Annotated in this window: 50 protein-coding genes and 1 pseudogene; 14 read left to right on the top strand and 37 right to left on the bottom strand. The window is 71.9% G+C overall.

Annotated elements, in window-relative coordinates; translation table 11 throughout:
* Positions 1-708, top strand: a pseudogene (locus VJ976_RS11930) (UDP-N-acetylglucosamine 1-carboxyvinyltransferase); the annotation flags it as partial.
* 9 nt (positions 709-717) lie between these two features.
* On the opposite strand, the gene VJ976_RS11925 reads toward VJ976_RS11930, so the two are convergent.
* Positions 718-1,725, bottom strand: a complete 1,008-nt coding sequence (locus VJ976_RS11925) for a zinc-dependent alcohol dehydrogenase family protein (RefSeq protein ID WP_324100447.1) — start codon at positions 1,723-1,725, stop codon at positions 718-720.
* A 146-nt stretch (positions 1,726-1,871) separates the two neighbouring features.
* Between VJ976_RS11925 and VJ976_RS11920 the strand changes: the two genes are divergently transcribed.
* Together VJ976_RS11920 and VJ976_RS11915 are read left to right on the top strand one after the other, a co-directional pair.
* Positions 1,872-3,326 (top strand): DUF2252 domain-containing protein, encoded by a 1,455-nt coding sequence (locus VJ976_RS11920; RefSeq protein WP_324100446.1) that lies wholly within the window; start codon positions 1,872-1,874, stop codon positions 3,324-3,326.
* Between the two features lie 50 nt (positions 3,327-3,376).
* Positions 3,377-4,114 (top strand): glycerophosphodiester phosphodiesterase family protein, encoded by a 738-nt coding sequence (locus VJ976_RS11915; RefSeq protein WP_324100445.1) that lies wholly within the window; start codon positions 3,377-3,379, stop codon positions 4,112-4,114.
* Here the strand turns inward: VJ976_RS11915 and VJ976_RS11910 are convergent.
* From VJ976_RS11910 to VJ976_RS11885, 6 genes are all read right to left on the bottom strand, one after another.
* Complete coding sequence (locus VJ976_RS11910) at positions 4,111-6,075, bottom strand: DUF6541 family protein (RefSeq protein ID WP_324100444.1); 1,965 nt, start codon at positions 6,073-6,075, stop codon at positions 4,111-4,113. The two genes, VJ976_RS11915 and VJ976_RS11910, sit on opposite strands and share 4 nt — an antisense overlap.
* Positions 6,076-6,085: 10 nt before the next feature.
* Positions 6,086-7,402, bottom strand: coding sequence for a nucleotide sugar dehydrogenase (locus VJ976_RS11905; RefSeq protein ID WP_324100443.1), 1,317 nt, complete (start codon positions 7,400-7,402; stop codon positions 6,086-6,088).
* A gap of 102 nt (positions 7,403-7,504) precedes the next feature.
* On the bottom strand, positions 7,505-8,314 hold the full coding sequence (locus tag VJ976_RS11900; protein WP_324100442.1) for an ABC transporter permease subunit: 810 nt from the start codon (positions 8,312-8,314) through the stop codon (positions 7,505-7,507).
* Positions 8,311-9,210 (bottom strand): ABC transporter ATP-binding protein, encoded by a 900-nt coding sequence (locus VJ976_RS11895; RefSeq protein ID WP_324100441.1) that lies wholly within the window; start codon positions 9,208-9,210, stop codon positions 8,311-8,313. The genes VJ976_RS11900 and VJ976_RS11895 overlap by 4 nt, the downstream gene beginning before the upstream one ends.
* 97 nt (positions 9,211-9,307) lie before the next feature.
* The gene (locus VJ976_RS11890) at positions 9,308-10,384 is read right to left on the bottom strand and encodes a glycosyltransferase family A protein (protein ID WP_324100440.1); all 1,077 of its coding nucleotides are present in this window, start codon (positions 10,382-10,384) and stop codon (positions 9,308-9,310) included.
* On the bottom strand, positions 10,381-11,562 hold the full coding sequence (locus VJ976_RS11885) for a glycosyltransferase family 4 protein (RefSeq protein ID WP_324100439.1): 1,182 nt from the start codon (positions 11,560-11,562) through the stop codon (positions 10,381-10,383). Before VJ976_RS11885 ends, VJ976_RS11890 begins: the two co-directional genes overlap by 4 nt.
* A gap of 86 nt (positions 11,563-11,648) precedes the next feature.
* Between VJ976_RS11885 and wecB the strand changes: the two genes are divergently transcribed.
* Together wecB and VJ976_RS11875 are read left to right on the top strand one after the other, a co-directional pair.
* Entirely contained in the window at positions 11,649-12,704 is a 1,056-nt protein-coding gene (wecB, locus tag VJ976_RS11880; RefSeq protein WP_324100438.1) for a non-hydrolyzing UDP-N-acetylglucosamine 2-epimerase, read from the top strand.
* An 87-nt stretch (positions 12,705-12,791) separates the two neighbouring features.
* Positions 12,792-13,352 carry a sugar O-acetyltransferase gene (locus VJ976_RS11875; protein WP_324100437.1) on the top strand — a complete coding sequence of 187 codons (561 nt, stop codon included), beginning with the start codon at positions 12,792-12,794 and terminating at the stop codon, positions 13,350-13,352.
* Here the strand turns inward: VJ976_RS11875 and VJ976_RS11870 are convergent.
* The 6 genes from VJ976_RS11870 to VJ976_RS11845 all read right to left on the bottom strand — a co-directional run bounded on the left by VJ976_RS11870 (position 13,323) and on the right by VJ976_RS11845 (position 19,781).
* Complete coding sequence (locus tag VJ976_RS11870; protein WP_324100436.1) at positions 13,323-14,516, bottom strand: glycosyltransferase; 1,194 nt, start codon at positions 14,514-14,516, stop codon at positions 13,323-13,325. The genes VJ976_RS11875 and VJ976_RS11870 overlap by 30 nt on opposite strands.
* Positions 14,513-15,913: a glycosyltransferase gene (locus tag VJ976_RS11865; RefSeq protein WP_324100435.1), complete on the bottom strand. Its 1,401-nt coding sequence runs from the start codon at positions 15,911-15,913 to the stop codon at positions 14,513-14,515. The genes VJ976_RS11870 and VJ976_RS11865 overlap by 4 nt, the downstream gene beginning before the upstream one ends.
* Positions 15,903-17,714 carry an ABC transporter ATP-binding protein gene (locus VJ976_RS11860; protein WP_324100434.1) on the bottom strand — a complete coding sequence of 604 codons (1,812 nt, stop codon included), beginning with the start codon at positions 17,712-17,714 and terminating at the stop codon, positions 15,903-15,905. Before VJ976_RS11860 ends, VJ976_RS11865 begins: the two co-directional genes overlap by 11 nt.
* 39 nt (positions 17,715-17,753) lie before the next feature.
* Complete coding sequence (locus VJ976_RS11855) at positions 17,754-18,335, bottom strand: DUF1992 domain-containing protein (protein ID WP_324100433.1); 582 nt, start codon at positions 18,333-18,335, stop codon at positions 17,754-17,756.
* Positions 18,336-18,414: 79 nt separating this feature from the next.
* Positions 18,415-19,443 carry a hypothetical protein gene (locus VJ976_RS11850; RefSeq protein WP_324100432.1) on the bottom strand — a complete coding sequence of 343 codons (1,029 nt, stop codon included), beginning with the start codon at positions 19,441-19,443 and terminating at the stop codon, positions 18,415-18,417.
* Entirely contained in the window at positions 19,440-19,781 is a 342-nt protein-coding gene (locus tag VJ976_RS11845; protein ID WP_324100431.1) for a DUF2834 domain-containing protein, read from the bottom strand. The genes VJ976_RS11850 and VJ976_RS11845 overlap by 4 nt, the downstream gene beginning before the upstream one ends.
* A gap of 67 nt (positions 19,782-19,848) precedes the next feature.
* On the opposite strand from VJ976_RS11845, the gene VJ976_RS11840 reads away from it, so the two are divergent.
* A complete protein-coding gene (locus VJ976_RS11840; RefSeq protein WP_324100430.1) occupies positions 19,849-20,535 on the top strand; it encodes a TetR/AcrR family transcriptional regulator in 687 nt (228 codons plus the stop codon).
* Here VJ976_RS11840 and VJ976_RS11835 read toward each other — a convergent pair.
* The 4 genes from VJ976_RS11835 to VJ976_RS11820 are packed head-to-tail and all read right to left on the bottom strand — an operon-like array spanning position 20,519 to position 24,486.
* Complete coding sequence (locus tag VJ976_RS11835; protein WP_324100429.1) at positions 20,519-21,742, bottom strand: glycosyltransferase; 1,224 nt, start codon at positions 21,740-21,742, stop codon at positions 20,519-20,521. The two genes, VJ976_RS11840 and VJ976_RS11835, sit on opposite strands and share 17 nt — an antisense overlap.
* Positions 21,739-22,770, bottom strand: coding sequence for a Gfo/Idh/MocA family oxidoreductase (locus VJ976_RS11830; protein WP_324100428.1), 1,032 nt, complete (start codon positions 22,768-22,770; stop codon positions 21,739-21,741). Before VJ976_RS11830 ends, VJ976_RS11835 begins: the two co-directional genes overlap by 4 nt.
* Positions 22,767-23,882, bottom strand: a complete 1,116-nt coding sequence (locus VJ976_RS11825) for a DegT/DnrJ/EryC1/StrS family aminotransferase (RefSeq protein ID WP_324100427.1) — start codon at positions 23,880-23,882, stop codon at positions 22,767-22,769. The genes VJ976_RS11830 and VJ976_RS11825 overlap by 4 nt, the downstream gene beginning before the upstream one ends.
* A complete protein-coding gene (locus tag VJ976_RS11820) occupies positions 23,875-24,486 on the bottom strand; it encodes an acyltransferase (protein WP_324100426.1) in 612 nt (203 codons plus the stop codon). The genes VJ976_RS11825 and VJ976_RS11820 overlap by 8 nt, the downstream gene beginning before the upstream one ends.
* Positions 24,487-24,538: 52 nt before the next feature.
* On the opposite strand from VJ976_RS11820, the gene VJ976_RS11815 reads away from it, so the two are divergent.
* Both VJ976_RS11815 and VJ976_RS11810 read left to right on the top strand, forming a co-directional pair.
* Positions 24,539-25,222, top strand: a complete 684-nt coding sequence (locus VJ976_RS11815) for a glycosyltransferase family 2 protein (protein ID WP_324100425.1) — start codon at positions 24,539-24,541, stop codon at positions 25,220-25,222.
* A gap of 55 nt (positions 25,223-25,277) precedes the next feature.
* The gene (locus VJ976_RS11810; RefSeq protein WP_324100424.1) at positions 25,278-25,640 is read left to right on the top strand and encodes a DUF2304 domain-containing protein; all 363 of its coding nucleotides are present in this window, start codon (positions 25,278-25,280) and stop codon (positions 25,638-25,640) included.
* 25 nt (positions 25,641-25,665) lie between these two features.
* On the opposite strand, the gene VJ976_RS11805 is transcribed toward VJ976_RS11810, so the two are convergent.
* The 7 genes from VJ976_RS11805 to VJ976_RS11775 all read right to left on the bottom strand — a co-directional run bounded on the left by VJ976_RS11805 (position 25,666) and on the right by VJ976_RS11775 (position 35,650).
* A complete protein-coding gene (locus VJ976_RS11805; protein ID WP_324100423.1) occupies positions 25,666-26,454 on the bottom strand; it encodes an inositol monophosphatase in 789 nt (262 codons plus the stop codon).
* Positions 26,455-26,570: 116 nt separating this feature from the next.
* Positions 26,571-27,032 (bottom strand): hypothetical protein, encoded by a 462-nt coding sequence (locus VJ976_RS11800; protein WP_324100422.1) that lies wholly within the window; start codon positions 27,030-27,032, stop codon positions 26,571-26,573.
* Positions 27,020-28,939, bottom strand: a complete 1,920-nt coding sequence (dxs, locus tag VJ976_RS11795; protein ID WP_324100421.1) for a 1-deoxy-D-xylulose-5-phosphate synthase — start codon at positions 28,937-28,939, stop codon at positions 27,020-27,022. Before dxs ends, VJ976_RS11800 begins: the two co-directional genes overlap by 13 nt.
* A gap of 75 nt (positions 28,940-29,014) precedes the next feature.
* Positions 29,015-29,380 (bottom strand): hypothetical protein, encoded by a 366-nt coding sequence (locus tag VJ976_RS11790; protein ID WP_324100420.1) that lies wholly within the window; start codon positions 29,378-29,380, stop codon positions 29,015-29,017.
* A gap of 30 nt (positions 29,381-29,410) precedes the next feature.
* Complete coding sequence (locus VJ976_RS11785) at positions 29,411-32,290, bottom strand: aconitate hydratase (protein ID WP_324100419.1); 2,880 nt, start codon at positions 32,288-32,290, stop codon at positions 29,411-29,413.
* Positions 32,291-32,339: 49 nt separating this feature from the next.
* On the bottom strand, positions 32,340-33,635 hold the full coding sequence (locus VJ976_RS11780) for a class I SAM-dependent RNA methyltransferase (RefSeq protein WP_324100418.1): 1,296 nt from the start codon (positions 33,633-33,635) through the stop codon (positions 32,340-32,342).
* A complete protein-coding gene (locus VJ976_RS11775; protein ID WP_324100417.1) occupies positions 33,632-35,650 on the bottom strand; it encodes an APC family permease in 2,019 nt (672 codons plus the stop codon). Before VJ976_RS11775 ends, VJ976_RS11780 begins: the two co-directional genes overlap by 4 nt.
* A 58-nt stretch (positions 35,651-35,708) precedes the next feature.
* Between VJ976_RS11775 and VJ976_RS11770 the strand changes: the two genes are divergently transcribed.
* Positions 35,709-36,371, top strand: coding sequence for a TrkA family potassium uptake protein (locus VJ976_RS11770; protein WP_324100416.1), 663 nt, complete (start codon positions 35,709-35,711; stop codon positions 36,369-36,371).
* 12 nt (positions 36,372-36,383) lie between these two features.
* Positions 36,384-37,085: a TrkA family potassium uptake protein gene (locus VJ976_RS11765; protein ID WP_324100415.1), complete on the top strand. Its 702-nt coding sequence runs from the start codon at positions 36,384-36,386 to the stop codon at positions 37,083-37,085.
* Positions 37,086-37,100: 15 nt separating this feature from the next.
* Here the strand turns inward: VJ976_RS11765 and VJ976_RS11760 are convergent, their stop codons facing one another.
* The 8 genes from VJ976_RS11760 to VJ976_RS11725 form a co-directional block, all read right to left on the bottom strand.
* On the bottom strand, positions 37,101-37,784 hold the full coding sequence (locus tag VJ976_RS11760) for a DUF3159 domain-containing protein (protein WP_324100414.1): 684 nt from the start codon (positions 37,782-37,784) through the stop codon (positions 37,101-37,103).
* Positions 37,777-38,148: an OB-fold nucleic acid binding domain-containing protein gene (locus VJ976_RS11755; protein WP_324100413.1), complete on the bottom strand. Its 372-nt coding sequence runs from the start codon at positions 38,146-38,148 to the stop codon at positions 37,777-37,779. Before VJ976_RS11755 ends, VJ976_RS11760 begins: the two co-directional genes overlap by 8 nt.
* On the bottom strand, positions 38,145-38,858 hold the full coding sequence (locus tag VJ976_RS11750; protein ID WP_324100412.1) for a DUF3710 domain-containing protein: 714 nt from the start codon (positions 38,856-38,858) through the stop codon (positions 38,145-38,147). The genes VJ976_RS11755 and VJ976_RS11750 overlap by 4 nt, the downstream gene beginning before the upstream one ends.
* Before the next feature lie 10 nt (positions 38,859-38,868).
* Complete coding sequence (gene dut, locus VJ976_RS11745) at positions 38,869-39,342, bottom strand: dUTP diphosphatase (RefSeq protein ID WP_324100448.1); 474 nt, start codon at positions 39,340-39,342, stop codon at positions 38,869-38,871.
* Positions 39,343-39,385: 43 nt separating this feature from the next.
* Entirely contained in the window at positions 39,386-39,685 is a 300-nt protein-coding gene (locus tag VJ976_RS11740; protein ID WP_324100411.1) for a DUF4193 domain-containing protein, read from the bottom strand.
* 139 nt (positions 39,686-39,824) lie between these two features.
* Positions 39,825-40,766, bottom strand: a complete 942-nt coding sequence (locus VJ976_RS11735) for an inositol monophosphatase family protein (protein WP_324100410.1) — start codon at positions 40,764-40,766, stop codon at positions 39,825-39,827.
* 4 nt (positions 40,767-40,770) lie between these two features.
* A complete protein-coding gene (locus tag VJ976_RS11730; RefSeq protein ID WP_324100409.1) occupies positions 40,771-41,931 on the bottom strand; it encodes a ferrochelatase in 1,161 nt (386 codons plus the stop codon).
* A complete protein-coding gene (locus tag VJ976_RS11725; RefSeq protein WP_324100408.1) occupies positions 41,928-42,605 on the bottom strand; it encodes a trimeric intracellular cation channel family protein in 678 nt (225 codons plus the stop codon). The genes VJ976_RS11730 and VJ976_RS11725 overlap by 4 nt, the downstream gene beginning before the upstream one ends.
* Before the next feature lie 144 nt (positions 42,606-42,749).
* Here VJ976_RS11725 and sepH point away from each other — a divergent pair, with 144 nt between their 5' ends.
* The gene (gene sepH, locus VJ976_RS11720; RefSeq protein WP_324100407.1) at positions 42,750-44,123 is read left to right on the top strand and encodes a septation protein SepH; all 1,374 of its coding nucleotides are present in this window, start codon (positions 42,750-42,752) and stop codon (positions 44,121-44,123) included.
* Positions 44,124-44,170: 47 nt separating this feature from the next.
* Here sepH and VJ976_RS11715 read toward each other — a convergent pair whose 3' ends face one another.
* Genes VJ976_RS11715 through VJ976_RS11700 form a run of 4 tightly spaced genes read right to left on the bottom strand, consistent with a single transcriptional unit; the run spans position 44,171 to position 49,185 of the window.
* Entirely contained in the window at positions 44,171-44,659 is a 489-nt protein-coding gene (locus VJ976_RS11715) for an MFS transporter (RefSeq protein WP_324100406.1), read from the bottom strand.
* Between the two features lie 56 nt (positions 44,660-44,715).
* Positions 44,716-45,867 carry a nucleotide pyrophosphatase/phosphodiesterase family protein gene (locus tag VJ976_RS11710; RefSeq protein ID WP_324100405.1) on the bottom strand — a complete coding sequence of 384 codons (1,152 nt, stop codon included), beginning with the start codon at positions 45,865-45,867 and terminating at the stop codon, positions 44,716-44,718.
* A complete protein-coding gene (locus VJ976_RS11705; RefSeq protein WP_324100404.1) occupies positions 45,864-46,451 on the bottom strand; it encodes a DUF5998 family protein in 588 nt (195 codons plus the stop codon). Before VJ976_RS11705 ends, VJ976_RS11710 begins: the two co-directional genes overlap by 4 nt.
* A gap of 16 nt (positions 46,452-46,467) precedes the next feature.
* Positions 46,468-49,185 (bottom strand): GNAT family N-acetyltransferase, encoded by a 2,718-nt coding sequence (locus tag VJ976_RS11700; RefSeq protein WP_324100403.1) that lies wholly within the window; start codon positions 49,183-49,185, stop codon positions 46,468-46,470.
* A gap of 54 nt (positions 49,186-49,239) precedes the next feature.
* Between VJ976_RS11700 and VJ976_RS11695 the strand changes: the two genes are divergently transcribed.
* Complete coding sequence (locus tag VJ976_RS11695; RefSeq protein ID WP_324100402.1) at positions 49,240-49,875, top strand: nitroreductase family protein; 636 nt, start codon at positions 49,240-49,242, stop codon at positions 49,873-49,875.
* 81 nt (positions 49,876-49,956) lie between these two features.
* Complete coding sequence (locus VJ976_RS11690) at positions 49,957-52,449, top strand: DNA topoisomerase IV subunit A (protein ID WP_324100401.1); 2,493 nt, start codon at positions 49,957-49,959, stop codon at positions 52,447-52,449.
* 3 nt (positions 52,450-52,452) lie between these two features.
* Here VJ976_RS11690 and VJ976_RS11685 read toward each other — a convergent pair whose 3' ends face one another.
* Positions 52,453-53,298 carry a UbiA family prenyltransferase gene (locus tag VJ976_RS11685; RefSeq protein ID WP_324100400.1) on the bottom strand — a complete coding sequence of 282 codons (846 nt, stop codon included), beginning with the start codon at positions 53,296-53,298 and terminating at the stop codon, positions 52,453-52,455.
* Between the two features lie 78 nt (positions 53,299-53,376).
* Here VJ976_RS11685 and VJ976_RS11680 point away from each other — a divergent pair, with 78 nt between their 5' ends.
* The gene (locus tag VJ976_RS11680) at positions 53,377-54,483 is read left to right on the top strand and encodes a type III polyketide synthase (protein WP_324100399.1); all 1,107 of its coding nucleotides are present in this window, start codon (positions 53,377-53,379) and stop codon (positions 54,481-54,483) included.
* Positions 54,484-54,527 lie beyond the last annotated feature (44 nt).

Here is a 54,527-nt window from a genome sequence, read left to right as displayed (position 1 = left end):
ATGGCCCTGGGAGTGCAGATCGAGGGGCTCGGCACCACGACGCTGACCGTGCGGGGCGTCGAGGAGATCGACATGGACATCGAGTACTCCCCCTCGGAGGACCCGATCGAGGCGATGAGCCTGCTCGCGGCCGGCGTGGTCACCGGCAGCGAGATCACCATCCGCCGCGTGCCGATCGAGTTCATCGAGATCGAGCTCGCCGTCCTGGACACCATGGGCCTGCGCTACGAGCTCACGCCCGAGTACAAGTCCGCGAACGGCGTGACGCGCCTGGTGGACCTGACCACCGTGCCAGGCCCGCTGCACGCGCCGCTGGACAAGATCCACCCGTTGCCGTTCCCTGGCCTGAACATCGACAACCTGCCCTTCTTCGCCATCATCGGAGCGTGCGCGACAGGCTCGACGATGATCCACGACTGGGTCTACGAGAACAGGGCGATCTACCTCACCGAGCTCACGACCCTCGGCGCCAAGGTCCACCTGATGGACCCCCACCGAGTGATGATCGAGGGGCCCACCAAGTGGCGGGCCGGAGAGATCATGTGCCCGCCGGCCTTGCGCCCCGGGGTGGTCATCCTGCTGGCGATGCTCGCTGCGCCCGGAGTCTCGGTGCTGCGCAACGTGTACGTCATCAACCGCGGGTACGAGGACTTGGCCGCGCGTCTCAACGCACTCGGTGCGGGGATCCAGACGTTCCGCGACATCTGAGCGCGGCGGCTATCCGCCGCTGACCGAGGGGAGGACGACCGTCTTGATCCCGGTCCCGAGGCGGACCGCCTCGAGCGCGCGGGGATAGTCCTCGAGCGCAAAGCGCGAGGTGACCAGGAGGGCGGCGTCGAGCAGGCCGGTGGCGAGCAGCTGTGCCGCTGCGTCCATGCTGTGCTGCAACGACATGGTCCCGGTGATGGTGATCTCGTGCCGGTAGACCCGGTGCGCGTCGTAGTCGATGCGTGTGCCCTCCGGCGGGACGCCCAGGTGCAGGAAGGTCCCTCCGGGGGCGACGCGCGGAAGCCCGTCCGCGATGGCCGCCACCACTCCCGTGCAGTCGATGACGACGTCGTAGCCGTGAGCCTCAGCGTGGATCGCCTCGTCACCCGGTGCCGACACGTCCAGCTGCATCGACCGGGCCACCCCGCGCCGCTCGGCCTTCGGCTCGACGATGCGCACGGTGCTCGCGCCGCTGCGCTGCGCCAGCCGGCCCATGACCAGACCCATGGTGCCCGCCCCGTAGAGCAGGTAGCGCTCGGCACGACGACGGGGCAGGGAGTCGAAGGCGTGGACGGCGCACGCCACCGGCTCGGTCAGCGATGCCAGCACCGGATCGGTGTCGGGCGGCAGCGCCACGCAGTTCTGCGCCGGCGCGAGGACGTACTCGGCGGCCCCTCCGGCCTGGGTCACTCCGATGGCGGCGAACCTCTCACACAGGTTGACCCGGCCACGGCGGCACGCTGAGCAGGCGTGGCACGGCAGCGAGGGGTCGACGACGACCAGGTCTCCGACCGACACGAGCCCGACGTCCTCCCCGATGGCCACGACCGTCCCGCTGATCTCGTGGCCGGGGACAAGGGGCAGCCGGGGCGCGAAATCGCCGCCCAGAATGTGCAGGTCGGTGCCGCACACCCCCTCGGCTGCGACCTGCAGCACCACCTCGCCCGGTCCGGGAGCGGGGTCGGGCACGTCCTGCACGTCCACCACCCCCGGCGCGCTGATCACGGCGGCTCGCATCGCGATGACCCCTTTCCTGGCGGTGGACGCAGATCGATCCTGCCACGCTCGCGCGCGGTTCTGGCAGGATCGCCTCAGGAGGAGGCGCACTGCCGCGCCCCCGGGTTCAGGAGACGTGACATGAGCATCATGACGGGCACCGTGATATGACCGGTAGCAACGGGCACCAGGTGCTCGCTGAGACCGACGGCAACTCTTTCGCCTCGCTGCGCCAGCGCCCGACCTCGCGAGCGGAGCGCACAGCCATGGGCAAGGCGCTGCGCAAGAAGGTGCCCCGGCGCTCGCTGGCGATCTGGGACCCACCGGAGGACCGCCCCGACCCCATCACCCTGCTGAACCGATCGCACCAGGGCCGGGTCGACGAGCTGGTCCCGATCCGCGTCGGCCGGATGATCGCCTCGCCGTACGGCTTCCTGCGCGGCACCGCGGTGGTCATGGCGGACGACGTCTCCCGCATGGCGGCGACCGGGATCCAGCCGGTCATCTGCGGTGATGCGCACCTGGGCAACTTCGGCCTGTACGGCTCACCCGAGGGTGAGCTGGTGCTGGACCTGAACGACTTCGACGAGGCACACCCCGGGGGCTGGGAGTGGGACGTGCGCCGCCTGAGCGCCAGCATCTGGGTCGCCGGGCGGGAGAACGGCCTCGGCGAGAACCAGTGCCGCGACGCGGTGGAGTCGTGCGTCGCGGCCTACCGCGGGGAGGTGCGGTTCCTGGCCGACCGACCGCTGCTGAAGCGCTCCTACAACCGGCTCGACGTGGACCGGCTGCAGGAGAGCGCGACCGAGAAGGAGCTGCGCAAGGCGATCAAGAAGTCGGTCAAGAAGGCCAAGAAGCGCACCAGCGACCGCGCGGTGCCCAAGTTCACCTACCAGGAGGAACAGGGCAAGCGCATCATCGCCGAGAACCCGCCGCTCATCCAGCGCGTGACCGACACCAAGGCCGAGCTCATCGGGGCCGCGCTCGACCGCTACCTGGGGACCATCGAAGCGCACTGGGCGCGGGTGCTCGGCGGCTACACGATCCAGGACATCGCACACAAGGTGGTCGGCGTCGGCAGCATCGGGCTGCGCGCCTACGTGGTGCTGCTCGAGGGCTCCAACGACGACGACCTGGTGTTCCTGCAGATGAAGCAGGCACGGCGGTCGGTGCTGGCCAAGTACGTCCACGGCGACTCCGCCTGGCACGCCCACCAGGGCCAGCGGGTGGTGGAGTACCAACAGGCCCTGCAGACCGTCAGTGACCCGCTACTGGGCTGGACCACCGTGGACAACCGGCAGTACTACGTGCGCCAGTTCCGCAACATGAAGGGCACCGTGCCACTGGACGCTCTGGACGGTAAGGCCCTGTCCGACTACGCCAGCATCGTCGGGCAGCTGCTGGCCAAGGGACACGCCCGCACCAGCGGTGCGTCCATGATCGCCGGCTACCTCGGCAAGGGCCGGAACGTGGATCGCGCGATGGGGGACTTCGCCCGGGCCTACGCCGACCAGACCGAGAGCGACCACGCCCGCCTGGTGCACGCGGTCAAGTCCGGCCGGGTTCCGGTCACCGAGGGCGCGCTGGAGAAGATGGGGTCGGCGTTCCGCCCCGGCTCGTGAGGCGAAGCGGGGCGCGGCGCGCGTACCTCGAGCACAGTGGGCCCCTCGCCATGGCTCACCGAGGCTTCTCCCGGGAGGGCCTGGAGAACTCGATGACCGCCTTCGGGTCCGCAGTGGACCTGGGCTACCGCTACCTGGAGACCGACACCCACGCCACCAGCGACGGGGTGGCGGTGGCTCTGCACGACGCCACGCTGGACCGGGTGACCGACGCCACCGGCGCCATCGCCGACCTGCCGTGGCGTGCGGTGTCCCGCGCGCGCATCCACGGACGCGAGCCGGTGCCACGCCTGGAGGAGCTCCTCGGTGCTTGGCCCGAGGTGCGGCTGAACATCGACGCCAAGAGTGACCAGGCCGTGGTCCCCCTGGTGGCGGCGATCGAGCGGGCCGGTGCCCACGACCGGGTCTGCATCGGGTCGTTCTCCGACCGGCGACGGCGCGAGGTGCTGCGACGGCTCTCGCGCCCGGTGGCCACGTCGGCCGGGACGCGAGCCGGGGCCGCATTCCGCCTGGGCAGCACGGTCCCCGGCGCCGGCGGACGCCGTCTCGCCGCGGCCGCGCTGCGGAACATCGATGCCCTCCAGATGCCGCTGACCCACCGGGGGGTGCCCGTGGTGACGGCCACGACGCTGGCCACGGCGCACGCCAGCGGGGTGCCGGTCCACGTGTGGACGATCAACGACCGGACACAGATGGAGCGCCTGCTCGACCTGGGGGTGGACGGGCTGATCAGCGACCGCGCCGACGTGCTCAAGGACGTGCTGGTGGCCCGAGGGCAGTGGGTCTAGCCGCAGCCGGTGAACCGCCACAGAGACGCGTGGCCGCCGGTGTCGACGAGCTCGAACCCGGGGCGGTCGGTGGTGATCTGGCGCAGACCGGGCGTCTCCTCCTCCCACTTGGCCCCTTCGGAGAAGGTGAGGGTGTCGGCGTACACGTGGGTGACACCGAGAGCACGGACGGCCTCGCAGACCGCCGGGTTGGTGGGCCATCGGTCGAACTCCCGCGCCAGCAGCAGGCGCTCGGGCGAGCCGGCGATCGGGGTCAGCTGCGGGTAGACCACCTCAACGTCGCTGCGCGCGAGCAGGAACGGCAGGCCGGCCGTGGGTTCGCCCAGCACCACCGCGTCCTCGGGCAGCGTGGTGGCCGCCCGGTCCACCATCGCGATCTCCTCGGGCTCCAGCATGGTCCCCCACGCGATCGGCCAGGACGAGTAGGTGGAGGCCATGACCTGGGTGTGCATGGGCCAGCGGAACCCCGACGACGCGGTCCCGAGCGCGACCACCAGGGCCAGCGCGGCCGCGGTCACGGGCACGCGTGGGCCGACGGCGATCCGCCGCACGAGCCAGGCACCGCCCCCGGCGGCCAGCATGATGGCCGGGACCAGCATCACCTGGTTGATCCGTGAGGCCTGCGTGTACCAGAAGCCGGCGAGGACGCGCGCCGGGTTGTCCGGTGGCCCCGCGGCCAGGAGCGTCAGCCCGGCGGCGACCGCGAGCGCGACGATGAGCCACCGCGCGTGACGGTGCGCCAGGCTCACTGCCACCCCCACGAACACCAGCACGGTGGCGGCGACGTTGACCGCAGTGACGTCGTAGACGTAGATCAGCGGATGGTCCAGCAGCAGGGCACGGATCCCCGGCCAGTAGCTGTCCTGTCCGCCGCGCTGGTACGCCACCGTCGCGGCCACCCGGGGGGAGGCGAGCACCAGCGTCGTGGCGACGGCGGCGCCGCCGACCACCGCAGCGGCGACGAGCGACACCGAGACCCGGTGGCCGCCCCGCCAGAGCCGACGGGCCTGCCCTGCGGCGAGCACCACGGTCACCGGCACGGCCAGCAGCGCCAGGGAGAACAGGCCCGAGGGATGGGAGAGCACCACCCCGCCGAGGCAGGCCAGCACGCCCAGCCCGTATGCGGTGTGCAGCCGCATCCCCAGGCTGCCGCGTAGCGCCGAGATGAGCAGGGCCACGGTGCCCGGCAGGCACGCCACCGACAGCGCGAACGGCCAGACCCCCAGCATCGACAGGGCGACGTCGGGGAACGCGACGTAGGTGGCGGCCAGCACCGGGGTGAGCAGCACCGGCAGAGCGTGAGCCGGCCACACCACCCGGGCCAGCGACACCAGCCCCAGCACCCAGACCACGCTGCCCAGCACCACCGAGGAGGAGTTCGCGGCCTCGGTGACCCCGTCGAACCCGGGGGCCACCGCGACGACCGAGTGCCACACGGTCGGGTAGTACGGCGCGATGGTGTCGGCGTACAGCGGAGCCAGACCCCCTAGGCTCGAGGCGTTTCCGGTCTCACGGATGAACCACATCGCGTTGAGGTGGAAGATGGGGTCCCACGCTTGCGGCGGCTGGTCGGCGTGCCGCATCCCGGTCATCATGCCCGCGGCGAGCACCCCCACCCCCAGCGTCGCCGAGGCGCCCAACCAGGCTTTCTCGGCGCCCCGCAGCGCCCGCTCCCCCGCCACGCGGACCGGCGGGTGGCGCAGGGTGCCCAGCGCGACGCCGACGAGGCCGGCGACCAGCCAGGTGAGTGCGGTGGACACCAGGAGCGTCCACAGCGTCCACGGCGCCCCCACGAGATCGGCCGCCACCGCACTGACGCCGACCAGGGCCGACGTCACCGCCACCGCGGCCCCCCATGCACCCAGGCCGCGTACCCCGAGTAGGCGCAGCACCCCCCAGCCGGGCACGAGGAACAGGGCCAACAGCCCGGCCAGGCCAGGCGCCACGAGGGCCCAGCTCATCCGGCGGCTCTCATCGGCCGGGGACGCCGGGCGTCTGGTCACCTCCGCCGATGGTGACCCTCGGAACGCCGCGGAAGGCCGCGGGGTCGGTCACGCCACGCCCGTCCAGGAGCAGCCGCAGCCCGGGCAGGTCGGCGGCGCGGAGACGGGCGTACTCGGCGTGGTCGGCCTGGACGACGGCCACGTCCACCTCCTCCCCCAGCCGGTAGGGCCGCCAGCCCAGCTCGGCCAGCTCTTCCGGTGCGTACAGCGGGTCGTGCACGCCGACCCGCGCTCCCCGGCGGTCCAGCGCAGCTACGGTGTCGAAGACGCCGGAGAATGCGGTCTCCTTCACTCCGCCGCGGTAGGCCGCGCCCAGCACGGCCACCCGCATCCCGTCCAGGGAACCGAGCAGCTGCGCCGCGCGTGCCACGGCGTACTCCGGCATGGCGGCGTTCTGCTCGCGCGCTGCACGGACGAGCGCAGCGTCCGGGTCGCCGGCCAGATAGAGCTGGGGGTAGACGGGGATGCAGTGGCCGCCGACCGCGATCCCCGGCCGGTGCAGGTGGCTGTAGGGCTGGGAGTTGCACGCCTCGATCACCCGGTCGACCTCGATGCCCGTGCGGTCGGCGAAGGTGGCGAACCGGTTGGCCAGCGCGATGTTCACGTCACGGTAGGTCGTCTCCGCCAGCTTGGCCAGCTCGGCCGCCTCCGCGCTGCCCATGTCCCACACTCCGTTGGGCCGGGGCAGGTCGTCGCGGGGATCGAAGCGGAGCGAGGAGCCGTAGAAGCGCCGGGCCACGTGAGCACCGGTCTCGCTCAGGCCGCCGACAAGCTTGGGGTAGCGCGCGAGGTCGGCGAACACCCGCCCGCTGAAGACCCGTTCGGGAGAGAACACCACGTGGACATCGGAGCCCTGGGTCAGCCCCGATTCGGCCTCGACCATGGGGGCGAAACGCCCGCGGGTCGTGCCTACCGGCACCGTCGTCTCGTAGGACACCAGGGCACCCGGGCGCAGATGCACGGCCAGGCTGCGGGTCGCCGCGTCCAGCGCGGTGAAGTCGGGGGCCGCGTCGGCGTCGACCACCAGAGGCACGACCACGACCACGACATCGGCGCCGGGGACCGCGCGGGCGTAGTCCGTGGTCGCGTGGAACCGGCCGTCGGCCCTGGCCTCGGCCAGACGTTCCGCCAGGTCGGCCTCCCCCGGGTAGGGACTGGCTCCCCCGTTCACCTGCTCTACCAGAGCCGCGTCGATGTCGACGCCGACCACGGTATGGCCGGCCGCAGCGAACTGCACGGCCAGCGGCAGCCCGACCTTGCCCAGCGCGACCACCGCGACCTTCATGTTGCTCCTTCGCCGGAATCGGGCCTCGTCGTGGGATGACGACGGGGACCGAGGATACGGGGCCTTCCTCGGTCCCCCTGGTCACAGGCCGCGGGTGAGGAACTACTTCACCTCGGATCGCAGGACGAACCGCAGCCCGATGGCCATCGGCACGAAGATCCAGATCAGCGACGTGACGCCCAGCTGGGCCCACATCTCGCCGGTCATCCCGTCCTCGTACAGGCGGGTCATCGCGAAGTTGACGTCCACCCACGGCTGCAGGTCGAGGAACCAGTCCTGGAAGGCCGCCAGGGTGCCGAAGACGCCGGGGAGCACCAGCGCGAACACGAAGTACCCCACGATGGCACCGGGTGAGCTGCGGATCACCACCCCGAGCATGAAGCCGATGGCCATCCCGAGGACGTTGGCCAGCAGGATGGTGGCGAACCGGGTCGCCGAGATGTCCCAGACCAGGTCGACGCCGGTGATCGCCGAGCCGACGACGTTGCCGAGGGCGCCCACCCCGAGAGCGACCAGCATCCCGGCCACCCCGACGATCAGCGCCGCGACGGCCTTGGCCCCGATGACACGGCCCCGCCGCGGGACGAGCGCGAAGGTGCTCAAGGCGGTGCGCTGGCTGTACTCGCCGGTCACCGACAGGATCGCGATGATCGGCAGGATGATCGACATGGGGATACCGACCGCCTGGGCGAACGCGTCGTAGGTGATGACCGGATCGGGCGCGAAGGCGATCACCGATGCGGTGGCGACGAGCGAGAGCAGGCCGACGGCGGCCATCAGCCAGAAGCCCGAGCGGGTGTCGAACATCTTCGTCAGCTCGACCCCGACCAGCCGCGTCAGCGGGATGGGCGCCCGGGGCCGGGTGGTCTCGCGGGTGGGCGGTGCGGTGGCGGTCTGCACGGTGGCGGTCATGCCGCTGCTCCTTCTCGGGCGGTCTCTGCGGTCAGGTCGAGGAACATCTCCTCCAGCCCCGCCCCGTCGGCGGTGCTCAGCTCGGTCAGTGCCACGCCGGCGCGCAGCGAGATCTGGCCCACGGTGGCGGGGTCGGCCTCGACCCGCAGCCCGTTCTCGCCCGACGGCGTCCACGCCACCCGGGCGTCGGCGAGGGCCGCGGCGAGATCGGGGCGCCGGGGCGTGCGCACGATCGTGCCGGCCCCGGCCAGGAGCTCGGCCTTGGTGCCCTGGGCCACGATCCGGCCTCGGCCGATCACCACCAGGTCGTCGGCGATGACCTCGATCTCGTGCAGCAGATGCGAGGAGAGCAGGACCGTGCCGCCCGCGTCGGCGAAGTCACGCAGCAGGTCGCGCATCCACCGGATACCGGCCGGGTCCAAGCCGTTGGCGGGCTCGTCCAGGATGAGGACCGACGGGTGGCCGAGCAGGGCGGCGGCGATCCCCAGCCGCTGGCGCATCCCGAGCGAGTAGTTGCGCACGCGACGCCCGGCCTCCTCATCGGTCAGGCTGACCCGCCGAAGCATCTGGTCCACGCTGTCGCGGGACAACCCCATGGTGCGCTGGACGATGGCGAGGATCTCCCGGCCGGAGCGTCCCGCGTGCTGCGCCGAGGCATCCAGGAGGACGCCCACCGCCCGCCCCGGATTCTCCATGTCCGTGAAGTGGCGACCGTTGATCCGCACGTCACCACCGGTGGGCTTGGTCAGCCCGACCATCATGCGCATCGCGGTGGACTTACCGGCGCCGTTGGGGCCGAGGAACCCGGTGACCCGTCCCGGAGCGGCGGTGAAGGACACGTCGTCGACAGCGGTGAAGCCGCCGTAGTTCTTGGTCAGGGACTCGATCTCGATCATGGTGTCCACTCTGGTGGGCCCGGCTCCGCCGCGATATCAGGGAGACCCCTGGCGCGAGCCCGATCCGACCCTGAGGCCACGATCGGGGTGCGGTCGCTCAGCGACTGGCCCACCACGACGCCGACATGAACCTCAAGGGCGCCTCCGGCTCCAGCATCGCCCCGAGACGCCCCGGCAGCAGAGTCTGCGGATGTCCGTGGCGACGTCGGGCACGGGCCCGCTCGAGAAGCGTGACCGCACTGACGTCGGAGGCGAGGATGGCGTCGATGAGTGCGTGGTCGGCGCGGGAGAGGGCGTCGCTCACCCCTGGCGCGGCGGCCAGCACATCGCGGCTCACCCGGGCCAGGGCCTCGCGCTGGGCGGCGCTCCACCAGGACGGGTCGGGGCGCCGCGAGACGGCGCCGAAGACATGGATCCGCAACAGCTTCGTCGCCACGGCGCGGCGCGTGCGCTGCGGGTAGGCAGCGAACCAGGCCTGGCCGAGCAGGTGGGTCACGAAACCGAGCTCCTCCTGGATCGGCCGGGCGGCGTAGGTGACGCGGTCAGCGGCGTCCTCCCCGATGACGTAGCCGGGCCCGCGCCCGTCCACGGCGACACGGCTCTCGCACCACAGACGGGTGACGTAGGCGACGTCCCCGCCGACGGGCATCCCCTCGGTCAGCGCGACGCCCAGCCGGGCCCGCGCCTGCGTCGAGACCAGACCCAGCGGCGCGCTGCGGTAGCTGAGGCGGTCGCGCACCGGGTCCACGAGCCGCGAGCGTCCCCGCGCGGGCCGGACGGGCGGGGTCGGCACACGACGCGCCGGTCGACCCAAGGCCAGGCGGGTCATCACGCAGTCCGCCCCGGACGCGCTGGCCAGCGCGAGCCATGAGTCGACCGCTCCGGCTTCCAGCCAGTCGTCCGAACCCAGCATCGACACGAAGTCACCCCGGGCGGCCGCGATCCCCGCGTTGAACGGCCCCGACGCGCTCGGCACCCCGTCGTGGTGCTCCAGCCAGGTGACCTGGCGTCGGTGCTCAGGCACAAGGCGGGCCGCGACCTCGTCGACCTCGATCCCGTGGCAGACGAGAGTCAGGCGGGTGCGCGCGGGGTTGCCCTGCACGACGCTGGCCACGGCTCGTGCCACCGGCCGGGATGCCGCGTGGACGGCAATCACCACGTCGACCGCGCTCATGCGCTCCCGGCCGCCCGCGTCGTCCTCGTCGTGGTCGTTGCGCTCTCCGTTCTCGCCGTTCTCGCTGCCAGGTCGTAGGCCTCGGCATACTGACCAGCCACGACACGAGGGGTGAACTGGTCACCGATGGTCGCGCTGACCTGCTCCGCGCTCATGCCCCGGCTGCGGGTGAGCACGTCGCCGACGGCGTCGGCGAAGGCTTCCGGATCCGCGGCGGACACACACCGGGCCACCCGGTCGTCCAGGTAGGCGACGTGCCCCCCGTTCGCCCCCACGACGACGGGGCGCCCGGCCAGCACGGCCTCGGCGCAGGCGACGAAGAAGTTCTCCCCGCGGGTCGGGCCGATGAAGACGTCCGCGTCACCGAGCTCGGACGCGACTGCGCGGGCGTCGGCGACGCCGACCAGGTCCACGAGGTCCGTGACGTCGCGCTCGGCGGCGCGCTGACGGATCTGCTGGGCCAGCGGCCCCTCCCCCACGAAGCGCAGCCTCGCGGGGGTCCCCCGGCGCACCAGCTCGCCCAGGGTGTCCACCGCGAGCAGGGGGTTCTTGCGCTCGATCAGGCCGCCGACGCTCACCAGGCGCAGCGGCTCACCTGGCTGGTCGCCGCGCCGCGACACCAGGGGGACGGGCCTCTCGGCGATACACGGCACGACCCTGGTGGGCCGGTCCCCCCGGATCCGGCGCACGGGCTCAACCAGGGACCCGGTCACGGCGGTGACCACGTCAGGACGACGCAACAAGGGCCGCAGCCCTGGCAGCGCGGCCCGCTGGGCCAGGGGGGCCAGCTGCGGCGAGCTGATCCCGGACCAGTGCTCGGTGTGCACCCAGGGCGAGCGCGGCCGCCACCAGGACAAGGCGAGCAACGTCGAGAAGGCCATCGTGTGGACCACGTCCGCACCGCGGCTCCACTGCGACAGCCGGTGCCCCGCGGCAGCGATCTGACGCGGGCTGGTGGTGCTCATGACCAGGCGCGTCACCGGGATCCCGTGTGGAGTGTCGTCTTCGCCCGACAGTCCATCTCGACCCCGAGGGCGCAGCTGGCCGGGTGGCACGAGGTGCACCACCGCCACCTCGTGCCCGGCGTCCGCCAGAGCCCGCGCATCGCGCAGCACGAAGGAACCGAGATGCGGGCGAGCTCGTGTCGGCAGCCACGTCGTCACGGCGAGCACGCGCATACCTCGTACGCTACTGGCATGGCAGCGTCGTGCGGGGGGAGCGCGACCGCCTCGGCGCGGGTGAACACGCTGCGGCATCCACGGTGGTGAGGCTCCTCAGCGTCGTCGGGGCCCGACCACAGTTCGTCAAGCTGGCGCCAGTGGCAGCGGAGTGTGCGCGGCGGAAGATCGACCACGTGATCGTGCACACCGGACAGCACTACGAGACGGCGCTGTCGGAGGTGTTCTTCACCGACCTCGGCATCGAGGACGCGCACGTCCACCTGTCGGTGGGCAGTGGCACCCACGGCGCACAGACCGCTGCCATCCTGGAACGACTCGAGCCGGTGCTGACCCAGCGCAGACCGGACTGGGTGATGGTGTACGGCGATACCAACTCCACCCTGGCCGGGGCCCTGACGGCGGTGAAGCTGCGGCTGCCGGTCGCCCACCTCGAGGCGGGGCTGCGCTCGTTCAACCGCGCGATGCCCGAAGAGCCCAACCGCGTGCTGACCGACCATGCGGCCGACCTGTTGCTGGCCCCGACCACCACGGCGATGCAACATCTCGCCGCCGAGGGACTCGGTTCGCGGTCGCGGCTCGTGGGTGACGTCATGGTCGACGTCCTGCACCGCCAGCGCGCCAGCCTGGGCCACGCGGACGCGGTGCTCGCACGGCTGCACGTGGTCGGGGGTACCTACTCGGTGGCGACCATCCACCGGGCCGAGAACACGGACGACCCCGTGCGACTGGAGGCGATCGTCGCGACCCTGGCCCGCCTCGGTCACCGTGTGGTGCTGCTGGTGCACCCACGGCTGCGTGACCGGGCCGCCGAGCACGGCGTCCGACTGGACCGTGGCGCTCTGCGCAGTCACGACCCCCTCGCCTACGCCGAGCTCGTGGCCCTGGTGGACCGCGCGCGTGGCGTCATCACCGACTCGGGGGGCCTGCAGAAGGAGGCTTTCGTGCTCGGCGTACCCTGCACGACGGTGCGGCGTGAGACCGAGTGGGTCGAGACCCTGGAGAACGGCTGGAACGTCCTGGTCGAGCCGGGGGCAGAGCTCGTCTCCGCGGCGTCCCGCCCGCGCCCCGAGCCCACCAGCGCCGCGCCCTACGGCACCGGCCGCGCCGCCGCGGCCGCCCTGGACGCCCTCGGCTGCTGACCGCGAGGGGCGGGTGGCTCGGTCTCGTGGAGCTGCTCGGCCCGGGTCCGGTCTCGAGGTGCTCGCGCACGGCCCTACTGTGGCGTTGTGGAAGCGCAGAGCATGTGGGAGCGGATGTTGGCCGGCGAGCCCTATGTCGCCGACGACCCGGACCTGGCGCGGGCGTCCGCGCGGGCGCATCGCCTGACGCACCGGCTCAACACGATGGACCCGACGCAGCACGAGGCAGTCCGGGCCGTTCTCGTCGAGCTGCTGGGGGCGTTCGGGGACGGCAGCGAGATCCGTCCGCCCCTGCACTGCGACTACGGGTTCCGGACGACGATCGGGGCACGCACGTTCGTGAACTGGGGCTTCGTCCTGGTGGACGTCGCGCGGGTGAGGATCGGGGACGACGTCCAGATCGGCCCCGGTGTGCAGATCCTGACCGCGACCCATCCGCTGGAGCCAGAGCCTCGCCGCCAGAAGTGGGAGGCATCACAGCCGGTCACCATCGGCGACAACGTGTGGCTCGGGGGCGGCGTCATCGTCAATCCCGGGGTCGGCATCGGTGCCGACACGGTGGTCGGGGCGGGCTCGGTCGTGACCCGCGACCTGCCCTCGGGCGTCGTGGCCGTGGGATCACCGGCGCGGGTGATCCGCGAGCTGTGAGGCGCCGTCGAGCGCCCCGCGGCGCCGCGTCCGCGCCCGGGGGCGGCCCTTGACGATCGCCTCGAGGTCATCGCGCCAGCCCGTGATCTGCTGCTCTGCACTGAGCGGCTCCGCCGCTGCATGGCTGGCTTGCTTGTAGCGCAAGACCTGCTCGTCGCTCAGCCCTTCGAGGGTGGCCGCCAAAGAGGCGGCCTCGAAGTCCGGCAGCACCACACCACACCCGTGTCGGTGCACGAGTCGGGCCATCTCCGGGCTCGGCCCCACCACCACCGCCAGCCTTGCCTGGACGAAGTCGAAGAGCTTGTTCGGAAGGGTATAGCGGTAGTTGAACGTCACCGGCGGCAGCACGAAGAGCCCGACGTCCGCCTGGGCCAACCGCGCGTTGAGCTGCGACGGCGCCACCGGGTCGCGCCAGCGCACCTGCGGCAGGTCAGCGCTGGCCGTTCGCAGCTCGGCCAGGTAGGCGGGGTCGTTGGGCATGAGGTAGAGGTCGAGGGTGACCGGGCGACGCGTGAGCCGGACGGCGTCGAGCATGACCTCCAGCGACCTACTGCGGCGGGCGAGCCCGGAGTGGACCAGCCGCAGCGGGTTTGCGACCGGTTCTGGGGCACGGTCGGCGTAGGGCGCGGCATTGGGCACCACCCGGGGGTCGAGGCCGAACTCGTTGCGGTAGGCGAACGCCAGGGCCTCGCCCACCGCGCTCACCGAGGCGGCACGGGTCACCCAGGTGCGCAGGATCCAGGCGTGGAACGGAGCGACGAAGCGACGCCACCGCCAGGAGTCCTCGTTCTGCCGCGTCGCGTACTCGTGCAGGTCGACGTGTACGCCGCGGGCCCCGAGAGTCATGGCCAGCGGCACGGTCTGGACGTCGTTGGCGAGCACGGCGTCCCAGCGCCCCGGGGTGAGCAGCCGGCGCGCCGCCGCCACCACGGGCGCCCGGTCGTAGGCGGCTTGCCACCGTCGCGCGACGAGCAGCGCCCGGTTGGTCCGCCAGGCCACGATGTCGTCGGGCAGGCGCAGATGCTCGACCACCCCGGCCGGTCGTGGCCCGTAGCCCAGGGTGGTGACGTCGAAGTCCTGCGCGAGAAGACCGACCTGACGCAGCACGCGGGCGTCACTGGCCAGCGGACTGAACGCGAGGACGAGCAGGCGAGGGCGCCTCACGGCCCGAGCACCCGGCTGTAGAGGCCGAGCAGGCGACGCGCTTCGCCGGCCCAGCTGATCTCGTGCGAGGCCGAGGCGGCCGCCCGGCGGTAGGGCTCGGGGCGCTCCAGGACGGCAGCGATGACCTCGGCCAGACGCGAGGGGCTGGACACGTCGACGACCTCACCGACCCCGTACCGGCGCACCAGCGACGCAAGGTCCGGCAGGTCGGCAGCGACCACCGGGACCCCCGCGTGGATGGACTCGAACACCTTGTTGGGCAGGCTGAAGCGGTAGCTGAGACAGACCGGGCGCACGATGACCACGGAGACGTCGGCGGTGGACAGCACCGCGGGGACGTCCCCTGGCTGCACCGCCGCCACGACGTGGATCCGTCGCTGCAGCCCGAGCTCGGCAGCGTGGGCGTGCAGCGTCGCCAGGTAGTCGGGTTCCCCGTAGCCCAGCAGCACCAGATGCACGCGCGAGGGCAGCAGGGCCAGCGCAGCCAGCGTCTCCTCCAGCCCGCGGGCCGTTGTCATCCGTCCGGCGTAGGCCACCACCTGCGCGTCGGCACCCAGGCCGGCTCGGTCCCGCAGCGAGACCGGCGCCTCGGCCTCGCCCTCGTCCTCGACCCCGCCCCGATGCACCCTCGCGGCAGTGAGCGGCGCGTTGCGGACCAGGGCCGGCTCCACAGGCAGCCGGTAGCGCCGCCGGAGCCAGGTGGCGATGGACGGGCTGACGGTGATCACACCATCGGCCCACCGCACACCAGCCCACTCGATCGCGGCCTCGACCCACGGCGCGACAGGTCGGTCGGGTCGCACGTTGCGGCGCAGCCACAGCTCGTGGGAGTCGTAGACGACCTTCGCTCCCGTGACGGCGGACAGAGCCATGGCCGGGGCCAGCGTGTTGCCGTCGCAGGCGTGGACGACGTGCGGCCGGTACGAGGCGGCGGACCGGAAAGCGTGCCACCAGTAGAGCGCCAGGCTCAGGGTCCGGTACGCCCGGAGCCACAGGTCCTGCACGATCCCCGGGGCCGGCGGTGGGCCGGGGGCCGGGCCCGTCGACGGCACGGGCCACGGAGCCGGCGGTGTCGCTGACGGCGCGTCGGCGAGTTCGGGCTGCGCGCGCCGACCGGTGACCAGGCGGGCCAGGCGCAGCAGGGCGGGAGCGGAGCGGGCGAGCTCGAACTCCGGGGCCCGCCGCACGGGGACTCCGTCGCCGACGACGCCCGGCCCCGGCGGATAGCCGGCCCGAGACCGGGCGACCGCGAAGATGCTCACCTGCGCTCCGGCCGCCCGCAGGCTGACCGCGGTCTTGAGCACGCGAGAGTCGTGAGCGGCGTGGTTGTACACCAGCACCGCCACCCGGGGCTCCTGCCCGGCCACGCGCGGCAAGGCGACCGGTTCAGCGGTCACGACCACGGTCCCCGGAGGGCCCGAGCCCGGCCAGCGCGGCCTGCTCGGCGAAGTCCGGCTCCGCGGCCACGACCTCATCGAAGCTCCCCCGCGCCACCAGGCGCCCCCGGCGCATGAAGCACACGAGGTCGCTGTGGCGAATGGTCGCGAGGCGGTGCGCGACGACGACGACCGTGACCTCGCCGTGCAGCTCGCGGATGGCGGCCCCGACGGCGGCCTCGGTGCTGGTGTCCAGGGAGGACGTCGCCTCGTCCATGACGAGAACCCATGGATCGGCATAGAGCGCCCGGGCCACGCCGAGCCGCTGCCGTTGTCCCCCCGACAGGCGCAGGCCACGTTCGCCCACGGCTCCGTGGATGCCGCCCGGGCGAGCCTCGATGGTCTCGAGCAGCTGAGCACGCCGCAAGGCCTCCCGCACCCGGTCCTCGTCGATGTCGTCGTCGCGCCAGCTCAGGGCGACGTTGCGAGCGACCGAGGCGTCGAACAGCGAGACCTCCTGGGGCACGTACCCGACCTGCCGACGCCAGCCGTGGACACGGTCGGCCAGCGTCGTGGTGCCGACGAGCACCTGGCCGGAGTCGGGCTCCAGCAGCCCGAGCAGAACGTCGACGAGGGTGGACTTGCCCGCACCCGACGGGCCGACCAGCGCCACGGTCTGCCCGAACGGGAGCTCCATCGATACCTCGTCCACCGCTGGGCGGTCGGCCCCGGGGTAGGTGAAGCTCACCGCCTCCAAGCGCAGCGACGCGGCGTCGTCGGGCCAGCCGTGCTCGTCGCCGGCCTGCGAGGGCGCGGGGTAGCGCTGACCCCGCTGGATCTCGTCCAGCACCTGCTGCGCGAACGGCACGTTCGCGCCCGTGGTCGCCATGATGGTCTGGAAGCGGGTCAGCGAGGGAATGATCCGGAAACCCGCCACGGCGAAGAGCGCCAGTGCGGCCAGAGCACCGGCCAGGCCGTCCTGGAGGTAGCCGATGCCGGCCCCGATGCCCAGCCCGCCGATGAGCGCCGCCTCCAGGACATAGCGGGGGATGGCGCCGAGGAAGGACTGGTCGGCTCGTGCTCGAGAAGCCCGGGTCCGCACGCCGAGGACCACCTCGGCCACCTCGTCCGCCTTCTCCCGCAGCGTGATCTCTTTGAGCGAGTGCACCATCTCACTCACCAACCGCACGGACTGGGTGGAGTAGGCACGGTTGTCCCGGCCGGCCTGCACGGCCCGGCGCAGCACCCACCGGTAGAGCACCAGCCCCACCAGGCCGAAGTAGACCAGTCCCGCCAAGGCCAGCAGCGGCTGTGCGGCCACCAGCACGATCATGACGGCGGCGAAGGTGAAGACCTCACCCGAGAGCTGGGCAAACGGGATGAGCACCCCGCTCACCGTGGCCCCGACACCGACGTCGGTGGAGCGGACCAGGTCGGTGGAGTTGCGCTGCAGGCGCTCGGTCCACGGGGCCCGGAAGGTCGTCTGCAGCAGGTGCGCCCCCAGCGCCTGCTCGAACCGGGCGAAGCGGCGGGTTGCCCACCACTGCAGGGCGATGGCCAGCACGCTCTTGGCGATGATGAGCAGGCCGACGGCCAGCACGACCCCGCGGAAGTCGGCCGGTTCGCTCAGGGTGCCCAGGAGCGGGACATCCACCGGGGCTGCGGTCAGCATCGGGGTCGCCACCAGGGCCAACAGGCCCAGGGCCGCCACATCGAGGGCGGCCAGAGCGCTCTGCAACACCGCGAAGGTCAGGATGAAACGGCGCGCTCCGGTCGGCAGGACCGCGAGCAGGTCGCGGACCGTGCGCAGGAGCAGCAGCATGCTGCCGAGCCTAATCTCGCGCTGCTCCGGATGACGCCCCTACGAGCCGGGGAACCAGGCCCGACCGATCCGTCGTCGCCTGCGCCGCCGGCGGCCCGCGGAGGCCGGTGCGGCCGGCTCGACGGGCGGCTCCGCGTCGTCCGCCGGCAGGGTCGCCTCCCGTTCATCACGCAGGACGCGCCAGCGCTGCACCATCTCCTCCACGTCGACCCGTCCCGCGACCACCGGGGAGGCCTGCGTGGCCACGGGTCGGCGGCGGTCAGCCAGAACGCGTTCGTTGAAGTCCTCGAGCGCCGCTCGCACGGCATCCTCATCCGCGATGTCGGCCAGGGCCTCGGGGTAGGTGGCGCGCTCCCGCCGCAGGGCCATCGGGCCGGGGAGGGCGGCCGACAGGTCGACCTTCTCGCGCTGGAGCATCTGACGCACCCACCAGTCCGGGTCGTGCGGCCGGTCCAGCGAGGCGAGCGGCTCGCCCGCCCCCGGTAGAGCATCGAAGTCGCCGCGACGCTGCGCCTGGCGGATCGTGTGCTCGACCCACGTCTCGATCTGCTCGGCGGTGGCCGCCGGCTCGTCCTTCGAGCCCCGGCGGGTAGGCCCGCGCTCCTCGGACGTGCCTGCCATCGCTCCTCACCTCCTACCGCCACCTGCTGCCGGCCTCACCCCACCCTGGCATGCCGCGACGGACATCCAGCCCCCCTCTTCACGATCGCTGCTCGCGGCCGGCCGCGCCCGTAACGGTCGGGGTTGACGCGGACCCGTCCTCGATCCGAGGTTCTACTTCGGCTGCCACCGCGAGGGACCTCGTCGCTCGGTGACGTCGACCGTGTCGCAGCACGGCCCCTGCCGCGCTCGCCGGAAGCGCCACGGTCACAGCCAGCATCGCCATCGTCACCAGGTCGGGGGCGGTGACCGGCTGAGCCCGCAGCGCCTGCGTCAGCACCGTCAGGAAGAGCCCACCGTAGGCGGCAGCCGAGAGCCACACCACCCGCCGCTGTTCGCGGTCGCTCAGACCGACCAAGCCGCGACGGCCCAGCCACAGCACCAACAGCCCGACCGCAGGCAGGACCTGCAACGAGTGCAGGCCGACGAAGTGCGCTACCCGTAGGTCACCGAACTCGGTGGACCACCCCAGCAGGGGCAGCCCCACGCCACCGTCGGACCCTCCGACGGCGTGCGCTCCGAGCATGGTGCTGCCCGACTCGATCTGCTCGGGGCGGGGGCTGGTCATCGTGTAGGCGCTCACTGCGCCGATGAGCATCATCGGCACCGCGAGGGTGACCGCCAGCCCCACCGGGCCCTGCAGGCGGTGGCGGGCCAACATCACGCCGGCGACCAGCGCCACGACGCTGAAGATGCCGACGCCCGCGCCCATCAGGGTGAACATGAGCCCGTCGAAGGCCGTGGCGAAGTTGAAGTGCGAGGCCACTCCCCGCGAGGCCTGCAGGGTGATGATGACGATCTCGGCGATCATCGACCATCCCACGACCTCGAGACAGATGCGCAGCACGCGCCCTCGCGGCACGAGGTGGTAGATCCAGAGCAGGGCCGGTGCGAAGGCCAGGAAGGACAGGGCGAACTTGAGCGGCTTGTTCCACACGGGGGCGCCGGCGACGACCGTGCTGTCCACCGCCGACATGAACAGCGCGAGCACCACGACGCCGACGTTGAGGAAGAAGAGCAGTGTGACCGCGGGGCTGACCGCCCACCCGGCCCGCACCAGCGTCCTCACGACGACACCGACGTAGACGTGTGATGAGCGGCGGCGCGGTCCAGATGCCACTGCCGCCACGCGAGGAAGAGGGGGAAGGTGAACGCGATGGCCACCAGGAACGACAGGGCGACCAAGGCCCAGGCGCCCCACGGGCTCATCCGCTCACGGCGCGCCTCGACGACGATGAAGGCGCACGCAGCGATCGCCACCACGATCAGGTCCACGGCGGCCGAGGTCGAGGCTGCTGTGGCGAACCACCCGTCCAGATAGTCCTCACCTGCCCGAGCCGACGCGATGTTGAAGTACCAGGTGCCTCCCGCTCCGGCGAGGGCGAGGCCGAGATAGACGATCGCCATGGCGTCCTCCTGTAGTCGGCTGTGGTTAACACTGTTCACCCACGACTGTAGGTTAACATTGTTCACCATGCAAGAGTCGCGGCCACCCCTCACCACGGAGCGCATCGTCGCCGGATGCCGGACCCTCCTGGTCGAAGGAGGGGCGGAGGCCCTGGTGGTGCGGGAGGTCGCCCGGCGCCTGCAGGTCTCGGCCGCCGCGCTCTACAAGCACGCAGCGGGTCGCGACGACCTGCTCACCCTGCTCATCGCCCACTGTCAGGAGGAGGTGGCCGAGGTGTGCGCGGATGCCCGCGACGCCTGCCCGCCCGACGACGCACCGGCGCAGCTGCGCGCGGCGACCGTAGCGTTCCGGCGATGGGCCCTGGATCATCCGCAGGAGTTCCACCTGCTGTACGGCCGGCCGGTGGTGGGTTACGAAGCCCCCGCCGACGGCCCGACCACCCGCAGCGCCCGGCGGTTCGGCGACGTGTTCGCTGGCATCTACGCCCAGCTGCTCCGCGACGGGCGTCTGCGCCTGCCTGACACCGAGGAGCTCCCTCCTGGCTTCACCGGCGCGCCGGCCCACGATCCGGTCCCCCAGGATGCCGGGCTGCCACCGGCTGCGGTCTACCAGTTCGCCAAGGGGTTCCAGCGGATGCTGGGGCTGGTCAGCGTGGAAGTGTCCGGCCATCTGGCGTGGGCGATGACGGACTCCGAAGGCTTCGCCATCCATGAGCTGCGACAGCTCACCGACGAGCTCATCGTGCCGGTCTAGCCGCCTCGAGCACGACGCGCGCCGCATGCCGGGCGCTCGCGTCCAGCGAGCGACGAGCGGCCACCCACTCGACGCGCCGCTCCGCTGCCTCCGCGTCCGGAGCGGCCTCCAGCGTGGCCACCATCGCGTCGGCGACGGCGCCCACGTCGTACGGCACCACCGTGCCGAGACGGTGCTCGGTCAGGTCGGCCGCTGCGGGCCCCGGCCCGGCGTACACCACGGGAGTGCCGCAAGCGAGGGCCGCGAGCACCTTCGTCGGGTAGGCGAAGTCGTAGTCAACGCCCGGTCGCACACTCGCCAGCGCGGCGGCGGCAGCGCGATGCCAAGCCGCAGCGACCGGGGGCTCCACCAGCGGGCGGAGCTCCACCGCACCTCGAGGCAGCTGCCCGGCCAGGCGCCGCAGACGAGACCAGGCGCTGCCGTGGCCGAGAAAGACCAGACTGGCCGCCGGGTGGCGTCGCAGGACCTGGTGCATCGCCTCGATGAAGATCTCGGCTCCTTGCCACTCCGAGGCCGTGCCCGCGTACAGCAAGAACGGCCTCGGCGGCATGTCCGCGGGATCGTGCACGCGCTGGTCGGCGTGCGACTCCTCAGAGCCGGGACGGAAGACCCGTACGTCGACACCGTTGGGCACCACGTGCACCGACCGCGCCCCGAGTGCGCGCACGCGCTCGGCGACCCCCTCGGAGACCGCGATGACCTCCTGCGCCCCCGCGAGCGCGAACCGCTCCGCCAGTCGCAGCACGGTCACGACCTGGCGTGGAGCCTTCGTGGCGGCACTGGCGTCGGACCACACGTCGGCGGCGTAGTAGACGTAGGGGATGCGGTGGCGCTGCCGCCGGCCGCGCAGAGCCAGCACGGCGCGCACCACCGCGCCGGTCGTCGGCGGTGGTTCGACGACGACCACCTCTGGGCTCGCCACAGCCAGTATCCGCAGGGTCAGCGGCAGGTCGAAGCTGAGGTAGGGCAGGTAGCCCCGGACGTATCCGGAGCGGTCGCGCAGCACCGGCCATCGCCGGACGGTGGCCGAGTTCGCGACAGGCTCACTCACGCCGGTCGCGGCGGGGCGGGTGGTCAGGACGGTGACCCGAGCACCGCGCTCCTGCAGCGCGCCGACCAGCGCCCTTAGGCGGAAGGCGGCCGCGGCCTGGTCGGGCGGATAGATGCGCGTGGCGAGCACCACGCGCGGCCCCCCCGTGGCACTCATCGCGTAGCGTCGAGATGGACGGCCCGGTCGTTCTCCGCCCCGTGCAACAGGGCCTCGACCACCTCCAGCGTCCGCACGCCCTCGGCCATCGAGACCACCAGTGACGCGGCGGAACTCCGGCCCCACAATGCGTCGCGGAAGTGCTCCTGCTCCACCCGCAGCGGCTCGCGACGAGCGAGGGCGTAGCGGGTCGAGTTGCCCTCGGAGACCCCGCGAAACGTGGAGACCTGGTCCCAGTCCGAGGAGACGTCGCCGTTGGCGTGGAAGGTCAGGTCCCCGGTGAGCATGTCCGCCACCAGCGCCCCCCGCTCCCCCGTGGCCACCGTGCTGCGCGCCTTCATCGGCGACAGCCAGTTGACGGTGTGGCCGACGATGATGCCGTTGGCCAGTCGGCCGGTCGCGACCATCATGTCCTCGTGCTCGCGGCCCGAGCGATGGGTCACCTGCCCGGAGATCACCGCATAGGGGCTCTGGGCGATCCAGGAGGTCAGGTCGATGTCGTGCGTGGCCAGGTCCTTGACCACACCCACGTCGGCGATGCGGGCGGGGAACGGGCCCTGGCGTGAGGTGACGATCTGGTAGACCTCCCCCAGCGCGCCGTCGGCGATGCGTCGTCGCATCTCCAGCAAGGCGGGGTTGCACCGCTCCACGTAGCCGACGCACCCGAGCAGGTCCGAGGCGGTGAAGGCCTCCGCGATCCGTCGACCCGCGGCCGCCGTCGCCGCGACCGGCTTCTCCACCATGACGTGGACACCGGCCTCCGCCAGCTCCAGAGCCACCTCCTCGTGCAGGTGGGTGGGGACGGCCACCATGGCGGCCTCGACCCCCGCGGCGACCAGGCCAGCGGTATCGGGCACGATGCTCACCCCCTCCGCCGCGGCGTAGGTGTCGCCGTAGGGGTCGGCCACGGCCACCAGATCCAGGCCGTCGACCTCCTGGATCACCCGTGCGTGATGTCGCCCCATCGTCCCCAGCCCGGCCAGCCCCATCCGGATCGGGCGCGCGGCCGTGAGGCGCCGGGTACTCATCCGGCCCCCGCCACCACGCGGTTCAACGCCGTCGCGACCCGGTCGCGGTCGCCGTCGCTGAGCGAGGGGTGCACCGGCAGCGAGATGACCTCGGCCGTCGCTCTCGCGGTCCGCGGGAGCTCCTCCTCGGGGGCGAAGCGACGCAGCGCCGGGAGCTCGTGACACGGCGTCGGGTAGTACACACGGGCGGCGACGCCGTACTCCTCCTCCAGCGCCCGCACCACCCGGTCGCGCTCCGCGGCCAGCGCACCGGCGAGCCGGACGGTGTACTGGTGGTAGACGTGTCTGTGCCCTGGCCGCACCGTCGGCACGACCACACCACGGAGGTGGCGGTCGAAGAACGCGGCGTTCGCGCGCCGTTGCGCCGTCCACCCGTGGACCCGAGCCAGCTGCACGCGCCCGATGGCGGCATGCAGGTCGCTCATCCGGTTGTTCAGCCCGACCACCTCGTGCGCGTAGGCGTGGTCCATGCCCTGGTTGCGAAGTCTGCGCACCGCCTGCGACAACGTCCCCGTGGCGCACGCCACCATGCCCCCTTCCCCGGCGGTCATGTTCTTCGTGGGGTAGAGGCTGAAGGTGCCGCAGGCCCCGAACGTCCCCACCGGCGCACCGTGGTACTGCGCGCCGTGAGCCTGTGCAGCGTCCTCCAGCAGCACTGCTCCCACCTGCTGCGCGAGCACCGCCAGGGGCTCGAGATCCGCCGGCTGGCCGTACAGGTGCACGGGCAGGATCGCCTTCGTCCGCGACGTGAGGCGCTCGGCCACCGAACCGGGGTCGAGGGTGAAGGTCTGAGCCTCGATGTCGGCGAAGACCGGGCTCGCTCCGGTCAGGGCCACCGCGTTGGCCGTCGCGGCGAAGGTGAAGGAGGGGACGATGACCTCGTCGCCCGACCCCACCCCGGCGGCCAGCAGGCTGAGGTGCAGCCCGGAGGTCCCCGAGTTCACCGCGACACACTCCCGCCCCGCGACCAGCTCGGCGGAGAACTCGGACTCGAAGGCGGCCACCTCCGGGCCCTGGCTCAACGTCCCCGAGCGCAGCACGCGGTCCACCGCCGCGCGCTCGTCCTGCCCGATGATGGGCCGGGCGGCGGGGATCGGGACCTGCTCACCCATCGACGTCCGGCGCCATACCGTGCTCGTGCTCGCGGAACCTCGCTCCGGAGACGGGGCAGCGCCACACCTGCCCGTGCTCGCGCCGCAACGGAACTCCTTCCGGCCCGACCCAGCCGACCTGTCGGGCGGGCACCCCCACCACCAGACCGTACGCCGGCACGTCCCGGGTCACGACAGCGCCGGCGGCGACGGTGGCCCAGGCGCCGATGCGCACCGGGGCCACGCAGACCGCGCGAGCCCCGATCGACGCGCCCTGCTCGATGACGACCCCCACGGCGCGCCAGTCCTGCGCTGTACGTGACCGGCCATCGGGATGGACGGCGCGCGGGTACTCGTCGTTGGTCAACACGGCGCCGGGCCCGACGAAGACGCCGTCGGCCAGCTCGGCCGGCTCGTAGACCAAGGCGTAGTTCTGCAGCTTGCAGCCTCGACCGAGCCGGACGCCGGGCCCGACGTAGGCCCCGCGACCGACCACGCACTCCACCCCGACGACGGCCTCCTCGCGCACCTGCGCCAGATGCCAGATGGTGCTGCCCGACCCGATCCGGGCGGTCGTGTCCACGTCGGCGCTGGGCAGCACCCGCACGTCTGGGTCGGCGGCCATCAGGCGATCTCTCCTCGCGGGCTCGGCTGCTGGGGTGGGCCAGAATGCCCGTATGACTGTATCGCCCACCAGCGACGATGCGGTCCTCGTCGTGCCCGTCTTCAACGAGGCGGCGGTCATCGCCGAGGTGGTCACCGCGGCGCGGGCCGCGTTCGCCGTCGTGGTGTGCGTCGACGACGGCTCCACCGACGGCTCCGCGGCGCTGGCGCAGGCAGCCGGCGCCACGGTGGTCCGACACCCGTTCAACCTCGGCCAGGGGGCCGCGTTGCAGACCGGAGTGCGCTATGTGCTCGACGCGACACCGGCGGCCTACCTGGTGACGTTCGACGCCGACGGTCAGCATCAGGTCGCCGACGCCGTCGCGATGGCGCGCCACGCTCGCCAGCACGAGCTGGCCGTCGTCTTCGGCTCGCGCTTCCTGGACGACCGCACCCGCCCGGGGGGGCTGCGCCGGCTGCTGCTCAAGAGCGCGGTGTGGCTGACCAACCAGCAGACCGGGATGCGGCTCTCCGACGCGCACAACGGGCTGCGGGTGATCCGCCGGGACGCGGCGATGCGCCTGGACCTGCGAGCGAACCGGATGGCGCACGCCACCGAGATCGTGCTGCAGCTCGGACGGACGCGGCTGCCCTGGCAGGAGTACCCCGTGCACGTGCTCTACACCGACTACTCTCGAGCCAAGGGTCAGTCGCTGATGAACGCGGTCAACGTTCTGCTCGACTCGATCTTGAAGTGAGTCTCGAACGAGTCCGGACGTCCAGCGACACGAGCAGAAGGGGAAGAACGCGACGATGCTGGACCAGCCCCTGATCAAGCTCATCCTCGTGGTCGCGATCATCGGCGTCACCGTGATGTTGAACCGCTCCACCGCCGGAGCCCGGCATGAGGCCGTACGCCGGTTGATGCTGGTCGCGTTCGTCGTGCTGGCTCTGGTCGCGGTGCTCTTCCCGCCGTTCCTGACCTCGGTCGCCCAGGCCGTGGGGGTCGGGCGAGGCGCCGACCTGCTGCTGTACGGACTGACGGTCACGTTCCTGGGCTACGTGGCCGCCAGCTACCGCCGGCTGCGCCAGATGGAGCACCAGGTCACGGTGCTGGCACGCGAGGTGGCCCTGCAGCACCCCCGACCCCCTCGAGACGGGTCCGAGGACGGCTGAGACCCCCCGGCCCCCGGCGCGCGGCTCACCTTCGCGGCAGGGCTCCCAGCTCGGCCAGAACCCGCTCGTACGTCGCCCGGTCGCCCGCGACCACCAGGCCGGCCTCGGCACGCCGTGGGTCGTAGGGCGAGCCGTCGAAGGTGCCGACGTGTCCACCCGCCTCGGTCGTCAACAATGTGCCCGGCGCGTGGTCCCAGGGGTTGGTGCCGCTGTACAGCGCCACGTCGGCATGACCGTCGATGAGGTGGGGATAGTCGACGCCGCAGCAGACCCATGTGAGCTCGATCGGCCCGATGTCCCCCAGCATCCGGCCCAGCCAGTCACGCCGTGCACTCACCGCCCGGACGCGACTCGGGTCGGCGCTGACCGGCGGACGCACCATCCGCCGGCCGTTGTTGAAGGCGCCCGCTCCTCGCTCGGCCACGCAGGACCGCTGGTGCTGCGGCTGGTGGATCCACGACCGCACGCACTGGCCCCCACGCAGCTCGGCCACCATCACCGCGTGGTCCGGGGATCCGTGCACGAAGTTCTTGGTGCCGTCCACCGGGTCGATGGTGAAAGCGTGGTCAGCGGACGCGTAGGCCCGAGCGACACCCGGGTCGAGGGCGCTGGCCTCCTCCCCGAGGATGACGGCCTCGGGGTAGGCAGCACGCAGCCGGGCGGTGATGACCGCCTCGGCCTCACGGTCGGCCACGGTGACGAGATCCCCCGGCGCCTTCTCCTGCACCTGCGCCTCCTCCAGGGCGCGGAAGCGGGGGGTGACGAGGGTGTCAGCCACCTCCTGCAGCAGGCAGAGCACATCCTCGGTGTCCACGACCCCACCCTTTCATCGAACAGCGCCGGCGCCGACCAGGCTCAGCCGGAGAAAGATCGCAGAGCCCTCACCGGCACTGCCGCTGCACAGCCCCCGCTCGGCACCCGGGCGTCTCCTCAACCCCAGACTGAGGTGGCGCCGCTGTGCCCGGCGAGGAAGTCGACCGCAAGAGCCGCAACGGCGACCCCGGCAGCCAGCACGCTGACGACGACGCGGGTCGGCGTCGCGGACAGCCACGACACGCGCCCACCCAGCCGAGGGGACACGACGAACCAGTAGACGACGGTCGTCACCCCCAGCACGATCGCCACCACACCGGCCCAACCGCCCCAATGTGTGTGGTCGGCCAAGGCTCCGACCGGCTCTGCGTTTCCCAGCAGGTTCTCCCCGGCCATCTTCGTCACCCAGGTCGTGACGGCGGTGACCACGCCGAGCAACGGCAGGCCCCACCCGAGCCACCGTCGTAGCGGCGGCACGAGAATGCTGCCGAGCAGGGCCATCCCGTTGGCGGCCAGCAGCACCACGGCGGCGTGCACCATCAGAGGGTGCAGTGGCAGGCCGTCGATCATCCACTCCATCGTTCTTCTTCCCCGAGGTCAGTGCACCGGCTGCGGTACCGAGAGACGAGCGACGTGGCGATGCTGTCCGGGGTGAGGCCGACCCGCTCGAGCACCTGCCCCCGCGAGCCGTGGTCGAGGAACTCCTGGCGCACCCCGTAGCTCCAGACCGGCACCGTCGGCCCCTCACTGGAGGCCACCGCGTACGAGACTGCCGCCGCGACCCCACTGCCGACCACGTTGTCCTCGATGACCGCCACACATCCGGCCCTGCGGGTCTGCGCCACCAGGTCGGTCGAGACCGGCAGAACCCATTTGGGGTCCAGGACCCGTACCGTGAACCCGTCGGCTCGGACCTTCTCGGCCACCTCGATCGCCATCGGCGCCATGGCCCCGACCGAGACCAGCAGCACGTCGCAGGCGCGGTCGGCCGGCTCGTCCTCGCTGAGCACGTCGACGTCGCCGTCCACCCGCACCGCGGGAAGCGCCGCCGGGCTCCCGCCCTTGGGGAAACGGATCACCGTTGGTCCGTCGTCGATGTCCACGGCCTCGCGCAGGGCACGGGCGACCTGCTCCCCGTCCCGGGGAGCGGTCAGCCGCAGGCCGGGCACGATCGCGGCCACCGACATGTCCCACATACCGTTGTGGCTCGGGCCGTCCGAGCCGGTGATCCCGGCCCGGTCCAGCACGAAGGTGACTCCCTGCCGGTGCAGCGCGCAGTCCAGCAGCAGCTGGTCGAAGGCGCGGTTGAGGAAGGTCGCGTAGACCGCGACCACGGGATGCAGGCCAGCAAAAGACAGACCGGAGGCCATCGTCACGGCGTGCTGCTCGGCGATGCCGACGTCGAAGACGCGCTCGGGGAAGCGGTCCGCGAACCCGGCCAGGCCCACCGGGATGAGCATCGACGCCGTGAGGGCCACCACGTCCTCGCGCTGCTCGCCCAGCGCCATCAGCGCATCACTGAACTCATCGGTCCAGCTGCGCCCCGAGACCTCGATCGGTAGCCCGGTCTCAGGGTTGATCACCCCGACGGCGTGGAACCGGTCGGCCTCGTGCACGGTGGCCGGCTGGTAGCCGTGACCCTTCTCGGTCAGAGCGTGCACCAGCACCACCCCGCCGTAGTCGCGGGCCCGGCGCAGCGCCGTCTCCATCGCATCGAGGTCGTGACCATCGACGGGGCCGAGGTACTTCAGCCCGAGGTCCTCGAACATGCCCTGCGGACTGACGATGTCCTTGATGCCCTTCTTGACCCCGTGCAGGGCGCCGTACATGTGCTGTCCCACGACGGGCGTGCGGCTGATGTTCCGCTTCCCCCAGTCGAGCACGTTCTCATAGCTCCGGGTCGCCCGGAGTGAGGCCAGGTAGTCCGCCATGCCGCCGAGGGTCGGCGCGTAGGAGCGCTCGTTGTCGTTCACGACGATGACCAGAGGCAGGTCGGGGTCGGCGGCGATGTTGTTCAGCGCCTCCCACGCCATCCCACCGGTCAGCGCACCGTCTCCGATGACCGCCACGGTATGCCGGTGCCGTTCGCCGCGCAGTCGGCGGCCGGTGGCGATGCCGATCGCCCAGGACAGCGAGGTCGAGGCGTGCGAGTTCTCCACGACGTCGTGCGCCGACTCGGCCCGGCTCGGGTACCCCGACAGGCCTCCCTGCTTGCGCAGATCGGAGAAGTCGTGGCGTCCCGTCAGCAGCTTGTGCACGTACGACTGATGACCGGTGTCGAACACGATGGTGTCCCGGGGGGAGTCGAAGACCCGGTGCAGGGCCATGGTCAGCTCGACGACACCCAGGTTCGGGCCGAGATGTCCCCCGGTGCGCGACACCGACGCGACGAGGTAACGGCGAATCTCACCGGCGAGCCTGCCGAGGTCGTTGCCTCGCAGCGCCTTGAGGTCGGCGGGGCCGTTGATCGTGCTGAGCAGTCCCACGACGTGCGCACCCTTTCGACATCGACGTAACACGAGTGTACGTATCGCCCTGCCGTCCACTGTGCCAGAGGCACCTCAGCGTTTGCTGATGGGCGCTCTGACCGACAGCGCCTCCAGCATCATCTCCGCCGCGCGGAGCGCGGCGCGCAGCCGCAGTCCCTCGGCGGTGAGCGCCTCCAGCACGTCCCCGAGGCTGCCGGTGGGCAACAACGGCCCGAGCTCGGGCCGCACGTCGCGCCATGCCCCGCGCATGGCTGCCAGCTCGGCCTGCAGGTGCCGCACGGTGACCCAGGCGAGGGCCACGGGGTGACGCCGCCAGGCGGCATACCCGCGGTAGTCGGCGGGGCACTGGTCGAGCAGCCAGGACGTCGCCGCCTGTTCCCAGCCGGCCACACCGGGGGGCGGCACGCGCGCCGGCCACCCTGGCGGTCCTGAGGTCATGCGAACAAGTGTACGACTCCTCGCCGTCGCTCAGGTCAAGGAGCGCAGCACGTACTGCAGGATGCCGCCGTTACGGAAGTACGCCGCCTCACCCGGGGTGTCGATGCGTACCACCGCGTCGAACTGCCTCTCCTCGCCGGAGCCCCCGGACGCGGGGGTGGCGGTGACCGACACGGTGTCGGGAACCTCGCCCTCGGTCATGTCCGCGATGCCGGTGACGGTGAAGGTCTCCGTGCCGTCGAGGCCGAGCGACTCCGCGTTCTCCCCCTCGGGGAACTGCAGCGGCAGCACGCCCATCCCGATGAGGTTGGACCGGTGGATGCGCTCGTACGAGACCGCGATGACCGCCTTGACGCCGAGCAGCCGGGTGCCCTTGGCCGCCCAGTCCCGGCTCGAGCCCGACCCGTACTCCTTACCCGCCAGCACGACCAGGGGCACGCCCTCTTCGGCGTAGGCCTGTGCCGCCTCGTAGATCGAGGTCTGCTGGTCCTCCTCGGAGCCGGCGAGGAAGTTGCGGGTGTAGCCGCCCTGCACGTCGTCCAGCAGCAGGTTCCGCAGCCGGATGTTGGCGAAGGTGCCGCGGATCATCACCTCGTGGTTGCCGCGCCGGGAGCCGTAGGAGTTGAAGTCCTTGCGCTCGACACCGTGCTCGGCCAGGTACTGCCCCGCCGGGCTGTCAGCCTTGATCGCACCGGCGGGTGAGATGTGGTCCGTCGTCACCGAGTCACCCAGCAGGGCGAGCACGCGCGCCCCCTCGATGTCCTCCAGCGGCTCCGGCTCGGACTGCATCCCCTCGAAGTACGGGGGCTTGCGCACGTAGGTCGATCCGCCGTCCCACTCGAAGGTGTCACCCTCGGGCGTGGGCAGCGAGGTCCACCGCTCGTCACCGGCGAAGACGTCCTGGTAGTCCTGGGTGAACATCTCCCGCGAGATCGACGAGGCGATGGTCTCCTCCACCAGCGAGGCCTCCGGCCAGATGTCCGCCAGGTAGACCTCGTCGCCGTTCTCGCCGGTGCCCAGCGGCTGGGACTCGAAGTCGAAGTCCATCGACCCGGCGAGCGCGTAGGCGATGACCAGCGGGGGCGAGGCGAGGTAGTTCATCTGCACGTCCGGCTGGATCCGGCCCTCGAAGTTCCGGTTGCCCGACAGCACCGCCGTGACCGCGAGGTCGTTGTCGTTGATCGCCTCGGAGATCTCGGGCGCGAGCGGCCCGGAGTTGCCGATGCAGGTGGTGCAGCCGTATCCGACCAGGTGGAAGCCGAGCTTCTCCAGGTACGGCCACAGGCCCGCCTTGTCGAAGTACCCGGTGACCACCTTGGACCCCGGGGCCATCGAGGTCTTGACCCACGGTGGCACGCTGAGGCCGCGGTCCACGGCGTTCTTGGCCAGCAGCGCGGCCGACATCATCACCGACGGGTTGGAGGTGTTCGTGCAGCTGGTCACCGCGGCCACGGCGACGATGCCGTGGTCGATCTCGAAGTCCTGCCCGTCGACGGTCACCGGCACCGGAGTGCTCGCGCGGTCACCGGTGCCCTCCGGCGGCACCGGGGTGATCTTGGGACGGGAGGACTCGCCGGCCTCGTCGTCGACCTCCGGGGACGGGGAGTCCGAGGCGGGGAAGCTCGAGTCGACCTCGTCGTCGAGATCCGAGGCGTCGCTGCCCGGGTTGCTGTCGTCGTGGTCGACGTAGGTGCGCAGGTCGGAGCGGAACTGCTCCTTGGCCCGGGAGACCTCGATCCGGTCCTGCGGCCGCTTGGGCCCGGCGATCGAGGGGACCACCGTGGACAGGTCGAGCTCGAGGTACTCGCTGTAGCGCGCCTCGGCCTCGTCGTCCGGGTCCAGCCACATCCCCTGTTCCTTGGCGTAGGCCTCCACCAGAGCGATCTGGTCCTCCTCCCGGCCGGTGAGACGCAGGTAGTCCAGGGTGACCTGGTCGATCGGGAAGATCGCGCAGGTCGAACCGAACTCGGGGCTCATGTTGCCGATGGTCGCCCGGTTGGCCAGGGGGACCGCAGCCACGCCGGAGCCGTAGAACTCGACGAACTTGCCGACCGCGCCGTGCTCGCGCAGCATCTCGGTGATGGTCAGCACGACGTCGGTGGCCGTGGCGCCCGGGGGGATCTCGCCGCTGAGCTTGAAGCCGACGACCGAAGGGATGAGCATCGAGACCGGCTGGCCCAGCATCGCCGCCTCCGCCTCGATGCCGCCCACGCCCCAGCCGAGCACGCCGAGGCCGTTGACCATGGTGGTGTGGCTGTCGGTGCCGACGAGGGTGTCCGGGTAGGCGAGGGTCTGGTCGGGGTCGTCCGGGCTCTGCCGCGTCATCACCGACCGGGCCAGGTGCTCGATGTTCACCTGGTGCACGATGCCGGGGCCCGGCGGGACCACCTTGAAGTCCTCGAAGGCCTTCTGCCCCCAGCGCAGGAACTGGTACCGCTCGCCGTTGCGCTCGTACTCGATCTCCACGTTGCGCTCGAAGGCGTCGGGCTGACCGAAGACGTCGACGATCACCGAGTGGTCGATGACCAGCTCGGTGGGGACCAGGGGGTTGATCTTGGCGCTGTCGCCACCGAGGTCGCCCATCGCCTCTCGCATCGTGGCCAGGTCGACGATGCAGGGCACGCCGGTGAAGTCCTGCATCACCACCCGGCCCGGCGTGTACTGGATCTCGGTGTCGGGCTCGGCGTCGGCCTGCCACTGCGCCAGGGCGGTGATGTGGTGCGCCGTCGTGTTCACCCCGTCCTCGGTGCGCAGAAGGTTCTCCAGGAGTACTTTCAGGCTGTACGGCAGGGTCGCGGCGCCCTCGATCTCAGCGATGCGGTAGATCTCGTACTCGCGCCTGCTGTCGCCGTCGCCCACGGCCAGCGTGCCCTTGGCTCCGAAGCTGTCACTGGTGTCCTGGTCGCTCACGCCGGCTCCTCTGTCGCTCCATCACGGTGGGTCCGCAACTATCTCGATATCAAGATATCCGATGCTCTCGTGTGGTCCCAGTCTCTCGCACCGGCTCGAAGTGGGCCACACACTCCACGTGATGGGTCATCGGGAAGGCGTCGAGCACCCGCAGACCTCGCAGCCGCCAGCCCAGCGACAGCAGGGATGCGGTGTCCCGCGCCAGAGCGGCCGGGTCACAGGCCACGTAGGCGATCACGCGGGGCCGCAGGGTAGACACGTCGGCGATCACCGCTGCTCCGGCCCCGACCCGGGGCGGGTCCAGGACGACCAGGTCGACCGGCCGACGAGAGCGCCGACCCCGGGCGGGGCGCAGCTCGCGCAGGACCCGGTCGACCCGTCCGGCCCGCATCCGCGCCTGGGGCCAGGGAGCCAGGTTCGCGCGCCCGTGCTCCACCGCCGCAGGCTCGGACTCCACCGCGGTCACCCGGCCCGCCGGGCCCACTGCCTCTGCGAGGGCGGCAGCGAACAGACCCACACCGGAGTACAGGTCCAGCGCCCTCTCCCCGGCCCGCGGCTGCACCATCTCCAGCACCTCCTCCACGAGGACCTGGGCGGCGGCCGGGTGCACCTGCCAGAAGCCGCGCGCCGCCACCGAGAACGAGGCTGGGCCGCCCGGCAGCCGGACGGTCTCGGTGACCGACGGCGAGGCGTCCGTCGGCACGGGCACCACCGCCCGGCCGCTATCCGCCACCACGACGTCGACCGCGTCGCTGCCGGGATAGCGCCGGGCCAGGACGTCGGGTGCGCGCAGCGCGGGGTGTGCGATCAGGCAGTCGCTGACCGGGACGATGTCGCGGGAGCGGTGACGGCGCAGACCCGGCACCCCGCCCTCGGTGACCGCGAACTCCACCCGCGTCCGCCACCCCAGCCCCTCCTCGGCGGAGTCCGCCGCCTCCTCCGGCTCCGGCAGGGGCTCGCACCGGGTCTGGCCGAGCTCGGCCGTCAGGTCCAGCCCGGCCAGGCGGGCGAACTGCTCGTGCACCACCCGGGTCTTCAGCGCGCGTTGGGCTACCGGGGTCAGGTGCTGGAAGTCACAACCTCCGCACCCGCCTGGACCGGCATACGGGCAGGGCGCCGGGCGCCGTTGCTCACCTGGACGCAGCACCTGCACGGCGTCGGCCTGCACGAAGCGGCCACCCTTGCCGATTCCGGTGATACGGGCCGTGACCCGCTCTCCCGGCGCCGTGTGCCGGACGAAGAGCACCCGGCCCTCGTGCCGGGCCACACAGTGGCCGCCGTGCGCGACGTCTCCGACCTCGACGTCGAAGCTGTCTCCGACCCGCCACTGGGTGGCGGGTCTCACCGTTTCGCGGAGCGCGGGGAGACGGCGGACTGCTCGGAGTACACGGTGAGGTCACCGTGCTCGGGTCGCACCCCCTTGCCCTGCCACGGCACCGTGACCACCATGACGCCAGGACACTTCACGAGCTCGGAGCGCAGGTGGTCGCGAGCCCGGTCCCGCACGAACGGAAGGATGGGGTTCTTGGCGATGTACTCCGCGAGGTAGACCACCACGAGATCGCGTGGTCGGTCGCGGTGGAGCCGGCCGACGTAGTCCATCACCGGACGCACCTGCTCACGGTAGGGGGCCTCGAGCAGGCGCAGACCGATCGGGATGTCGCGACGGTCCCACTCCTGACGGATCGCCGCGGTGCGCTCGGGCACGGTGTCCACCAACACCGCCTCCAGGACCTGGGGCCGGGCGGCACGGGCCCAGGTGACAGCCTGCAGGGTGGGCCGGTCGACCTTCTCGACGTACACCAGGGCATGCACCCGCGCCGGGACCGCCGGCCGGGGTGTCTCGTCCTCCGGGAGCGCGGTCTCGGCCCGCATCGCGGAGTGGAAACGGTCGACCATGGTCATCACCATCCAGATGAGTGCGATGAAGAGCAGGGCGAGGCCCGCTCCTTGGGTGAATCGGGTGAGGATCACGACCACGAGCACCGTGGCCGAGACGACAGCGCCGACGATGTTGATGGCCCGGCTGCGCAGCATCGCCCGGCGCTGCTTCATCCCCAGCTCCAGGCGCATCTGGGTGTTCCAGTGCCGGATCATGCCGAGCTGGCTGAGCGTGAACGAGACGAAGACACCGACCAGGTACATCTGGATCAGCTGGGTGACGGTGGCCTGGAACACCAGCACCAGCACCGTCGCTCCCGCGGCCAGCAGCAGGATGCCGTTGGAGTAGGCCAGGCGCACTCCCCGGCTGAGCAGCTGGCTCGGCAGGAAGTCGTCGCGAGCCAGGCGCGAGGCGAGGACGGGAAAGCCGTTGAAGGCGGTGTTCGCCGCGACGATGAGCATGACCCCGGTACAGATCGAGACCAGGAGCACGCCGAGACTGTCGCCGCCGAAGATCACCTTGGACAGCTGCCCCAGCACCGGGTCCTGCACGAAGTCCTCCCCGACCGGCCGGCCCTCGGAGCGGATCTGCTCCTGGGGGTCCAGGGCCATCTGGATGCCGGTCTCCCGGGTCAGCGTGATCACACTGAGGAGGATGGTGATGGACAGCGTCGCCATCACCAGGAGCACGGTCGCGGCGTTCTTCGACTTCGGTCGCTGGAAGGCCGGCACCCCGTTGGCCACCCCCTGGACCCCGGTCAGAGCGACGGTCCCCGAGGCGAAGGCACGCAGCAGCAGCACCGCCAGTCCGAGCGCGGTGAGCGTCTCGAACCCTTCGGCGGGGCGCAGCTCGAGCTGGGAGCTGGCGGCCTTCGACAGGCTGCCGAGCGCCCACTGCGTCATCCCGACGCCGATCATCAGCGCCATCGCGGCGAGGAAGGCGTAGACCGGAACCGCCAGTGCCCGACCGGACTCCCTGACCCCGCGCAGGTTGATCAGCGTCAGCCCCACGATGAGGGCCACGGCCGCGGCGGGCTCGTAGCCGCGGAGGAACTCCAACGCGCTGGCCGCGTTCTGCACCCCCGCCGAGACCGACACGGCCACGGTGAGGACGTAGTCGACCATGAGCGCAGCCCCCACCCCCAGGCCGGCGGTGGAGCCGAGGTTGACCGAGGCGACCTCGTAGTCGCCGCCTCCACTGGGGTAGGCGTGCACGTTCTGCCGGTAGGACGCCACGATGATGAGCATCACCAGCGCCACCGCCAGGGTCACCTCCCACGAGTGGAAGAGCACGGCCGCGCCACCGGCCAGGGCCAGCGTGAGCACGATCTCGTCCGGCGCGTAGGCCACCGAGGACAGCGCATCGCTGGCGAAGACCGGCATGCCCAGACGCTTGGGAAGCAGCGTCTCGTTGAGGCGGTCCGTGCGCAGCGCACGGCCGACGAACATGCGCGTCAGCAGGCGCCGCCCCAGACTCATGCGCTGATTCTAGGAGTGTGCTCCCGCGGCGCCGTCGCGAACGCGCTAGCGTCACGGTGTGCACTTCGTGATCATGGGCTGCGGCCGGGTCGGGGCGACCCTGGCCACGAGCCTGGAGAACCGCGGTCACGACGTCGCGGTGATCGACCAGAACGAGACCGCCTTCCGTCGGTTGTCCACCGAGTTCAGCGGTCACCGGGTCAAGGGGGTGGGCTTCGACCGCGACGTGATGCGCAGGGCCGGGGTGCCCGAGGCCTACGCCTTCGCCGCCGTCAGCAGCGGCGACAACTCCAACATCATCGCGGCCCGGGTCGCCCGGGAGACCTTCGGCGTCAAGCGCGTGGTGGCCCGCATCTACGACCCGGGCCGTGCTGAGATCTTCGAGCGGCTCGGCATCCCCACCGTGGCCACCGTGCGCTGGGCCGCCGACCAGACGCTGCACCACCTGCTGCCCCAAGGCTCCACCCCGGACTACTTCGACCCCACCGGCAAGCTGGTGCTCGCGCAGATCCACGTCCATGAAGGGTGGATCGGCCACCGGCTCAGTGAGGTCGAGGAGTACTCCGGCGCTCGGCTGGCCTTCATCTCGCGACTGGGCGACGCGCAGCTGACGGACCGCGAGACGGTCTACCAGGAGGGCGATGAGGTGCACCTGATCACCGAGCGATCGGCGTTGCCCCGGCTGGAGCAGCGCCTGGACAACCCGCCGCCGCAGGACTGAGCGGGGACGACGATGCGTATCGCCATCATCGGGGCGGGAAGCGTGGGGCGCTCCATCGCCCGTGAGCTCATCCACAACGGCCACGACATCCTGCTCATCGACCGGGACGCCACCGAGGAGGAGACGGCGCGGGTGGCCGCGGCGGACTGGATCGTCGGCGACGCCTGCGAGCTCAGCGTGCTGGCCGAGGCGGACCTGGAGAGCTACGACCACGTGGTCTGCGCGACCGGCGACGACAAGGTCAACCTGGTGGTGTCCTTCCTGGCCAAGACCGAGTTCGCGGTGGCCCGGACGGTGGCGCGGGTCAACAACCCCCGCAACGAGTGGTTGTTCACGGACGCCTGGGGGGTCGACGTGGCCGTGTCCACGCCCCGGCTGATGACGGCCTTGGTCGAGGAGGCCGTGGCCGTGGGGGACCTGGTGCGGTTGTTCGAGTTCCAGCAGGGCAACGTGCACATGGTCGAGCTCACCATGCCGGACAGCAGTCCCTACGTCGGCGAGGCCGTGGGCAACGTGCCGCTTCCCGCAGACACCGTGATGATCGCGATCCTTCGCGACGCCCGCGCGGTCATGCCCATGCCGGACGAGCAGCTGGCGGTCGGTGACGAGGTCATCTTCCTGTGTCCACAGGAGGCCCAGGAGGAGCTGGCCCTGACGCTCAACCCCGATGCGCACCCGCGCAGCTCGGAGGACACCGACGAGGACGAACGGTAGGCGCCCGATCTCGCGTCAGTCGGGCTCGGCCGCGCCGACCGGCGTGCGCCCGGTGCTGAGCATCACCCCCATGACCAGGATGGCCGCCAGGTAGGCGGGCCACCCCAGGGCGATCTTCGCCACGCCGAGCCAGACCACCTCACCGGCCAGGTACAGCGGCAGCATCACGGCCACGCGCACCGCGAAGAGACCCACGAGCACCCAGGTGAGACGGCTGCAGACGCGCACGAGCGGAAGGTCCCGGCGCCATCGCGTCGGGTCCTTGGCGTAGTCGGGATCGGCTGCGGCGACGAGGAACCCGATGACCGGCCACCGCCCCAGGATCGAGGCGAGGGTCAGCACCCCGTAGGCGCCGCTGAAGATGATGCCGGGCAGGAAGGCGTCCTCGGCCTGACCGCTGCGCAGCGCGAAGAACGCCGCGATCGCGATCCCGGCCAGGGAGGAGAGCACGTACCGCACCGACCCGCCCACGTACATCCGCACCCCGAGCAGGATGAAGGTCAGGCCGATCGCAGACAGCACGGCGACGCGCACGTCGTCGCGCACGACGTACATCACCACGAAGGCGACCGTGGGCAGGGCGGTCTCGACCGAGCCGTACCAGCCGCCCAGCAGCTCGGCCAGCCGAGCCCGGATCACGTTCTCGACCGTGCGCTCGGCGCTGGGCTCCGCCTGCGGCCCGCGGCCCGGCTCAGCCACGGGAGGGGAGCAGGTCGTAGGAGGGGTTGAAGATGAGCAGACGGTCAGTGGTCTCGTCGTAGGCCACCCGCCCCCGCACGGTGAGGTAGGCCCCCGGGGTGATGCCGGCGATCGAGCGCCGCCCCAGCCAGATCAGCTCGACGATGCCGCTCCCGTCGTACAGCTCGACGCGGACCTCGGGTGCCTGGCGTCTCGGCGGCACCGCCACGCTGTGCACGGTGCCGGTGATGGCGGCCTGGTCGCGGTGGCGCAGAGTGGCGATCCGCACGCACCCGGGACGGGCACACTCGGCAGCGATCTCCTCGGCCTCGACGTCTCCCTGGCTGCGCAGCAACCCGGCGAAGGCCGTGGCCAGGGCGCTCACGACGGTGCCCCGGCGGCAGTGTCCGTGTCCGTGGCAGCACGTGCGGACGGTTCGGCCTCGGCGGCGTCCGGCTGCACCGGCGGCGGAGTGAGCTCCAGCAGCTCTCGCGGTGGCTTGGGCTCGTGGCCGCGGTCGACGACGATCTCCCGTGCGAACGCGGTCAGCCGGCGCAGCGCAGCGTGCTGGGTGGCTCCGGGACCGTGGATGACCAGCCGCAGGAACCAGGTGGGGCCGTCGACACCGTAGAAGCGAGCGCTGTTGTAGACCACCTGTCCGTCAGGCCCCTGGGCGGGCAGCTTCGTCAGCAGCTCGGTGCCCATCAGGCCCTGCTGCTCGTGCAGGGCTCCTCCGGCCTTGCGGATCCCCTCGGCCAGCTCGGCGCGGATCTCGTCCCAGATCCCCTGCGAACGTGGCGCGGCGAATGCCTGCACCTGCACCGTGCTCTCACCGAGCTCGCATGTCACGCCCACGACACGGTGGCTGTCAGCCTCCACGTCCATCCTCAGCGTCATGCCGCTGACCGGTGGGATACGCACGGCACCGAAGTCGACGAGCCCACCGGGCTCGGGGCGCTCGGAGGAGTCGAACGGGCCGTCCAGACGGCGCTCCCAGTCGCGGTCGACCCCGGGCTCCCCCGCGGGCACGACGGGCTCCGCCTCGTCCTGCGATGGAGCGGAGCGGGCCTTGTCTCGCTTGCTGAACAGTCCCACTGCGGTGCGCTCAGTCCTTCGTGTCGTCGGAGGCGGGTCCGGGACCGAACCCGCCGGTGGAGCCGTGCCCCTGGTCTCCCCGGGCGCTACCGGGGAGACGACGCACCTCGGTGAAGGCGATGGGCTGGACCGGGTGCACCACCAGCTGGGCGATCCGGTCGCCGGGACGGACCCGGAAGGTCCGCGAGCGGTCGGTGTTCAGCAACGTCACTCTGATCTCACCGCGATAACCGGCATCGACCGTACCGGGTGAGTTCAGCACCGTGACACCGTGTCGCGCGGCCAGCCCGCTCCGGGGGAGGACGTAGGCAGCGAAACCGTCCGGGAGGGCGATCGCGATGCCGGTGCCCACGGTGGCCCGCTCCCCCGGCTCCAGCTCGTGTGCCGTGGCGGCCCGCACGTCCAGCCCCGCGTCGCCAGGGTGTGCCGCTGTGGGGAAGGCCAGGTCACCGCCGTCGGCCCCGGTGTCGGTCCGGCAGAGCAGGACCGGAACGGCCGACACGCTCACCGACCCGAACCTGCCGGGCTCAGGCGGCGCACTCGCTGCAGACCAGCAAGCCGCCGGACTCCGAAGCAAGCTGGCTCCGGTGGTGTACCAGGAAGCACTTCGAACAGGTGAACTCGTCCGACTGCCGAGGAAGCACACGCACGGAAAGCTCCTCGCCGGACAGGTCGGCGCCGGGCAGCTCGAAGCCCTCGGCGTGCTCCGTCTCGTCCACGTCCACGGTGCTCGCGGACTTGTCGGCACGGCGAGCCTTCAGCTCCTCGAGGGAGTCCTCGTTGATGTCGTCCTCGGACTTGCGCGGTGCGTCGTAGTCGGTTGCCATGACTGCGTCCGGTCCTCCCTAGCTCGGTCGAAAAGTCGGCCTTGCCGGCCCAATCTCGATATGTGCCGGTTGAACGCCGAAGGTCTGCGATTTGTGCCCGCGCCAGCCCGACGTTCTTGCGGTGAGCCGGGATTGTGCCCTATGCCGGCCCGTTTTGCGAGCCGCCGCTCTCCCCAGGGCGGGGTGGAGCCGCCAACGCCTCGCGCAGCAGCGCCAGCAGCTCGGTGTGCAAGCCCGCTGACGCGCACGCAACCATGTCCGGCGAGGCGGGCGCATCGAGGCCACTGAGCACCGCCCCGGCCTCCGCCGCCACCAGTGCCCCCGCAGCCATGTCCCAGGCCTGCACACCTCGCTCGTAGTACGCGTCGAGCCGGCCGGCCGCGACCGAGCACAGGTCCAGTGCCGCCGACCCCATCCGTCGCAGGTCCCGGACGCGCGGGAGGAGCTCGCCGACCACCGCGGCCTGCTGCACCCGCCGCTGCGTGTCGTAGCTGAAGCCGGTACCGACCAGGGCCTTCGTCAGCGGGACCGAGGCGGGAACGCTCAGCTCCCGTGGGGTGGGGAAGTTGGCGCCGCCCGTGCTCTCCAGGCGCGCTCCGCCGCCGGCGTGAGCGTGGAAGATCTCGTCCACCCCGGGGTTGAAGACGGCACCGGCCAACGGCGTCCAACCTCCCGCCGCCGTCGGGTCGCCCCAGACGACGGCCACCGACACCGAGTACGCCGGGAGGTCGTACAGGTAGTTCACCGTGCCGTCGATGGGGTCCAGCACCCAGGTCAACCCGGTGCTGCCCGCGCTCCATCCGTCCTCCTCGCCCAGCACCGCATCGTCGGCTCGATGCTGGGCGAGCCGCGCTCGCAGCAAGTCTTCGCAGCGGGTGTCCATCTCGGTGACCACGTCCAGGTCCGTCGCCTTGGTCTGGGCCACGTCCACCCGGTCCGGCCGCTCGTCGCGGATGAACCGCCCCGCCTCCAGCGCGAGCTCGACGGCCAGCTCGCGGAAGCCGGCCCGATCGGCTGACCCCGGCATGCCCGCGGCCTCCGCCGCCGGCAGAGCCCGGCCCCCGCAGTAGGCAGCACGCACCAGGTCAGTCCTGCCCGCAGCAGGCCGGCAGGGCCGCCCGCAGGTTGGGGCAGCAGCCGGCCCGGCAGACCACGGGGCGCGGCTGCGGCTGCGGCCAGGAAGGCTGCTGCACATCCTCACCCCGGGCCAGCGCGGCTCGCTCGAGCACCAGGTCCACCAGCCCCGAGACGAACTGGACGTCGACCCCGACGGTGGGCACCCGCACCATCTCCAGCCCCAGCTCCTCGGCGGTCTCGCGGGCCTCGGTGTCGAGGTCGAAGACCACCTCCATATGGTCGGAGACGAAACCGATCGGTGCTACCACGACCCTGGTGACCCCCTCGTCGCGCAGAGCGCGGAGGTGGTCGTTGATGTCGGGCTCCAGCCAGGGCTGGCTCGGCGGGCCGGAGCGCGAGCAGTAGGCCAGGTCCGCCTGCACCGGCCGTCCGATGGTGGCCGACACCTCGTCACCGATCGCCGCGGTCAGCTGCTGGTGCTGGGTGCGGTAGAGGTTGCCGTCGTCCTCACCCGGCCCCGAGGTGTCGTCCATCGCCTCCGGGATGGAGTGGGTGACACAGACGATCCGAGGGGCCGGCTGCCCGGGGTCGGCCTCGTGCAGCGCGCGGACGGCGTCGTCGACGAGCCGGACGTTGGTGGCCGAGAAACCCGGATGGTTCCAGTAGGGCCGGACCTTGTCGATGCTCAACGCCAGCCCCTCCTCCCCCAGCGCGCCCAGCGCGGCAGCCATGTCCTCGCGGTACTGACGGCAGGAGGAGTAGCACGAGTAGGCGCTGGTGGTGACGGCCACGATCGAGCGTGCCCCGCCCACGTGGGCCTCGCGCAGCGTGTCGGTGAGGAAGGGCGGGGAGTTGCGGTTGCCCCACAGCAACGGCGTGGCGACGCCTCGCCGGTCCATCTCCTCCCGCAGCGCCGACAGCAGCGCCCGGTTCTGGTCGTTGATGGGGCTGCGGCCACCGAAGTGGTGGTAGTGCTCCGCGACCTCCTCCAGTCGCTCGTCCGGGATGGCGCGCCCAGAAGTCACCCGACGCAGGAAGGGCATGACCTCATCGGGCGCCTCCGGCCCGCCGAAGGACACCAGCACCACCGCGTCGTAGGGCCGGAGCTCGTCCTCCGGCTGCGCGTCGTCGACAGGCTCGTCGGCCGGTTCGGCCAGCGGTGAGCTCATGGATGGTCTCCTGTGCGGAAGGTGGTCGGGGCGTTCAGGTCCAGCATCACTGCCACCATACGGATGGAAAACACCAGCATGACGGAACCCCAGACCACCCACGTGGCCAGGTACCCCGCGGCGAAGGCGAGCACGACACTGAGCGACCCCACGAGAGCGGGCACCGCGTACAGCTCACGACGCAGCACCTCCGGGACCTCCCGCACCAGCACATCGCGCAGCATGCCACCCCCGACGGCCGTCACGACCCCGATCAGCACGGCCGCAAGAGCAGGGCTGCCGAACGACAGCGCCTTCAACGCCCCGCCCACGGAGAACACCGCCAGGCCGGCAGCGTCCAGCACCCGCACCATCCGCGTCACCAGGCCGATCCGCACCCGGTGACGCCGACCTCGACGCCGCGCCTCCATCAGCCGGGGATGGACGGCGAACACGAGCAGCCCGGCAACCACCGCCGCCGCCAGCAACCGCCAGTCACTGACTCCCACGGGAGGCACGTCGCCCAGGAGGACGTCCCGGATCATCCCGCCACCCAGCCCGGCGATCCACGACAGCACCGCGACACCGACCAGGTCCAACCCCTTGCGGACGCCGACGAGCGCGCCGGAGAGCGCGAACACGAAGACGCCGATCAGGTCGAGGGCGAGCTGCAGCTCGCTACTGGAGGCCACCATGGTCGCCTCAACGTACTCTGGAGCCTGCCGGGCGTTGCTTCCGGCGGCGTGGCGGGTGCAGGGCCCGGAGGCCAGGTGGCAGAGTCGGAGCACCCCTGATCGGCACAATGGACCCACGAGACGGCACGGCTGAGGAGCGATCGTATGGACCAGCTGCGGTTCACGGGGCTGCACGAAGACGGAGCCCACGTGGTCCTCACGGCCGCCGACGGCACGGACTACTCGCTGCCCATCGACGACCGCCTCCGCGCCGCCCTGCGCCCCTCCGCGGGCGACCCGGGCTCTCGCAGCACCCCGGCCACCCCGCGGGAGGTGCAGACGCGGATCCGGGCGGGGGCCGACGCCGAGGAGATCTGCGAGGACACCGGCTGGAGCGTGGAGCGGGTGCGACGGTTCGAGGGCCCGATCCTCGCCGAGCGCGCCCACGTGGCCGCTCAGGCCCAGGCCGCGTCGGTGCGCTCGCACGAGCGCGGCAACCCGCCACCGACGCTGCAGCCTCGGGTGCGCGAGCGCCTGGCCGCTCGGGGGGTGGACACCGAGCACGTCTCCTGGGACGCCACCCGGCCGGATGGCGGCCAGTGGTCGGTCCGGGTCCAGTTCATGGCCGGTCAGCGCATCCGGAACGCGACCTGGACCTTCGACCCCGCGACCCGGTCGGTGGAGGCCGTCGACGACGAGGCACGCTGGCTGAGCGAGGACGAGCAGAGCCTGCCGGCGGCGGGGGCCGCCACCGCGCTGTTCGGGGGCGGCATGGACGGCCCGGACGACCTGATGTCCTCCATCCGAGAGCGGAGCCGCCGGCGCGGACACGGCGCTCGAAGCGGGTCAGGGCGAGGTCAGACCGATGGACGGTCCGCCCGCCGTCGGGGTGTCACCGAAGCCGACCCTGGCGCTGACCCCGGGGAGGGGATCGCACCGGACGCCGTGGGCGACTCCGAGGCGGACCCGGCGAGCGCGGATCCCAGCGCCGTACCCGGTCGCACGAGCATCCCGGACCAAGCCCTGCCGCTGGAGGACCTTCCCTACGACCCCGACACCATGGGGCTCCCCCCGGCTGCGGGGCGGCCGGCCGAGGAGGCGGCCGATGCTTCCTCCGGCGACGGGGATGCGCCCGAGCAGGTCGCCGGTGCGCCGGATCCGGACCACGAGGTCGCCGGGATCGACGACGAGGCTGCCTCCATCGTGGGCGACGACGACGAAGCCGCAGACGAGCAGGACGCGGAGGACCGGAACGAGGTCGGCTACCTCGTGGATGAGCACCTGGACGGCGAGGAGGGCTTCGAGGAGGGCTTCGAGGAGACCCGCGAAGCAACCCTGGCCGACTTCTTCGGAGACGAGGAAGACGAGGAGCCCGAGCAGCCCGAGCAGCCCGAGCAGCCCGAGCAGCCCGAGGACACGATCGAGACGCCGCCAGAGGACACCCATACCGACCCCCCGGTGAAGGCAGGCAAGCCGCGCAAGGGTCGGCCCAGCGTGCCGAGCTGGGACGACATCATGTTCGGCGCCCGCGACCGCTGACCGCTGACCGCTACCGCTGGGGCGCCCGCGGCCTCACGGCTGCCCTACTAGGTGACCACGGCAGCTGCTCGCACCCGGCCCCGGGCGCGCGAGCTGCGCAACACCCACACCAGCCATCCCAGCATCAAGGCGGCCAGCACCGTCATCCCCAGGTCTTCGCGGACCGGGAGCGCCACCGCCAGCCCGCCGCCCAGCACCCAGGAGAGCTGGATCAGGGTCTCCGAGCGACCGAAGACGCTCGTGCGACGATCCCCGGGGACGTGCTCCTGGATCGTGGCATCGAGCGCCAGCTTTCCCAGCTGCTGGCACAGACCGACCACGAAGCTCAAGAGCAGGACCGTCGGCAGCGTGAAGACCGTCGCCGTGACCGCCGCCACGATGGTGTCCAGCAGCGCCATGGTCGAGTCGATCGCCCAGCGCCGGCCGTGCCGGAACCGGTCCAGGAACGGCCCGATCAGCGGGGCAAGAACACTGAAGGGAAGCAGCGTCAGGAGCAGGAACAGCGCAACCTGACCCCGCGCCTCGCCGGTGAGCACCTGAAGAACAACGACCCGGCCAGAGCCACCGCCACGACGGTGTCGCCCGATCCGGCTCAGGCAGACCCGTGCAACACCGGCACCGACATCTCCTCCGCGCTCATCGAACCGTGGTGCCCGATGAGGGCAAGGAACGCCGGTCGCGCGCTTGCCGAGTCCACCACCGTGGCCAGTCCTGTCATCGCGGTGACCACGTCGCCGATGCGAGGCCGGACCCGGGGGGTCACCGTCCCGAACCAGCCGGCGGAGACGGCCTCCTCGCCGCTCAAGACCTGCGCCTGCTCGCCGAGAACCTCCCGCCACCGCCGGTACACCTGCTCCTGGGCGCCGGGCCGGCAGAAGACGTGGGCCGCGCGCGGGTCACCACCCAGCAGGCGAACGTCCTCACGCAAGGCGGGCACCTCGGCGAGGTCGAAACGCTGGGCCAGCGGGGCGGACACCATCCCGTGGTCGGCGGTCACCGTCAGGGAGGTGCCGGCGGGCAACCGCTGCGCGACGCGCCGCAGCGTGTCGTCCGCCTCCTCGACCGCCGCACCCCACTGCCAGGAGTCCGGCCCGTGCACATGACCCGCTTTGTCCACCTCGTCGAGGTAGAGATAGGTCAGGCTGGGGGCGGGGTTGTCCCGCACTGCCGCCACCGTCGCCTCGACCCGTTCGTCGGCCGTTGTCGCAGCCCGGAAGCGGCCGCCGGCCAGCGCGGCCGTCGTCAGCCCCGACCCGGCGAAGGCCGGTCGGGAGACCGTCGTCACCTCGACGCCGGCGGCATGCGCCCGCGCGAGGAGTGTGGGGGCAGGCTGGTAGCCCGACGGCTCCGGTCCCGCCTCCCAGGAGAGGTGGCTGAACAACCGCTGGCCGTCGGAGGTCGGCGCCAGGGTGCCGATGAGCCCGTGCTCCCCACAGCTGAGACCGGTGCCGAAGCTGGCCAGGCTGCTCGCGGTGGTGGACGGGAAGCCACTGAGCACGACCGGGGCGGCCGGGGTCAAGGCACGCAGAAAGGGCGCGTGGCCGCCACGGTAGGCCAGCTGCTGCGCTCCCAGGCCGTCCACCAGCGCCACCACGGCCCGGCGCGCGCGAGGCAGGGTCAGAGCCGCCGAGCCGGAACGGCCCCACGAGGCGAGGTCGGGCCGGCCGAGCGAGGCCAGCACCGCCGGCAGGACGTCGGCCAGGCACGGAGTATGCGGTGCCGGCCAGGAGGCCCCGCTCGTCACCGTCCCAGTCGCGCGGACAGCTTCTCGGCGAAGCGCAGCGCGCCGGCCAGGGCCTCCTCGCCTTCGGAGTCGGCGGCGATGCGCAGCGAGATGTCGTCCCCGGCCACGGTCCCTTCGTAGCCGTGGTCACCCTCGCACTGCGGGTCGCCACACGAGGCGGGGACCAGGTCCAGCCTGGACACCGACCCCCAGCCGAGCGTCAGGGTGACGGCCCGCCCGCTCAGTCCCCCGGCGTACCCCTCCGGCGCGGGGATGACGTGCGTGAGCATCACCCCGCGCACGACGCGCAGCGGGACGACCTCGGTGGTGACGGTGGCCACGTGCTGCTGCCCGGGCTCGGAGGACTCGTGGTCGTCAGCGTGCCCGATCACCAGGCGGTGCTCGGTCAGCACCAGCACCGTGACGTGGCGCCGGACCGTCTCGGCGTCGAAGGTCATCTCCTGGTGAACGACGTGAGCCACCACGGGCTCGGCACCGAGCGCGGTCGCGACCACGTCGTCGACGACGGTCGGCAGGTAGCCGGCCTTCTCGATGTCGCGGCGCAGGTCCTCCGGCAGCGTGGACGCGGAGCGGGAACGAGCCATGTGCGTCATCCTCGCATCACGGGGGCTGGACGCCGCCCTCACCGTCCCGGTTGAGCGTGCGGCGGCTCAGGTCGGAACGCCCCGCCGACCGCGTCACCCGGATGTGCGCACCCAGGACGGCCACCCCCTCCGCGTGGGCGATCACCGGGTTGAGCGACAGTGAGGCGATCTCGAGGTGGTCGTCGGCGAGGAGCGAGACGCGCCCGAGGAGATCGTGTAGCGCAGCCAGATGCACCGGCTCGGCACCGCGGTATCCGCGCAGCAGCGCCGCCGCGCGGATACCGGAGACCATGTCGGCGACGTCACCGCTGCGCAGCGGGGGAAACCGGTGGGTGACGTCGTGCAGCAGGTCGGTCGGCACACCCGCCACGCCGAAGCCGACCACCGGCCCGAAGAGCGGGTCCTCGGTGGTGCTGACCTGCACGGCGACGCCGCTGGGGGCCGCAGCCTGCACCGCGATCGGGCTCACGACCGACGTACCGGCCTGCGACGCCCGCTCGGCCAGCGAGTCGGCCAGCTCGGTGTAGGCAGCTGCGCAAGCAGCCGGAGTGCTCAGGCCGATGCGCACCCAGCGCAGGCTCGGCTCGTGCCGCAGCTCCGGCGCGGTGGCCTTCAGCACGACCGGGCCGTCGATGCGCGCCGCGGCCTTGCGCGCGGACTTGGGACTGCTGACGGGATGGACCGGCCAGAGGCCGATCCCGTAGGCGTCGAGCAGGTCCTGGGACTGGCGTTGGCTCAGCACCCCGCCGCCCGGCTCCTGGCGCAGGAAGCTCTCGATGACGTCGTGGGCGGTCCTGCGGTTGACGCCGTCGGCGTCGAAGAGGCGACCCCGGTCGTGCCGGCGCCACTGGGCGTAGCGCACCACGCTGGCCAGCGCCCGCACCGCGTCCTCGGGCATCGCGTACGTCGGCAGGCCGCTGACCGTGCCCCGGTGGCCCAGCAGGGTCGCCACACACGGCTTGCCGTGGCGTGCGCTCTGCCCGGCCGCCGCCGGAGCGATCCGCTCGTCGATCGCCGGCTCGGTCGCCGGGGCCACCGGGACGACACACAGCACCACGGCGTCGACCCGCTCGTCGGCCATCGCCTCGGCGACGGCGGCCGACACCGCCTCCGCGCCGTCCGCACCCGAGAGGGTCACCGGCTCCCCCACGGTCTCCAGCCCCCAGGACTGGCAGGCCTCGCTCGCCAGGGCTCCCAGCGCGGGCGAGGTGGTGACGACGGCCACGCGGGGGCCGGCCGGCATGGGCTGGTGGAGCACCAGCTCGGCGACGTCGAAGAGCTGGTGGGTGTTCTGCACCCGGATCACCCCCGACTGGCGCAGCATCTCGTCGAAGACCTCGGGGCGTTGGCTGGTCCGGCGCACCCGGTGGCCCGGGGTGGCGCCTCCCGGGCCGACCCCCGACCTCACGGCCACGACCGGCTTGACCGCCGCCAGCTCCCGAGCGATGCGGGTGAACTTGCGCGGGTTGCCCATGGACTCCAGGTACAGGCCCACCGCAGCCGTGGCGTCGTCGTCGAGCCAGTACTGCATCAGGTCGTTGCCGGAGATGTCGGCCCGGTTGCCGGCGGAGACGAACGACGAGACTCCCAACCCCCGGCCCTGCGCTGAGCCGAGCAGAGCCACGCCCAGAGCACCGGACTGGGCGAACAAGCCAAGGCCGCCCATCTCCGGCCGCGTCGGGACCAGCGAAGCGTTCAGGCAGACGGCGGGGTCGGCGTTGATCAGGCCCAGGCTGTTGGGCCCCAGGAGCCGCATTCCACCGGCCCGGCAGGCGGCCAGCAGCTCGCTCTGGGCTCGAGCTCCCTCCGGCGTCCCGTCGTCGGCGAACCCCGAGGAGATGACGAGCACGGCCTTGGCCCCGACGACCTCGCACTGTCGCACCACCGGGAGCACCTGCGGCGCAGGCACGGCGATGACCACGACGTCGACCGGCTCCTGGATCTGCTCCAGGGAGCCGACCACCGGCAGCCCGGCGACCACAGCCGCGTTCTGCGCGGCGTGGGCCCCGACGGCGAACAACCGGCCCGTGAATCCCCCGTCCTTGATGTGGCGCAGCACCTGCCCACCCACCGACCCGCCGTCGGCCGGGACGCCCACGACCGCGACGCCGCTCGGGTGCAGCACCCGGCGCATGCTGCGCCCTTCGGCTCGGTGCTCCCGAGCCAGCCGCACCTCCCGGGACCGGTCGGTGGGCTCGATGTCGAAGGAGACGACGAGCACACCGTCGTCGTACTCGTGGCGCACCGCGAAGCCCGCCTCCCGGAACACGGCGAGCATGCGCCGGTTCTGCGGCAGGACGTCGGCCAGGAAGCGGCGGACGCCGAGCTCGGAGCCGATGTCGGCCAGGTGCTCCAGCAGGACCGAGCCGATGCCCTTTCCGCGGTGGGCGTCGGCCACGTTGAAGGCGACCTCGGCGGCGCTCCCCTCGTCCTCTCCGAGCCGGTCGAAACGACCGATCCCGGCGATCTCGCCCCCGATCACCACCACCAGCGCGACCCGGTCGTGGTGGTCCACGTGGGTGAAGCGATGCACGTCCCTGGCGCTGAGCTGGGGCACCGGAGCGAAGAAGCGCAGGTAGACCGACTCGGCGGACTGACCGGCGTGGAAGCGGTGCAGCCCTTCCGTGTCATCAGGGGTGATCGGACGCACCCGCGCGACCGACCCGTCGCTGAGCACGAGGTCGGCTTCCCACGCGTGCGGATACCCCGGGGCGGAGGCGTCCCAGTCGGCCATGACGACCAGCATTTCATGTCCGGGGCAGCAGCGTGACCTGCCAGAATGGCGGCCATGGAACTCGCCGACGCGGTACGGCGGCGGCGGATGAGGCGTTCGTTCGACCCGGTGCGGCCGCTCCCGCCGGAGACGGTGGAGGCGGCGCTGGAGGCGGCCACCCACGCCCCGTCAGCCGGGTTCAGCCAGGGGTGGGACTTCGTCGTGCTGCTCAGCCCAGCCGAACGGGCCAGGTTCTGGGACGCGGCCCTGGCCACGGCCCCCGACCGCGAGCCGGACCGGTGGCTGCGCGGCGTGAGCGCCGCGCCGTGCCTCATCGTGTGCTGCTCGGACCCTCAGCGCTACCGGCGGCGCTACGCCGAGCCCGACAAGGCCACCGACACCCCACGGCCTTGGCCGATCCCGTACTGGGACGTCGACACCGGGATGGCCGCGTTGCTGATGCTGCTCACCGCCGTGGACCACGACCTCGGTGGGCTGTTCTTCGGCGTGCCCGCCGACGCTATGGACGCGGTCCGCGCGGCGTTGGACATCCCCTCGGACCGCCGGCTGGTCGGGGTGGTGGCACTGGGCTACCCGGGCGCCGACGGCCCGTCGGCGCCGCGGCGACGGCACCGGCGTGCGGTGGCCGAGGTGGCTCACGCCGGACGGTTCGGGCGGGCGTGGAGTCGGCGCGCGTCCTCGTCCGGCTGAGCCTGCGTTCGGCATACCATCGAGGCGCCCGCGCCACGCCCGTCCACCTCCGTGGACGCCCCCCACGATCGGAGAGCCCGCATGTCACGCCGGTCCCGATCCGCATCGTCCGACGACGCGGACGGGGTTGCCGAGAACATCATCGATGTCGACGTGCAGAGCGAGATGCAGGGAGCGTTCCTGGAGTACGCCTACTCGGTCATCTACTCCCGGGCTCTGCCGGACGCGCGCGACGGGCTCAAGCCGGTGCAACGGCGCATCCTGTACGGGATGTCCGAGCTGGGCCTGCGGCCCGACCGGGCCCACGTCAAGTGCTCGCGGGTCGTGGGCGAGGTGATGGGCAAGTACCACCCGCACGGCGACCTGGCCATCTACGAGGCCATGGTGCGGATGGCGCAGCCGTGGACGATGCGACTGCCGCTGGTGGACGGTCACGGCAACTTCGGCTCCCTCGACGACGGGCCCGCCGCCTCGCGGTACACCGAGGCTCGGATGGCGACCTCGGCCCTGGTCATGACGGCCAGCCTGGACGAGGAGACCGTCGAGTTCGTCCCGAACTACGACGAGCAGCTCACCCAGCCCGAGGTGCTGCCGGCTGCCTACCCCAACCTCCTGGTCAACGGAGCCTCCGGGATCGCGGTCGGCATGGCGACCAACATGGCGCCGCACAACCTGGCCGAGGTCATCGGGGCCGCGCGTCACCTGATCGCGAACCCCCGGGCCAGCCTGGAGGACCTGATGCGCTTCGTCCCCGGCCCCGACCTGCCCTCGGGGGGCACGATCGTCGGTCTGGAAGGGGTCCGTGAGGCCTACGAGAGCGGGCGTGGCTCGTTCAAGACCCGCGCCACCGCGCGGATCGAGAACATCACGGCGCGGCGCAAGGGCATCGTGGTCACCGAGCTGCCGTACCTGGTGGGCCCGGAGAAGGTCATCGAACGGGTCAAGCAGCTGGTGCAGTCCAAGAAGCTGCAGGGCATCTCGGGGATCAACGACCTCACGGACCGGCGCACCGGCATGCAGCTGGTCATCGAGGTCAAGACCGGCTTCCACCCCGAGGCGGTCCTGGAACGGCTGTACGCCCTGACCCCCATGCAGGACTCTTTCGGCATCAACAACGTCGCCCTGGTGCAGGGGCGGCCACGGACGATGGGCCTGCGCGAGCTACTGCAGGTGTACGTCGACTTCCGCGTCGGGGTGGTACGGCGCCGCACGGCGTACCGACTGGCCCGTCGGGAGGAGCGGCTGCATCTGGTGGCCGGGCTGCTCGTCGCCATCGCCGACATCGACGAGGTGATCCAGGTCATCCGCAGCAGCGACGACGCGGCCACGGCCAAGGAGCGCCTGGTCGCGGTCTTCGACCTCACTCAGACCCAGGCCTCCTACATCCTGGACCTGCAGCTGCGCCGGCTGACGAAGTTCTCCCGGATCGAGCTGGAGACCGAGCGCGAGGAGCTGGAGCAGCAGATCGCCGGTCTGCGCGCCCTGCTCGAGGACTCCACCCTGTTGCTGCAGACCGTCTCCGACGAGCTCGCCGAGGTGGCCCGCGAGCACGGCACTGCCCGGCGCACCGTGCTGCTGGAGTCCTCCGGACTCACCACGCCGACGGCGGGCGCCCCCGTCTCGCAGGCGAGCCCGATGGAGGTGGCCGACGACCCCTGCCGCGTCCTGATGTGCAGCACCGGCCTGCTGGCCCGCACCAGCACCGACGAGACGCCGGGCTCCGCAGGCTCGCGGCGCAAGCACGACGTCGTCACCTCCGCGGTACGGACGACGGCGCGGGGCCAGGTGGGGGTGGTCACCTCACGCGGGCGTGTTCATGCCCTGTCGGTGCTCGAGCTGCCCACCCTGCCCAACACCAACGACAGCCCCGCCCTGTCCGGCGGCGCCCCCCTGGCCGCGTTCCTCGACCTGGCCGTCGGCGAGCGGCCGGTGGCGCTGTGCTCGCTGGATGCCTCCGACCGGCCCGGCCTCGTGCTGGGAACACGGAAGGGGGTGGTCAAGCGGGTCAACCCCGACTATCCGACGAAACAGGTCTTCGACGTCATCGCGCTCAAGGACTCCGACGAGGTGGTGGGAGCGACTGACCTGCGCGAGGACACCGAGCACCTCTGGTTCCTCACCAGCGACGCCAGCCTGCTGCGGTTCGTCGCGTCTTTGGTCCGCCCCCAGGGCCGGGGTGGGTCCGGGGTCGCCGGCGTCACGCTGACCACTGGGGTCACGGTGGTCGGGTTCGGGGCGGTAGCCCCCCAACCGGACGCCGTCGTGGTGACGGTTGCAGGGTCCTCGGCCGCTCTGCCCGGCACCGAGGCGGGCTCGGTCAAGGTGACCGCGTTGAGCGAGTACCCCAGCAAGGGACGTGCGACCGGAGGAGTCCGCGCGCACCGCTTCCTGCGCGGTCAGGACACACTCGTGCTGGGCTGGGTCGGCACGGCACCCGCTCGGGCGGCCTCGGCGAACGGGGTACCGGTCGACCTGCCCACCGAGCGTGGCAGACGGGACGGCTCCGGGACGGCCGCCTCGGCACCGATCGACGCGGTGGCGAGCGGCGCATGGGCCGACAGCACCGGCGCCTGAGCCTCACCCCGCCCCGACGAGCCGGGAGGTCAGCACCAGCAGCGAGGCGGTGAGCAGCGCCATCGCCACGGCGGCTCGGAAGGGCACCGCCCCTCGGCCTCGCGAGGCGAGCACGGCCAGGCCCGCGCCGAGGGTCACGACGGCCCACCCCCACCATTGGGTCACGCCCCCGACGCCGACCACCGACGTCACCATGGCGGCCAGCATGAGCAGGGGCGCGAGCCGCCGGGTCCGCGATGGCCCCAGCCGATGGGGCAGGCCCCGGATGCCGTGGCCCAGGTCCTGGCTCAGGTCGGGCAGCGCGTTCAGCAGGTGGGCTGCGACCCCCAGCAGGGCACCCACCACGACCATCCAGAGCGGCGGCAGGGTGGCGCCGGCACCCATCTCCGGAGGATGCGTGGCGAGCCAGACCACCGCGGGCAGCGACCCGAACGCCACCGCGTAGGGCACGAACGAGGCGGCGGTGGCCTTGGCCCCGAGGTTGTACGCCAGGCCGGAGCCGACCAGGCCCACCAGGTGCACCACCCCAGGCTCCCAGCCCAGGGCCAACGAGCTCACCAGGCAGACGCCGCCGGCGATCGCCAGGGCGGCGAGCGCGGCCAGGCGCGAGACCTGCCCGGTGGCCAGGGGCTTGTCGTGACGGCCGTCGTGCCGGTCCCGCGCCGCATCGAGCACGTCGTTGGACCACCCGATCACCAGCTGCCCGGTGAAGACGCAGAGCACCAGCAGCACCGCCACCCCCGGCGGGGCCGTGAAGGCGAAGGCCAACAACGCCGCCAGCGCTGTCACCGCCAGCGTCGGGCCGGGGTGGCAGCTGCGGGCCAGGCCCGCCGCCGTCGTCGTCGTCATGGCGCTGTCCGCTGGTCGATGGCGGCAGCGTAGCCGGGTGCGCGTCGGGCGCACAGACCGCACTCGTAGTCTGCGGGGGTGTCCACCATCGCAGCCGTCCGTGGGGTCGTGCCGGAGCACCGGTACGCGCAGGCCGAGCTGACGGCCTCCCTGGCCGAGCTTGCGGGGCTGCCGCAGACCCAGGTCGCCACGTTGTCGCGCATCCACGCCAACGCCGGTGTCGAGCACCGTCATCTGGCGCTGCCGATCGAGGACTACGGGCGGGTGACGAGCTCTTTCGACAGCGCCAACGACGCCTTCATCGCGGTCGGCACCGACCTGGCCGAGCAGGCGGTGACGCAGGCTCTGGCCGCCGCCGGGGTCAGGCCAGAAGACGTGGACGCCATCATCTCCACCACCGTGACCGGGCTGGCCGTGCCCTCGCTCGAGGCTCGCCTCATGGCCAGACTCCCGCTGCGTACCGACCTGAAGCGCCTCCCCCTGGTCGGTCTGGGGTGCGTCGGCGGCGCCGCCGGAGTCGCCCGCGCCCACGACTACCTCCTCGGCCACCCCGACGAGGTGGTGGTGCTGCTCTCCGTCGAGCTGTGCAGCCTCACGGTGCAGCGCGACGACACCTCGATGGCGAACCTGGTGGCCAGCGGGCTCTTCGGGGACGGAGCCGCGGCCGTCGTCCTCATGGGCGAGTACGCGGCGCGGCGCCACTACTCCTCCACGCTCGGCGCTCCGTCGGTCGTGAGCAGCCGCAGCCGGATGTACGCCGACACCGAGCGGGCGATGGGCTGGGACGTGGGCGCCTCCGGTCTGCGCATCGTGCTGGGCGCCGAGGTCCCGGACCTGGTGCGGGGGCACGTGCGTGACGATGTCGACACCTTCCTGCGCTTCGCCGAGCTCAGTCGAAGGGACATCGGCTGGTGGGTGGCCCATCCCGGGGGCCCGAAGGTCTTGGACGCCCTGGCGGACGCGCTGGAGGTCACACCGGACGCACTGGGGGTGACGTGGCGGTCGCTGGCGCGAATCGGCAACCTCTCTTCCTCCTCGGTGCTCCACGTCCTGGCGGACACCCTCAGGACGACTCCGCCTGAGCCGGGTTCCTGGGGCATGCTGATGGCCATGGGACCGGGGTTCTGCCTGGAGACGGTGCTGCTGCGGGCACCTGGAACGGTCGGAGTCGAGTGCGATGGGTGACTCCGGCACCTGGTACTTGGTCCTGATCCTCCTCGTCGCAGCAG

The sequence above is a fragment of the Ornithinimicrobium sp. genome (assembly GCF_035267225.1).
GTDB lineage: Bacteria > Actinomycetota > Actinomycetes > Actinomycetales > Dermatophilaceae > Ornithinicoccus.
Note: the sequence above shows the minus strand (reverse complement) of the source record. Positions and strands in the feature narration are given on the sequence as shown.

Excerpts from the sequence above, each read along its gene's own strand:
- VJ976_RS11725 (WP_324100408.1), bottom strand. The coding sequence starts at position 42,605 with ATGGTGGCCTCCAGTAGCGAGCTGCAGCTCGCCCTCGACCTGATCGGC.
- VJ976_RS11890 (WP_324100440.1), bottom strand. The coding sequence starts at position 10,384 with ATGAGCGCGGTCGACGTGGTGATTGCCGTCCACGCGGCATCCCGGCCG.
- VJ976_RS11790 (WP_324100420.1), bottom strand. The coding sequence starts at position 29,380 with ATGACCTCAGGACCGCCAGGGTGGCCGGCGCGCGTGCCGCCCCCCGGT.
- VJ976_RS11820 (WP_324100426.1), bottom strand. The coding sequence starts at position 24,486 with ATGGCCGCCGACCCAGACGTGCGGGTGCTGCCCAGCGCCGACGTGGAC.
- VJ976_RS11860 (WP_324100434.1), bottom strand. The coding sequence starts at position 17,714 with ATGCTGCTGCTCCTGCGCACGGTCCGCGACCTGCTCGCGGTCCTGCCG.
- VJ976_RS11915 (WP_324100445.1), top strand. The coding sequence starts at position 3,377 with ATGGCTCACCGAGGCTTCTCCCGGGAGGGCCTGGAGAACTCGATGACC.
- VJ976_RS11885 (WP_324100439.1), bottom strand. The coding sequence starts at position 11,562 with ATGCGCGTGCTCGCCGTGACGACGTGGCTGCCGACACGAGCTCGCCCG.
- VJ976_RS11840 (WP_324100430.1), top strand. The coding sequence starts at position 19,849 with ATGCAAGAGTCGCGGCCACCCCTCACCACGGAGCGCATCGTCGCCGGA.
- VJ976_RS11705 (WP_324100404.1), bottom strand. The coding sequence starts at position 46,451 with ATGGCTCGTTCCCGCTCCGCGTCCACGCTGCCGGAGGACCTGCGCCGC.
- VJ976_RS11815 (WP_324100425.1), top strand. The coding sequence starts at position 24,539 with ATGACTGTATCGCCCACCAGCGACGATGCGGTCCTCGTCGTGCCCGTC.
- VJ976_RS11855 (WP_324100433.1), bottom strand. The coding sequence starts at position 18,335 with ATGGCAGGCACGTCCGAGGAGCGCGGGCCTACCCGCCGGGGCTCGAAG.
- VJ976_RS11845 (WP_324100431.1), bottom strand. The coding sequence starts at position 19,781 with ATGGCGATCGTCTATCTCGGCCTCGCCCTCGCCGGAGCGGGAGGCACC.
- VJ976_RS11700 (WP_324100403.1), bottom strand. The coding sequence starts at position 49,185 with ATGGCCGACTGGGACGCCTCCGCCCCGGGGTATCCGCACGCGTGGGAA.
- sepH (WP_324100407.1), top strand. The coding sequence starts at position 42,750 with ATGGACCAGCTGCGGTTCACGGGGCTGCACGAAGACGGAGCCCACGTG.
- VJ976_RS11800 (WP_324100422.1), bottom strand. The coding sequence starts at position 27,032 with ATGGAGTGGATGATCGACGGCCTGCCACTGCACCCTCTGATGGTGCAC.
- VJ976_RS11905 (WP_324100443.1), bottom strand. The coding sequence starts at position 7,402 with ATGAAGGTCGCGGTGGTCGCGCTGGGCAAGGTCGGGCTGCCGCTGGCC.
- VJ976_RS11900 (WP_324100442.1), bottom strand. The coding sequence starts at position 8,314 with ATGACCGCCACCGTGCAGACCGCCACCGCACCGCCCACCCGCGAGACC.
- VJ976_RS11895 (WP_324100441.1), bottom strand. The coding sequence starts at position 9,210 with ATGATCGAGATCGAGTCCCTGACCAAGAACTACGGCGGCTTCACCGCT.
- VJ976_RS11920 (WP_324100446.1), top strand. The coding sequence starts at position 1,872 with ATGACCGGTAGCAACGGGCACCAGGTGCTCGCTGAGACCGACGGCAAC.
- VJ976_RS11695 (WP_324100402.1), top strand. The coding sequence starts at position 49,240 with ATGGAACTCGCCGACGCGGTACGGCGGCGGCGGATGAGGCGTTCGTTC.
- VJ976_RS11825 (WP_324100427.1), bottom strand. The coding sequence starts at position 23,882 with ATGGGTGAGCAGGTCCCGATCCCCGCCGCCCGGCCCATCATCGGGCAG.
- VJ976_RS11765 (WP_324100415.1), top strand. The coding sequence starts at position 36,384 with ATGCGTATCGCCATCATCGGGGCGGGAAGCGTGGGGCGCTCCATCGCC.
- VJ976_RS11685 (WP_324100400.1), bottom strand. The coding sequence starts at position 53,298 with ATGACGACGACGACGGCGGCGGGCCTGGCCCGCAGCTGCCACCCCGGC.
- VJ976_RS11910 (WP_324100444.1), bottom strand. The coding sequence starts at position 6,075 with ATGAGCTGGGCCCTCGTGGCGCCTGGCCTGGCCGGGCTGTTGGCCCTG.
- VJ976_RS11730 (WP_324100409.1), bottom strand. The coding sequence starts at position 41,931 with ATGAGCTCACCGCTGGCCGAACCGGCCGACGAGCCTGTCGACGACGCG.
- VJ976_RS11925 (WP_324100447.1), bottom strand. The coding sequence starts at position 1,725 with ATGCGAGCCGCCGTGATCAGCGCGCCGGGGGTGGTGGACGTGCAGGAC.
- VJ976_RS11740 (WP_324100411.1), bottom strand. The coding sequence starts at position 39,685 with ATGGCAACCGACTACGACGCACCGCGCAAGTCCGAGGACGACATCAAC.
- VJ976_RS11775 (WP_324100417.1), bottom strand. The coding sequence starts at position 35,650 with ATGAGTCTGGGGCGGCGCCTGCTGACGCGCATGTTCGTCGGCCGTGCG.
- VJ976_RS11830 (WP_324100428.1), bottom strand. The coding sequence starts at position 22,770 with ATGAGTACCCGGCGCCTCACGGCCGCGCGCCCGATCCGGATGGGGCTG.
- VJ976_RS11690 (WP_324100401.1), top strand. The coding sequence starts at position 49,957 with ATGTCACGCCGGTCCCGATCCGCATCGTCCGACGACGCGGACGGGGTT.
- VJ976_RS11810 (WP_324100424.1), top strand. The coding sequence starts at position 25,278 with ATGCTGGACCAGCCCCTGATCAAGCTCATCCTCGTGGTCGCGATCATC.
- VJ976_RS11835 (WP_324100429.1), bottom strand. The coding sequence starts at position 21,742 with ATGAGTGCCACGGGGGGGCCGCGCGTGGTGCTCGCCACGCGCATCTAT.